This window comes from Leuconostoc gelidum subsp. gelidum KCTC 3527, from assembly GCF_000166715.1.
Taxonomy (GTDB): Bacteria; Bacillota; Bacilli; order Lactobacillales; family Lactobacillaceae; genus Leuconostoc; species Leuconostoc gelidum.
This window is the reverse complement of record NZ_AEMI01000019.1, coordinates 57,672-115,342: the sequence shown is the minus strand read 5'-3', so window position 1 is coordinate 115,342 and position 57,671 is coordinate 57,672. Positions and strand designations below refer to the sequence as shown.

The 57,671-nt window shown below is 35.6% G+C and carries 57 protein-coding genes (1 of these 57 only partly in view); 12 read left to right on the top strand and 45 right to left on the bottom strand.

The window, feature by feature from the left end; all coding sequences use genetic code 11:
* Positions 1-258: 258 nt before the first annotated feature.
* Both EUI_RS0105665 and EUI_RS0105655 read right to left on the bottom strand, forming a co-directional pair.
* Complete coding sequence (locus EUI_RS0105665; protein ID WP_010016704.1) at positions 259-1,056, bottom strand: LssY C-terminal domain-containing protein; 798 nt, start codon at positions 1,054-1,056, stop codon at positions 259-261.
* 528 nt (positions 1,057-1,584) lie between these two features.
* Positions 1,585-2,208: a Type 1 glutamine amidotransferase-like domain-containing protein gene (locus EUI_RS0105655; RefSeq protein ID WP_010016702.1), complete on the bottom strand. Its 624-nt coding sequence runs from the start codon at positions 2,206-2,208 to the stop codon at positions 1,585-1,587.
* A 366-nt stretch (positions 2,209-2,574) separates the two neighbouring features.
* Between EUI_RS0105655 and EUI_RS10800 the strand changes: the two genes are divergently transcribed.
* The 3 genes from EUI_RS10800 (at position 2,575) to EUI_RS10790 (ending at position 3,954) form a co-directional block, all read left to right on the top strand.
* Entirely contained in the window at positions 2,575-2,850 is a 276-nt protein-coding gene (locus EUI_RS10800; protein WP_331773680.1) for an MFS transporter, read from the top strand.
* Between the two features lie 14 nt (positions 2,851-2,864).
* Complete coding sequence (locus EUI_RS10795; RefSeq protein WP_010016700.1) at positions 2,865-3,062, top strand: MFS transporter; 198 nt, start codon at positions 2,865-2,867, stop codon at positions 3,060-3,062.
* A gap of 220 nt (positions 3,063-3,282) precedes the next feature.
* On the top strand, positions 3,283-3,954 hold the full coding sequence (locus tag EUI_RS10790) for an MFS transporter (RefSeq protein ID WP_224144516.1): 672 nt from the start codon (positions 3,283-3,285) through the stop codon (positions 3,952-3,954).
* A gap of 211 nt (positions 3,955-4,165) precedes the next feature.
* On the opposite strand, the gene EUI_RS0105645 is transcribed toward EUI_RS10790, so the two are convergent.
* The 4 genes from EUI_RS0105645 to EUI_RS0105630 form a co-directional block, all read right to left on the bottom strand.
* Positions 4,166-4,987: a helix-turn-helix domain-containing protein gene (locus EUI_RS0105645; RefSeq protein WP_010016697.1), complete on the bottom strand. Its 822-nt coding sequence runs from the start codon at positions 4,985-4,987 to the stop codon at positions 4,166-4,168.
* 23 nt (positions 4,988-5,010) lie between these two features.
* Positions 5,011-7,149 (bottom strand): alpha-xylosidase, encoded by a 2,139-nt coding sequence (gene yicI, locus EUI_RS0105640; RefSeq protein WP_010016696.1) that lies wholly within the window; start codon positions 7,147-7,149, stop codon positions 5,011-5,013.
* Between the two features lie 18 nt (positions 7,150-7,167).
* Positions 7,168-8,571: a glycoside-pentoside-hexuronide (GPH):cation symporter gene (locus tag EUI_RS0105635; RefSeq protein WP_010016695.1), complete on the bottom strand. Its 1,404-nt coding sequence runs from the start codon at positions 8,569-8,571 to the stop codon at positions 7,168-7,170.
* 833 nt (positions 8,572-9,404) lie between these two features.
* Positions 9,405-10,613 carry an MFS transporter gene (locus EUI_RS0105630; protein WP_010016694.1) on the bottom strand — a complete coding sequence of 403 codons (1,209 nt, stop codon included), beginning with the start codon at positions 10,611-10,613 and terminating at the stop codon, positions 9,405-9,407.
* A 111-nt stretch (positions 10,614-10,724) separates the two neighbouring features.
* On the opposite strand from EUI_RS0105630, the gene EUI_RS0105625 reads away from it, so the two are divergent.
* Positions 10,725-11,621: a helix-turn-helix domain-containing protein gene (locus tag EUI_RS0105625; RefSeq protein WP_010016693.1), complete on the top strand. Its 897-nt coding sequence runs from the start codon at positions 10,725-10,727 to the stop codon at positions 11,619-11,621.
* Between the two features lie 149 nt (positions 11,622-11,770).
* Here the strand turns inward: EUI_RS0105625 and EUI_RS0105620 are convergent, their stop codons facing one another.
* The 9 genes from EUI_RS0105620 to EUI_RS0105580 all read right to left on the bottom strand — a co-directional run bounded on the left by EUI_RS0105620 (position 11,771) and on the right by EUI_RS0105580 (position 17,556).
* Positions 11,771-12,292, bottom strand: coding sequence for an Asp23/Gls24 family envelope stress response protein (locus EUI_RS0105620; protein WP_010016692.1), 522 nt, complete (start codon positions 12,290-12,292; stop codon positions 11,771-11,773).
* 21 nt (positions 12,293-12,313) lie between these two features.
* On the bottom strand, positions 12,314-12,523 hold the full coding sequence (locus EUI_RS0105615; RefSeq protein ID WP_010016691.1) for a DUF2273 domain-containing protein: 210 nt from the start codon (positions 12,521-12,523) through the stop codon (positions 12,314-12,316).
* A 17-nt stretch (positions 12,524-12,540) separates the two neighbouring features.
* Complete coding sequence (gene amaP, locus EUI_RS0105610; protein ID WP_010016690.1) at positions 12,541-13,095, bottom strand: alkaline shock response membrane anchor protein AmaP; 555 nt, start codon at positions 13,093-13,095, stop codon at positions 12,541-12,543.
* A gap of 24 nt (positions 13,096-13,119) precedes the next feature.
* Positions 13,120-13,365: a GlsB/YeaQ/YmgE family stress response membrane protein gene (locus EUI_RS0105605; RefSeq protein ID WP_029508527.1), complete on the bottom strand. Its 246-nt coding sequence runs from the start codon at positions 13,363-13,365 to the stop codon at positions 13,120-13,122.
* Positions 13,366-13,731: 366 nt separating this feature from the next.
* A complete protein-coding gene (locus EUI_RS0105600) occupies positions 13,732-14,403 on the bottom strand; it encodes an ABC transporter ATP-binding protein (protein WP_010016688.1) in 672 nt (223 codons plus the stop codon).
* Positions 14,404-14,408: 5 nt separating this feature from the next.
* On the bottom strand, positions 14,409-15,464 hold the full coding sequence (locus tag EUI_RS0105595) for an FtsX-like permease family protein (protein ID WP_010016687.1): 1,056 nt from the start codon (positions 15,462-15,464) through the stop codon (positions 14,409-14,411).
* A gap of 3 nt (positions 15,465-15,467) precedes the next feature.
* Positions 15,468-15,995, bottom strand: coding sequence for a TetR/AcrR family transcriptional regulator (locus tag EUI_RS0105590; RefSeq protein ID WP_010016686.1), 528 nt, complete (start codon positions 15,993-15,995; stop codon positions 15,468-15,470).
* A gap of 237 nt (positions 15,996-16,232) precedes the next feature.
* Positions 16,233-16,697 carry a GNAT family N-acetyltransferase gene (locus EUI_RS0105585; protein ID WP_010016685.1) on the bottom strand — a complete coding sequence of 155 codons (465 nt, stop codon included), beginning with the start codon at positions 16,695-16,697 and terminating at the stop codon, positions 16,233-16,235.
* 4 nt (positions 16,698-16,701) lie between these two features.
* Positions 16,702-17,556: a metallophosphoesterase family protein gene (locus EUI_RS0105580; RefSeq protein WP_010016684.1), complete on the bottom strand. Its 855-nt coding sequence runs from the start codon at positions 17,554-17,556 to the stop codon at positions 16,702-16,704.
* A 231-nt stretch (positions 17,557-17,787) separates the two neighbouring features.
* Between EUI_RS0105580 and EUI_RS0105575 the strand changes: the two genes are divergently transcribed.
* Both EUI_RS0105575 and EUI_RS0105570 read left to right on the top strand, forming a co-directional pair.
* Positions 17,788-18,309, top strand: a complete 522-nt coding sequence (locus EUI_RS0105575) for a PadR family transcriptional regulator (protein WP_010016683.1) — start codon at positions 17,788-17,790, stop codon at positions 18,307-18,309.
* Positions 18,309-19,880: an MFS transporter gene (locus EUI_RS0105570; protein ID WP_010016682.1), complete on the top strand. Its 1,572-nt coding sequence runs from the start codon at positions 18,309-18,311 to the stop codon at positions 19,878-19,880. Before EUI_RS0105575 ends, EUI_RS0105570 begins: the two co-directional genes overlap by 1 nt.
* A 222-nt stretch (positions 19,881-20,102) precedes the next feature.
* Here EUI_RS0105570 and EUI_RS0105565 read toward each other — a convergent pair whose 3' ends face one another.
* Together EUI_RS0105565 and EUI_RS0105560 are read right to left on the bottom strand one after the other, a co-directional pair.
* Positions 20,103-21,374 (bottom strand): 2-hydroxycarboxylate transporter family protein, encoded by a 1,272-nt coding sequence (locus EUI_RS0105565; protein ID WP_010016680.1) that lies wholly within the window; start codon positions 21,372-21,374, stop codon positions 20,103-20,105.
* A 17-nt stretch (positions 21,375-21,391) separates the two neighbouring features.
* The gene (locus EUI_RS0105560) at positions 21,392-23,026 is read right to left on the bottom strand and encodes a malolactic enzyme (RefSeq protein ID WP_259655593.1); all 1,635 of its coding nucleotides are present in this window, start codon (positions 23,024-23,026) and stop codon (positions 21,392-21,394) included.
* A 136-nt stretch (positions 23,027-23,162) separates the two neighbouring features.
* Between EUI_RS0105560 and EUI_RS0105555 the strand changes: the two genes are divergently transcribed.
* On the top strand, positions 23,163-24,044 hold the full coding sequence (locus EUI_RS0105555) for a LysR family transcriptional regulator (RefSeq protein WP_010016678.1): 882 nt from the start codon (positions 23,163-23,165) through the stop codon (positions 24,042-24,044).
* A gap of 111 nt (positions 24,045-24,155) precedes the next feature.
* On the opposite strand, the gene EUI_RS0105550 is transcribed toward EUI_RS0105555, so the two are convergent.
* Positions 24,156-24,554, bottom strand: coding sequence for a pyridoxamine 5'-phosphate oxidase family protein (locus EUI_RS0105550; RefSeq protein WP_010016676.1), 399 nt, complete (start codon positions 24,552-24,554; stop codon positions 24,156-24,158).
* A 462-nt stretch (positions 24,555-25,016) separates the two neighbouring features.
* On the opposite strand from EUI_RS0105550, the gene kdsA reads away from it, so the two are divergent.
* Complete coding sequence (gene kdsA / locus EUI_RS0105545) at positions 25,017-25,868, top strand: 3-deoxy-8-phosphooctulonate synthase (protein WP_010016675.1); 852 nt, start codon at positions 25,017-25,019, stop codon at positions 25,866-25,868.
* Positions 25,852-26,808 carry a KpsF/GutQ family sugar-phosphate isomerase gene (locus EUI_RS0105540; RefSeq protein WP_014947585.1) on the top strand — a complete coding sequence of 319 codons (957 nt, stop codon included), beginning with the start codon at positions 25,852-25,854 and terminating at the stop codon, positions 26,806-26,808. Before kdsA ends, EUI_RS0105540 begins: the two co-directional genes overlap by 17 nt.
* A gap of 157 nt (positions 26,809-26,965) precedes the next feature.
* Here the strand turns inward: EUI_RS0105540 and EUI_RS0105535 are convergent, their stop codons facing one another.
* The 8 genes from EUI_RS0105535 to EUI_RS0105495 all read right to left on the bottom strand — a co-directional run bounded on the left by EUI_RS0105535 (position 26,966) and on the right by EUI_RS0105495 (position 36,967).
* Entirely contained in the window at positions 26,966-27,814 is an 849-nt protein-coding gene (locus EUI_RS0105535; protein ID WP_010016673.1) for an aldo/keto reductase, read from the bottom strand.
* Between the two features lie 194 nt (positions 27,815-28,008).
* Positions 28,009-28,254, bottom strand: a complete 246-nt coding sequence (locus EUI_RS0105530) for a GlsB/YeaQ/YmgE family stress response membrane protein (protein WP_014947584.1) — start codon at positions 28,252-28,254, stop codon at positions 28,009-28,011.
* 173 nt (positions 28,255-28,427) lie between these two features.
* Positions 28,428-28,562, bottom strand: a complete 135-nt coding sequence (locus EUI_RS10900) for a hypothetical protein (protein WP_010016671.1) — start codon at positions 28,560-28,562, stop codon at positions 28,428-28,430.
* A gap of 304 nt (positions 28,563-28,866) precedes the next feature.
* Positions 28,867-31,557 carry an HAD-IC family P-type ATPase gene (locus tag EUI_RS0105515; protein ID WP_010016668.1) on the bottom strand — a complete coding sequence of 897 codons (2,691 nt, stop codon included), beginning with the start codon at positions 31,555-31,557 and terminating at the stop codon, positions 28,867-28,869.
* Positions 31,558-31,842: 285 nt separating this feature from the next.
* Positions 31,843-33,270 carry an NADP-dependent phosphogluconate dehydrogenase gene (gene gndA / locus EUI_RS0105510; RefSeq protein WP_010016667.1) on the bottom strand — a complete coding sequence of 476 codons (1,428 nt, stop codon included), beginning with the start codon at positions 33,268-33,270 and terminating at the stop codon, positions 31,843-31,845.
* A gap of 222 nt (positions 33,271-33,492) precedes the next feature.
* Positions 33,493-34,689 carry an SAM-dependent methyltransferase gene (locus tag EUI_RS0105505; protein WP_010016666.1) on the bottom strand — a complete coding sequence of 399 codons (1,197 nt, stop codon included), beginning with the start codon at positions 34,687-34,689 and terminating at the stop codon, positions 33,493-33,495.
* Positions 34,690-34,961: 272 nt separating this feature from the next.
* On the bottom strand, positions 34,962-35,975 hold the full coding sequence (locus EUI_RS0105500) for an alpha/beta hydrolase (RefSeq protein ID WP_010016665.1): 1,014 nt from the start codon (positions 35,973-35,975) through the stop codon (positions 34,962-34,964).
* A 47-nt stretch (positions 35,976-36,022) separates the two neighbouring features.
* A complete protein-coding gene (locus EUI_RS0105495; RefSeq protein ID WP_010016664.1) occupies positions 36,023-36,967 on the bottom strand; it encodes a DMT family transporter in 945 nt (314 codons plus the stop codon).
* 334 nt (positions 36,968-37,301) lie between these two features.
* On the opposite strand from EUI_RS0105495, the gene EUI_RS0105490 reads away from it, so the two are divergent.
* Complete coding sequence (locus EUI_RS0105490) at positions 37,302-37,610, top strand: thiamine-binding protein (protein WP_010016662.1); 309 nt, start codon at positions 37,302-37,304, stop codon at positions 37,608-37,610.
* 375 nt (positions 37,611-37,985) lie between these two features.
* Here EUI_RS0105490 and EUI_RS0105485 read toward each other — a convergent pair whose 3' ends face one another.
* Positions 37,986-39,332, bottom strand: coding sequence for an FAD-dependent oxidoreductase (locus EUI_RS0105485; RefSeq protein WP_010016661.1), 1,347 nt, complete (start codon positions 39,330-39,332; stop codon positions 37,986-37,988).
* A 96-nt stretch (positions 39,333-39,428) separates the two neighbouring features.
* Between EUI_RS0105485 and EUI_RS0105480 the strand changes: the two genes are divergently transcribed.
* Positions 39,429-40,073, top strand: a complete 645-nt coding sequence (locus EUI_RS0105480) for a Crp/Fnr family transcriptional regulator (RefSeq protein WP_010016660.1) — start codon at positions 39,429-39,431, stop codon at positions 40,071-40,073.
* Positions 40,074-40,186: 113 nt separating this feature from the next.
* Here the strand turns inward: EUI_RS0105480 and EUI_RS0105475 are convergent, their stop codons facing one another.
* The 16 genes from EUI_RS0105475 to EUI_RS0105400 form a co-directional block, all read right to left on the bottom strand.
* Entirely contained in the window at positions 40,187-40,951 is a 765-nt protein-coding gene (locus tag EUI_RS0105475) for a ribonuclease HII (protein WP_010016659.1), read from the bottom strand.
* Positions 40,944-41,798, bottom strand: coding sequence for a ribosome biogenesis GTPase YlqF (gene ylqF, locus EUI_RS0105470; protein ID WP_010016658.1), 855 nt, complete (start codon positions 41,796-41,798; stop codon positions 40,944-40,946). Before ylqF ends, EUI_RS0105475 begins: the two co-directional genes overlap by 8 nt.
* Before the next feature lie 53 nt (positions 41,799-41,851).
* Positions 41,852-42,082, bottom strand: coding sequence for a YozE family protein (locus EUI_RS0105465; RefSeq protein ID WP_010016657.1), 231 nt, complete (start codon positions 42,080-42,082; stop codon positions 41,852-41,854).
* The gene (locus EUI_RS0105460; protein ID WP_010016656.1) at positions 42,069-42,680 is read right to left on the bottom strand and encodes a YpmS family protein; all 612 of its coding nucleotides are present in this window, start codon (positions 42,678-42,680) and stop codon (positions 42,069-42,071) included. Before EUI_RS0105460 ends, EUI_RS0105465 begins: the two co-directional genes overlap by 14 nt.
* Entirely contained in the window at positions 42,662-43,588 is a 927-nt protein-coding gene (locus tag EUI_RS0105455; RefSeq protein ID WP_010016655.1) for a GDSL-type esterase/lipase family protein, read from the bottom strand. Before EUI_RS0105455 ends, EUI_RS0105460 begins: the two co-directional genes overlap by 19 nt.
* Positions 43,589-43,720: 132 nt before the next feature.
* Positions 43,721-44,956 carry a peptidase T gene (gene pepT, locus EUI_RS0105450; protein ID WP_010016654.1) on the bottom strand — a complete coding sequence of 412 codons (1,236 nt, stop codon included), beginning with the start codon at positions 44,954-44,956 and terminating at the stop codon, positions 43,721-43,723.
* Between the two features lie 104 nt (positions 44,957-45,060).
* On the bottom strand, positions 45,061-45,855 hold the full coding sequence (locus EUI_RS0105445) for a Nif3-like dinuclear metal center hexameric protein (protein WP_010016653.1): 795 nt from the start codon (positions 45,853-45,855) through the stop codon (positions 45,061-45,063).
* On the bottom strand, positions 45,852-46,541 hold the full coding sequence (locus EUI_RS0105440) for a tRNA (adenine(22)-N(1))-methyltransferase (protein ID WP_010016651.1): 690 nt from the start codon (positions 46,539-46,541) through the stop codon (positions 45,852-45,854). The genes EUI_RS0105445 and EUI_RS0105440 overlap by 4 nt, the downstream gene beginning before the upstream one ends.
* Positions 46,542-46,649: 108 nt before the next feature.
* Entirely contained in the window at positions 46,650-47,834 is a 1,185-nt protein-coding gene (locus EUI_RS0105435) for an iron-containing alcohol dehydrogenase (RefSeq protein ID WP_029508525.1), read from the bottom strand.
* Positions 47,835-47,871: 37 nt separating this feature from the next.
* Entirely contained in the window at positions 47,872-48,960 is a 1,089-nt protein-coding gene (menC, locus tag EUI_RS0105430) for an o-succinylbenzoate synthase (RefSeq protein ID WP_010016649.1), read from the bottom strand.
* The gene (gene menH / locus EUI_RS0105425; protein WP_010016648.1) at positions 48,947-49,762 is read right to left on the bottom strand and encodes a 2-succinyl-6-hydroxy-2,4-cyclohexadiene-1-carboxylate synthase; all 816 of its coding nucleotides are present in this window, start codon (positions 49,760-49,762) and stop codon (positions 48,947-48,949) included. Before menH ends, menC begins: the two co-directional genes overlap by 14 nt.
* Positions 49,755-51,383 (bottom strand): 2-succinyl-5-enolpyruvyl-6-hydroxy-3-cyclohexene-1-carboxylic-acid synthase, encoded by a 1,629-nt coding sequence (gene menD, locus EUI_RS0105420; protein WP_010016647.1) that lies wholly within the window; start codon positions 51,381-51,383, stop codon positions 49,755-49,757. The genes menH and menD overlap by 8 nt, the downstream gene beginning before the upstream one ends.
* Positions 51,373-52,566, bottom strand: a complete 1,194-nt coding sequence (locus tag EUI_RS0105415; RefSeq protein ID WP_010016646.1) for an isochorismate synthase — start codon at positions 52,564-52,566, stop codon at positions 51,373-51,375. The genes menD and EUI_RS0105415 overlap by 11 nt, the downstream gene beginning before the upstream one ends.
* A 55-nt stretch (positions 52,567-52,621) precedes the next feature.
* On the bottom strand, positions 52,622-53,125 hold the full coding sequence (locus EUI_RS0105410; RefSeq protein WP_010016645.1) for an ECF transporter S component: 504 nt from the start codon (positions 53,123-53,125) through the stop codon (positions 52,622-52,624).
* Entirely contained in the window at positions 53,109-53,924 is an 816-nt protein-coding gene (locus EUI_RS0105405; RefSeq protein ID WP_010016643.1) for a bifunctional hydroxymethylpyrimidine kinase/phosphomethylpyrimidine kinase, read from the bottom strand. Before EUI_RS0105405 ends, EUI_RS0105410 begins: the two co-directional genes overlap by 17 nt.
* 19 nt (positions 53,925-53,943) lie before the next feature.
* Complete coding sequence (locus EUI_RS0105400) at positions 53,944-54,402, bottom strand: hypothetical protein (protein ID WP_010016642.1); 459 nt, start codon at positions 54,400-54,402, stop codon at positions 53,944-53,946.
* A 102-nt stretch (positions 54,403-54,504) separates the two neighbouring features.
* Between EUI_RS0105400 and EUI_RS0105395 the strand changes: the two genes are divergently transcribed.
* The gene (locus EUI_RS0105395) at positions 54,505-55,389 is read left to right on the top strand and encodes a YitT family protein (RefSeq protein WP_010016640.1); all 885 of its coding nucleotides are present in this window, start codon (positions 54,505-54,507) and stop codon (positions 55,387-55,389) included.
* A gap of 38 nt (positions 55,390-55,427) precedes the next feature.
* Here EUI_RS0105395 and EUI_RS0105390 read toward each other — a convergent pair whose 3' ends face one another.
* Both EUI_RS0105390 and EUI_RS0105385 read right to left on the bottom strand, forming a co-directional pair.
* On the bottom strand, positions 55,428-55,997 hold the full coding sequence (locus EUI_RS0105390) for a GNAT family N-acetyltransferase (protein WP_010016639.1): 570 nt from the start codon (positions 55,995-55,997) through the stop codon (positions 55,428-55,430).
* Positions 55,997-57,671, bottom strand: partial view of a Tex family protein gene (locus EUI_RS0105385; protein ID WP_010016638.1) — the 3' portion only. 518 nt of this gene lie beyond the right edge of the window; the window shows 1,675 of its 2,193 coding nt (coding positions 519-2,193); the start codon falls outside the window, past its right edge; the stop codon is at positions 55,997-55,999. Before EUI_RS0105385 ends, EUI_RS0105390 begins: the two co-directional genes overlap by 1 nt.

Sequence of the window (57,671 nt, the reverse complement as noted above, 5' to 3'; positions counted from 1 at the left end):
CAAGAACTCAGATAACCCACAACTTACCTGGCTTATACAACTTGAACGCTTTTTAATTTTCCATAATCTAAAATTAAAAAGGCTACTTATTAAGTAGCCTTTGAAGTAAGCTCGATAACTTGAACAAAATAAAAATCTGTTCAGAAAGTTAGCGGGCTTTATGATGTCAAAATATTTAAATGAAATGATTGTAACTGTCTCTTTTTAAGAATGTGTATCAGGGGGATATGGACATCTATGTTTATTTTACTATAAACTTTAAATGTCTTTACTCAGATCAACAAAAGGTAAAGCACCATCCGTGTATATTCTATCTCCGCCACCATTTTTACTATGATAACCAGTAGTAAAATTTTTAACAACATTTATCTGATATGAAATATTTGAATTTTTGAATGTATCTAACACAAAATCACGTTCTTGGTCTACATTACCTATAATTTTATGAGTGATTTGACCATTGTACAAAGATAAACCAACCTTTTGATCAAATGTTGCGGCACATAACCAATCAGTTTTGTAACCCCCAGGTAAGTACCAATTACCGGGGGTTTTCCAGACTCTAATGTGGTGACGTCTTCTCGGGTTATTATTTATTTCTTTTTCAAAAGCAAAACTTTGTTTGTCATTGAAAAGGTACAAAGTGCTGACAGGTGCTGTTGGATAAGAATTTTTTAATAACGAGGCTATTACAATTTTAACAGAAGATTTAAAAGTTAGATTATCTGCGATATGCCATCCTGATTCTAAAAATAATTTCTTCATATTTTCTTCTGAGCCGTTAATCGCTATGTTTACGGGATCACCTAACAACCCATCACTGGTAACAGACCTACCAATGAAGTAATTTGGTAAGTAATGATTAGATATAAATCTGTTGACTTTTGGTGCAATCACGTATGATGACAATAACCAGATGGTTAGATATGCTATTATATGATATCCCTTTGTCAGTATGTCAGATAAAAGAGAGATATAGACCAAATAACAAATAGTCATAATAAATACAAATTTTAGCGCTCTAAATAACAAATGAGCAACTTTTATTAAAATCATCAATCACACACCTTTCGAAATAAAAGAATTATCTTGACGTCTATTTTTTAACATCTCTACAGTTCGTTTCTAGTATATCACACGCAAAAATAACAATTGATCTAAAACATAATCGCTTGACTGCCATTTTGGCAGTACCTTGTCCTCAAAATTATTGTCGAATGCCTCAAATTTCTTCAATCTCATCATATTTGGCAAACTCTCTGCTATAATACACTGCAATTGTTTTTGCATTTTCAATGCCTTGAATAATGTTACAATCATTGATGTTACTGCCTGACCACTAAAGTGTCTCACAGCATGCCGTCGGTAGCCACATTGGCAATGAGACAGCTGATATTTGTTGTCAACGAGAAAGTCAATACTCTCATAAAAACTTGTCCTGTGCATTTGACTTTCTCGTTGTTATATTATCAACACACGTACAGCATAACGAGGGGGTAAAGATCGTTCATTGCTTCATTTACGCGAAAAAAGCCCATCCATTTGGGTGAACTTAGAGTGAAATATAAAACAAATCTACATGAATTAACCTAAAAATGTTAAAGTATCGTTATCAATTTTCACGGCTTGATTGTTATTTAGTCTTGTTATATGCACTCCAGTTTTATTTTCGTATTCAGAAATTTTTTCTTTGATCGTTGCATCACGTGTTAGCATTTCTTTAAAATGTGGATAGATTTGTAAATGAGTTAAATTAAGACCTGTCAAATCCACATCATTGAACCGATTGTCTTCCGGGTAAAGATATTGCATTAAGTTTATAGATCGACCCATTACAATTGAGCCAGCACTTAGACCAACTATTAAGCTCCCACTACGGAACTTTTCTTTCAAAATACGATCTGCCCCGCTCTTTTTTAGAAAATGCAATAGGTAAAATGGGTATCCACCATTCAAAAAAATAAGATCGTAGTCATATAACTTATTTGCATCTTCAAATTCAACATCTAAGAAATCTACTTTCGTCACATTCATGTCGATCAGATCATTTTTTATTTGATTCATTTGAGGATGTTTTTCTTTTTCTTTTGGCCAAGATGTTGAAATAATGCAGGCTTTAGTTACTTTATTTTTATGAATCATTTTCAGAGCAACGGCCCCAATTGTAGGTGTTGAAAACCCATAAGCAGTGAGTAGTAATTTTTTCATTGATAATACAAGCTTTCTTACCTTTAACTGACATGATCATGCCAAGGATATTAAAAAGCAATTATAACACTTTAAAATATATGTGTACCCCTATAATATATGAATAGCCATAGTATTTTTTAAATATTTTGAATCTAACTTTGAATTGTTCAAAAAATCCCTGATATTGTTACTCGTGTTCTTCCTATAAGACAAATACACTACTACCACTTTGTAATTGATTTGTGAATAGTGTGGCAAAATTAATTTTGGTATTGTACGTAACATTATAAACAAACGATAGGTGGACCAATTTTTTGAGCTAAGGATAGGATAAACAACCTTTGTGATGCCATTTAACCAGAAACTAACGTCTTTATTTTTTGCTTGCTAGCCAAGCGAGTAAGAAACATATCATTAGTTTTAGCATTTAGTCTACTAGCGCCAATGTTAGATACTACAATGACTAATATTACTATTAACAATATTAGTCATGATCTACACACGACGCTTAACAGTGTTCAATGGATTATAGCTGCCTATGTATTATCAACTAGCAGTGCTATACCATTTTCTGGTTGGCTAACACAACATTTTAATGGTAAGTATGTGTTTTTTGTTGCACAGATGATGTTTGGTTTATCATTCATAGGGGCGTCCTGAGCACAACGGTAAATGTGCTTATATTTTATCGGATTTTTCAAGGATTTTCTGCTGGTTTAATTATGCCACTTGTTAGCAACTTGCTTGTCAATATTGCACCACGTGACTATTTTCAAAAACTTATGATGATTGTGATGTTACCAATAATGATTGGCCCAGTTTTCGATCCGATTTTAGGTACGATTATTGTGGAATATGGTAATTGGCAATAGATTTTTTGGATAAACGTGCCAATTATGCTTATAGCTGCAGCATTAAATTTTTGGATAGTCCCCAGTATTCCTGCGACTGATAAAACTACAAAAATAGATTGGCTTGGCATTACTTTGTTAGGATTCGGTTCTGCATCATTAATTTACGATTTGTCGCGAGCTGGGAAACTAGCAATTTTTAACAATTCTGATACATGGTTATTTGCAAGCATCGGACTATTTGCGCTATTTATTTATGTTATTTGGGGTATTTATAAGAAAAAAAACAGCAGTGCTACCGTTAGTTCTTTTCAAGGCACCTGTTTATGCTGCGTCTACCGTTAATTTATTTCTGGCTGGAATTATAACAACTGGTCCCATGCTTATTCTGCCATTGTATTTTCAACAAGGCCGTGGTTTAAGCATTTTACAAACAGGATTTTGGTTGCTCCCTCAAGGTATTGGGATGCTTTTAATTAGACCACTACTGTTAAAATTACTGGATCGCATTGGTGCTCGCTATGTTGTCTGGCTAAGTCTATCATTATCTATCTTGGGGACAATGCCATTTGGGTGGATTGATAGCAAGACAAATATTCTGGTTATCAGCGTTGTATTGTTTATTCGTGGATTGGGTATTGGTGGTATTATTATGCCATTAATGACAACCATATTAATGGGAATGGATAAAAAGTTGATGCCACAAGCTAATATTGGTGCAAGAATATTTCAAAATTTGGGTGGTGCTTTCGGTTCTGCCTTAGTAGCAACTATCATATCTTCATATCTCTCAACACATCATACATCATTAGCAAATATAATTGCTTATCAACACGTCTTCTGGTGGTCAGTTTTGTTAACTGGACTAATGATTATACCATCAATATTTTTACCAAAATACGTTGAAAAATAGACGAAAACTAATTATTTAAATATGATAGAATCAAGTTTAATTGGATTGTTTTAAGTTTCTTTTTCCATATGCCTAAGGGATTCTTGTAACGTTCTATATTCTTTAACAACCATTATTTTAAATTTATTTGAATATTTAGACATGATAAAACCTGATAATTTTCTGGACATTTTATTTTTGTCCAAGTTATCAGGTTCACATTACAAATACATCACTGACGTCGCCTTCTAATTTCACTAGGCAGTGATCCATAATACTGTTCAAATATTTTAGTAGCTAGTCTAATGTTATTAATCCCACTATCTATGAAAATTTTACGAATGCCTTTACTGCTATTCACAATCTCAAAATAAACGTGAGAAAGTCTTACGACATAAATATATCGGCTTAAAGATATTCCCGCCTTTTTCTTGAAGAGTCTACTCAAATAATCGGAGTTATAGTGGAATTTTTGAGCTAAATTACTAACGGTTAATAGCTGAAAATAATTTTTGTTTACATAACTTATAACTTCTCCAAGCCGCTTATCATGAATAGAATTGATTAATAATCCTGTTTGTCTGTATTTGGTGAAAAGATCGAATAGTGTTCGTAACAAAAATTCATTAAATTTGAATCGATATCCTGGTAATTTTGATTCATATACTTCAAACATTTGCTTAATAAGGGTCACTACTTCATTATATTCGTTATCTTCATGACTATTATGAATTGTAAAAAGAACATTTTCTGGATTATCCCAATAGCGGGCAATGTATGCCACCGGCACTTGCAATACAATAGAAGAATTTTTTAAATGAGAAGAAGAATGAAGAATTCCAGATCCGATAGCAATAAAATCACCCGGTATCAAAACTGTTGTCTGTGATTCATATTGAAAAGTAACGGATCCTGTTAAGACTAATACTATCTCGATATGACGATGCCAATGAAGTGTTCTTATACCTGCTTCTTCAGTGGATTTAAAAATTTTGACGTCCAAATCACTGTTATTTAATACTAGTTCATATTCACTTTCCAAGACATCTGTCATCTTCCACCATCCTTAATTAAAATTTATTGAATTTTTTCCCAAACAGGTAAACTCAAAAAGTCATAGGTTTCTGCCATCCATTGTCCATGATTCCCAACTGTCATTTCGCGCTTGTCAATAATATGCCGCCACTTACCTTCAGGCAGATAGTAATCGACTTCCCCTTCCTCTGTCATGACTGGGGCAACTAAAATTTTTGATCCAAACATATACTGTCGATCTAAACCAGAACAATTAGCGTCATCAGAAAATTCCAAATACATTGGCCTCATTAAAGGAATGCCTTCTTTGACGGATTCTTTTGCCTCACTGTATATATATGGCATTAATTCCTGTTTTAATTTAGAAAATTTACGAGTTACTTCAACTGCTTCTTCATCAAATAGCCACGGGACCCGATACTGTATATTGCCATGATAGCGTGAATGACTGGAAAGTAAACCGAATTGTGTCCAGCGCTTGTAAATTGCAGCGCTAGCATTTTCTTCAAATCCACCAATATCATGACTCCAAAATGTAAATCCTGATGACATTAAACTCAACCCTCCTCTTAGGGTGTCAGCCATTGAATGGAACTGGCTTAGATTATCACCACCCCAGTGAACTGGGTACTGTTGGCCCCCAACTGTAGCAGACCTTGCAAAAACAACTGCCTCTCCATTATCTTTTTCCTGTTTTAGTAAATCAAAAACAGCTTTATTATATCTATGTGCATAGAAATTATGCTCTCCCTCAGGATTACCACCATTACTATAAATAGCATCGTGTAGTGGAATTCGCTCACCAAAGTCAGTCTTGAAACAATCAACTCCCATGTCAAGCAAATGTTTTAACAAACCTTGATACCATGATACAGCTTCAAGATTTGTAAAATCAATGACAGCATTGCCAGGCTGCCATAAATCCCATTGCCAAACATTCCCATCTGATTTTTTAATGAAATAGCCGTTTTCTTTTCCAATTTTAAATAATCTTGACTTTTGGGATACATATGGATTAATCCACACACATACCTTCAGACCTTTGTCATGAATTCTTTTAATCATCCCAGATGGATCAGGGAATTGTGCTTTATCCCATTCGAAGTTACTCCATTCGAAACCTTTCATCCAAAAACAATCAAAGTGAAATACTGACAATGGAATATCTCTTTCAGCCATACCATCAATAAATTTCATGACTGTCTTCTCAGAATAATCAGTTGTAAATGAAGTTGATAACCATAACCCAAATGTCCATTCAGGTGGTAAAGTAGAACCTCCCGTTAACTTATTGTACTTTCCAATAACATCCTTTGGAGAATCTCCAGCTATGATATAATACTCTAAACTTTCTCCTCTTGTTGAAAAGCTCACTCTATCAACTACTTCTGTAGCCACTTCAAAACTTGTTGGTTGGCTTTCATTTACGAAAACACCATAACATTTATTCTTTTTTTGACCCTTTACTCCCGGCTGGACAGCCAGGTAAAATGGAATAGATTTGTAACTTTGATTTGAACCTGTTCCTCCGTCACGATTAATAATATCAATACTTTGACCATTTTTTTCAAAAGGCCCAAAGGTTTCACCAAATCCGTACACTTTTGTCCCAGGTAATAAACTTAACTGTTCCCGCATGAAATGATCGGCCCATCTAACGCTACCATCTCTTAACAGTGCTTGAGCACCGACCACCGTATTGGGATGCATGACCTGTCCTAACTCTTGACCAGATAAATCATCTATAGAAGCTTGTGCCTTTAGTTCCGACCCAGTAATTCGATTTCCTTTGTACTTAAAGTCCATACGGAATTTATCATGTAGTGGAATATTAACTTCTAAATCGCCACTTTTATAATTGGCAAATTGATCTGAGGTATTGATTTCTGCATTTACGGTTGATTGCACTAAATCATATAAAGGATTCCTATCGTCCTGATCGAAGTGCTTAAGCTCTACTCCAATAATATCTGGGGCTGGGCTAAATAATGAAATCGTAGAATTTCCCACATCTAGCATGTCGCTACGAGTTTTGAGTTGCTGATAACTAGAATTTACTACTAAAGTTTTACTTTTTTGACCTGATTCTTCAACAGTGCGCACAGAAGTATCATAAGCCTCGATCGGTGAATTGATTATGTAATTGTCTTTTCCTAACCAATATCCATCTGAAAATTTCATGTTTCTCTCCTTATTAAATTATTCGCTTTGTTCTAACCGATGTTTTACGCTTAAATCATTAGTCATTTTAGTTTCAATCTTATCTACATTATTGAATAACAAAACTATCCCAGATGCAATGTATCCAAACATTGGAATCCAAATAAATCCCATTCTAATAGCATTTAAGGCAGACAGATTTTGCGACGCTGTAGAAACATTCGAAATAGCGATGTAACCTCCTGCAGTTAACACTGTTGAGAGGAGCATACTTCCTAGCCCCATTCCTAGTTTTGCGCTAAATGAACTAAATGAAGTAACAAGGCCTTCAGCACGAACACCATTTTTCCACTCACCAAAATCGACAGCATCAGACAACATTACTGCAATCAATGCGCCTACAAGACCATAACTGATGTAATAAACCAACATGCCAAACAAAATCATTGGTACGTTACCATTCATCTTATCAGCAAAATGCAAAATTAATTGTGATATTGCCGTACCTATCATACCGAGAAGCATAGTATTACGTTTCCCAATCATTTTTGAAAAGTAGGGCACTAATGCTGTAGATATAAGAGTGATAATTGTGCCAGCAAGCACTGCACTTCCTAACTCTTCATTGTGTAGTACATATTTAAAATAGTAAGGAAGTGAGCTTTGCCTAATAGCAAAACTACCCCAATATACGAAATTGATAAAGATTATAATTGCCCAAGGATAATTTCCTTTCAGAGCTTTTACTGATTCTCGAATTGGAATTGATCTATTGGAATCTTTGGTAACAACACGCTCTCGTGTGCCTTTAAAAGCAGTCATTAAACAAATAACAGTAACAATCCCCAAAATTAATGCCCATAGGAACCATCCAATTGCAGATGTAGAAGGATTATTATTTTTCTTGTCAAACACACCTGCAAATAAAGCAACTACTGGTAAAGTAAGAGGCAAAAATATAGCGGCGCCCAAATTTCCAAAAAACTGACGAATCGTTGATAATGTGATGCGTTCAGTTGGACTACTAGTCATTGCTGGCAAAATTGAAGTTACCGGAATATTGATTCCCGAATACAATATTTTAGATCCCAGGTAAGCAATATAAATCCACACTATTTTCCATGCCATAGGAATGTTTGGCGCTGTAAATGACATCACACAGAACACAGCAAATGGTACCGAAAACCATAACCAATATGGTCTTGATTTCCCCCATTTTGTGTGTGTTCTATCAATGAATTGCCCCCAAATCACTCCATCAATCGAGTCTATAATTGCTGATACAGCAAACAAGCCTCCAACAACTGATGCTTTTATTCCCATTGTGTCAGTACTAAAAACCATAAAATATGTTCCAACAATTTGGAATATGGTGTTGCAGCCAAAATCTGACAATGCGTACGATAATCGTTCGGGCCAACTAACCTGGTTGCTATTATCCATGTTTATTCTCCTTCACTCTATTTTAATATAACAGTATAGTATAAAACTGTAAGCGCTTACTTAGTTAATGATATGCTATTTTTTTGTTTTTTCAACGCCAAAATTCAAACAAAACAGATAAAGGGTTAAAATATGTCAGAAAAGTACACGGCAATTGTAAAATAAAAACAATCACCGTACACAAAGAGCTGAGGAGCCTTTATGTACAATGATTGTCTAAATCAAAAAAGCTCAGAGGCCTCTCTGAGCAAACGTAGTATATCATAGTTAAACTATTGATTTCCGAACACATAAAAATTCATAATGCCAAATGAAGCTTAACTATCAGTATTAAAGTATAAAATATTTCTTGAATTGTATTTTTCTTATAAACATGGCATGAGAGTCACAAACTAACCATGAACTATTTTTTTATTTCATTCTATCAACATCAATTCACAACTATTTAATTATTTTGGCTTTGTTGATTTATTAAATTCACATAAATAATCGATGGTTTTTGCTCACTGATTCTTGGCAAAAAGCAGCTTGTTTTTTGATGTTAATACATTTACATCAAAATGTCTGAACCATATTGAATTAAGTTCTGTTGAAGCTAATATAGTTTCTTTATATTTCACTTCAAAATTATTTGGCCTTTGATCAGATATATCAATCTTGATTTCAAATTCATCATAAAGTCTTCTGAATCAACTCTTAACTAATCAATACTATTTGCTAATAGGAGTGGACCAATTAATGTTGTTTCTATATCACCATTTTCTAGTAACTATTTAAAATCAATATCTTTCTTTTGAATAATAGATTTATATCCTGTCAATTAGTCATCATAATTATATCCTTTTAATAATTCTTTTTTTCGTCAGTAGTAATAAGCCAATGATGATAACAAAGGCTACAAGTCCAGATGAAATAAATACTTGGTAGCTTTCAAAGCGATCAAACAATAGGCCGTAACATAATCCCCCCAGGGGAATAAACAGTTGAGAAATGGCATTGATGATGGAATATACCCCACCTTGTTTATTTTCTGGCACTTCAATTTGTAAATACGTTGTCATTGCCGTATTAGCCACTACCACTATTAATCCGAAAACAACTACTAATATTCCTAGAAAGCCAATAATTATTAAATAGTTACGCGTTATTAACTCCGGAAACCCGAATAACACAATGATTATAGTAAAGCATAGCATTGATTGATACATCATTTTTAAGTTATCCTTAATAGTATGCACAGTCAATAGGATGCCACCTCCTACCATTGCAACACTAGTTAAACTTTCCAAAAAACTGTAAACTAATTTAGACAGAGACAGTTGCTTAATAACAAGTATGGGTAAACCAATAGTTATGGATGAGGCGAATAAGTTTATAAACATCGCAATAATCACAAGAGATAAAATCTCTGGCCGGTCTTTGATAAATTTTATAACCATCAAAAAAGAATTTTTGTCAGTAACTGATAGCCTATGTAAAGGAGCTAGTTTTAGCGTCCTTGTGAATAAGATTGACATTCCGACTAGAAAAATTATGAGTGAAATAAAGAATGGCAGTGTGAGGAGACTAAATGCTAATCCGCCTACAATAGGCCCAAGAATATTTGCAACCGAAGTAGCTGATTGAACTGATGCATTCAGTCTTTGATAGTCATATTTTTCAACTAGTTGTGTCGTAGACGCTTTTAATGTAACGATAAATAGTTCTTCACTAACACGGATAATAATCATCAAAATATAGACATATGATAGTGTACCGACATCTAAATGATCACGAACCACGACCCAATAAACCACAAGAAATACAAATGAAATTATTTGAGCGATTAATAATATCTTCTTGTGTGAACCTGTGTCTACAATTCTGGTCATAATCGGTGTGAGCATGAGGCTGACCAATGGCCCAATAATTGTTAGTGTCCCAAAAATGAAAGCTGACCCAGTGATTTGCAGAAAGTATAATCCGAAAAAAAAATTTAAAGAGGTTATCGCTAAATTAAAAACTAAACTAATTAATGATGTTTTTATAATTGTATTGAACATTACCGTCCGCCCTTTCCTTATTTCTAATTTACCATCAACTATATCTAGACATTATATTAATATGTGTAGTATAGTTTACGTTATTAGATACAGGCGGAGGAAATACGAATTATGACAACAATTGGCGAAACGATTAAAGCAATTCGAAAACAAAAAAGGCTAACTCAAAAGGAAGTTTATATGGGAATTGTGTCTAGAAATTTCGCATCTCGATTAGAAAATGGACATAACAGTATTGAATCCGAAAAATTGTTTGCCATTCTCAAACGATTAGAAGTCTCTCCAAATGAGTTTCAATTTATTCACTATAATAACTCAGAATATTGGTTTAATAACATTTTAAATCAAATTGACAATGATGCTAGTATGAAAAAAACAGCCACGTTAATGAAGAAACATGTTGATTTTAAAAAAAATTTATCTCTAGATAGTCAAATCCTTGCTGCTATTGCTTATATCAAAATATATATTATTGGCAATAATCCTTTAAGAATGTCTATTGATCCTGCGTATCCACTAAAAAAGCACTTAAATCAGACTAAAGATTGGTCTGTTTTTGAATTAAGAGCATTTGTTGATGGCATTTTTATATTTAGAAAAGATCCCTCAGAATTACTTGAATGTATGGCTAAGGTTCATGAAGTATACAAAAAGTATAAAGGATTTACAGAATATTCATATATAATCGAACAAAGTGTTGCGAGTATTGTTCTTAATTATGTTCAGATTGAACTCACAAATTTTAACTATAATTCAAGTAATTTGCAGAAAATCACTGATAATTCTTGCTACAGTACATTAAAGGATTTTACAGCTAAATTGACTATGAATTTTGCTAGATTGATCATTTTTCTCTATTTGGGATCAGATCAAAAAAGTGATGAAGCTAATTGTTATGAATTTATAAGAATGCTACAAAAACTGCAACATGATGATTATACCGTGTTTAAAGAAATCTACAATTACCATTTACCTCTAAGTCAAAGATATCGCAAGGCACAACTATAATATTATTGGTTATAATGCAAAGTTACACGTCAGCAGACATGGGACAACATATTTTATAATATGACCAAGATCAAAATAAAATTGGTCGGCATGAGCCCAGTTCAATACCGGATTCATGTCGACCAATTTGTTATTTAATATTTTTTTATTTATACAACGCGTACATCTTCATCATTTTTAGCTTTTGATGCTGTTTCTTTGACAGTATTAACACCGTCTGTTGTTTTTTCCTTAATTGTGTTACCAGCATCCGTCACACGATCTTGCAACGACACTTGATCGGCATCAAATTCTGATTTTGTTTGAATATCAATCACTTCAACATTAAGTTCAACCAATTCTAAACTCGTTATTTCTGTAAGTTGCTTGGTAATCACTTCAGTTAATGTTTTATAAATGTCGTGTGCGTTGTTCCCATAAGCCATGATAACGTTTAGGTCAACAGCAACCTGTTCTTTACCAACTTCAACTGAAATGCCATCAACAGGATTGTCGCTGTTTACAATTTTATTTTTAATGTTAGCCATAAAACCACCATCAACACCTAGTAAACCGGGAACATTTTCAATCGCATAACCAATAACTTTTTGAATCACTTTGTCATTAAATGTTAATTCACCCTTAGGTGTCGTCACGTCTGAACGCTGTGCATTTTTGTTTTCTGTAACCATTATCATTTCCTCCAAGTTTGTTTAGCGTTGATTTTTTCGCCGCCAATTTTCAACTATACGCGATAAATCAATATTATTTTTTTCTAGTAAATAGCCACCAAAAGCAGCTATCAGCGTTACAATGATGATAAAAATCGTGCTGAGAAAACCAACAGTCATTAACAAGGTTGCTAGAACAAAACCAATGCCACCAGTAATCCAAATCATTGAGATATTGTTTTTATTAATCATTTTTACACTCCAAACTACTAGATAACCCGTGTCACTTTACGCTTACCACTGGTTGCCTGATTGACCTTTATATCGACTTTAATAGGGACGGTGTTAACGCCTGCCAATAAATCTGCTATTTTATCTGTTAAAGTGTTTGTCAATCTAGGTAATTCTGTTATCGCATATTGTTGATAGATTGAGTCTGCTACAATATGAAATCGTCTTTGATGACGTGTGTTTTTAATTTTTACTTTGATGTTCGATAATCCTCCACCTGATAATTGCGTTTGGATAAAGTGACTGATACCATCATTGCTTAATGCTAGTCGGCCGCGTTTAGTTTGACTCAATTGTATATCTGGCTTCTGTGAAGGTATCAATAATATCACTAAAAGAATAATTATAGTTATCGCAATGAGCGTCATACCATAATAATCAACAATCGTTTGACTGCTAATTGTGATATTAAGGTTTATACGTTCTAATAAAGCCATTATTGTCAAAATAACACGTGGCCAAAGCATGATTGCTAATCCGATCAAATAACCTATGCTAAGCAAACTCAGCAGGGCTTTTTGCCATTTTTTCATATCACACCCCTTTATATAGTTGTGTTAACGCTTTGCTCGAATACCAAAAATAGCTGACACGATTAAGACAAGGATAACCGCACCGATGATTGATGGGATAATTGCCATGCCAGCAAGACTAGGACCCCAATGACCAAGAATGCCTTGCCCGATTGCTGATCCAACAAGACCAGCAATAATATTGCTAATCCAACCCATAGATTCACCACGATTCGTAATGGCACCTGCAACTGCACCAATAATTGCACCAACGATTAAAGACCAAATCATAATATAATCCTCCATTCTTTTCTTGCTTAATCTAAGTAGCGCTACTTATTACTTTCAGTATATCATTATTTTTAAAATTTTACAAACTTTAAACGGATAAAATAGCCTGTTCTATTATGTTGGCAACGCTTACACAAAAACATATTTCACAATGAAAATAAAAAAATAACAATTTTGGTTTTTTAAAATAACATTTAATCTCGCTGATAATTTCATATCATAGATTTAATGATTGTTATCAATTTCATGACCATTTTGAAGTACTTACTATTAAGTAAAACACGCGGCGATGTATGCAACTAATAATTCGGTATTACTACCCTGTGAGCAATCATTTTTAGTAAAATTATTGCGTCTTCTATGCCACTATTCAATCACTACTTTACCATCAATTATTTCATAAACTTTATCTGCATACGCCCGCATTCTTAAATCATGTGTCACAATAACAACAGCTTTATTTTCATTTTTAGCAATGCCTTTAAATAGTTTAGCCACTTCGTCTACACGTTGACTGTCTAAAGCTGACGTTGGCTCATCTGCTAATATATAATCAGGATTAGTATATAACGCTCTTGCAATAGCCACTCTTTGTGTTTGTCCACCTGAGAGTTGGTCTGGAAATTTTGATAGTAAGTTAGTTATACCAAGACGTTCTAAATATTGTGTGAATAAGGCTGCTGACAAGTTATTGTCAGGTTTAATTCGCTTAACTAACTCAAATTGTTTTTGCACAGTTAAATATGGCACTAAACTATAAGATTGTAAAACAAAGCCGATATGTGATAGCCTAAAGTTATCTGCTTGCTTTTTTGACAAAGTATTCAAATCACGTCCATTTAAAAGTATTTGGCCACTAGTAGCAGCCTGTAAACCGCCGAGAATTGTGAGAAGTGTGCTTTTACCTGACCCAGAAGGACCAACAATTAAGGTTAATTCCTTAGAATTTGCAGTGAAATTAACATGATCTAAAGCCGTCACTTGACTATCCCCTGTGCCAAACAATTTTGTAACATCAATTAGTTTAAGATTACCCATTATGTTTATCCTCCTATAACTGACATTGGATCAATTTTTGTAATTAATCTCACTGGCACAATTGCGCCAAGAATACCTGTCAATACCAACCCCAAGGATGACAATACTAATAGTTTAATATCAAAGAACATGGGGACTGATTCGGGTATAAACCACGCCGTAACACCACACAATATGCTGCTGATGAGCACCGAAAGGATCATAATAATCAATGTTTCACTGATCGTATTTAACACAAGATAATTTCCAGGAACACCTTGAGCTCTTAAAACAGCAAAATTAGGTATTTTTTGAATAGTTAGAATATACAAAAAGATGGCAACAATAACAGCTGAAATCACTAACAAAAATCCAATCATAAATATAAAGGTACTATTTTGAGCGGTATACCCCGGCATCTTATTAAACAATTGTGCTTTAGTGTAATTCTTTAGATTTTTTGTATTCGCTTTTTTGGCACCATTAGACACGATGCCACTGGCGTAAAATGTGTTATTGACACCTTTTACATCCCCCCAATTAGCTAAATTACCATATATAATTGGCGCCATATTATACGTTGCATTTTTCACGTACCCGACGACCTTAACGTCATGTGCAAGCATGCCAAGTTTAATATGATCTCCAATTTTTAAGTCCTTTTGAGTAAGTGCCGACGAAATCAACACGTCATAACGATTTTTAGGTAACTGACCTTTGGTTAATTGCATCTGTTTATAAATTAAATCATTTTTTTGAATACCAATAAACATTGCTGAGACACGTGCTTCATGCGATTTAACAATAATGGGTGCAACACCAATTGCTGCTTGATTAGCAGATAGGTTAGTTTTATCAATATCGTCGTTTGTTAACAGGGATTGACTTAAGTTACCATTAGCATCATTACTCATGGCAACATGGTTAATGTCCCAGTTATTGACAGCAGACGTATTTTCATTAGCAAGTCCCATAGCTAAAGCGCTTAAAATAAAAATTAAATAGCTAATCAATGTCATAACAACTATGATTAAGCCATATCTCAACTTTTCTTTGTGCATCTCATTCAATGTTAAATACATAATTTAGCCTACCGTTCTCCAGTTTTTCAACATATGAAGTGTTGTTATGATATGTGCTTGCTTATCAGGATTTAAAAAAAACGCTCTAATTAATTGATGGACAGATTGAATTACCAACCATTGTGATATATCGTCAGCAGTTGAATTAGTGTCAAGTAATCTAAAATCATGCTGCGCAGCCTTAACATTTTTTTGTTGCAAAAAAGCTTCATTCACAATATAGTAATGACTCAAAAAATCAAAATGTGGACTTGTTTTAGCTTTTAAAATAAAGGCTTCTGTTGATGATATAATATCTTTCTTATCGATGGTTTGATGTATATCTGCGATAACATCATTCAACACCCATTCATATGCATCATCAATATCATCAAAATAGGTATAAAATGAGCCTCTTGAAATATGTGCAGTTGTAACAATATTTGATATTTTAGCCTCCGCTAAAGTATATGTTGAAAATTCAGCATACATGGCAGCATACATCGTATGTTGTTTTTCTGCGCTCAGGTTTAAAAATGTTTTGGTCGGCATAAATGGTTAATCTCCTATATATGACATTGTGTCACTTTTATGACATCATGTCAACTTTAATGTATATTAATTTATAAGTGTTCAGTTATTCGTAGGTCAAATAGTTGATCGACCATTTAAATGAACTAATCAATCTACTAGTTCAGATAAAAAGCCACTAACATTTAGTGGCTTTTTATGACTAAAATTTTCGTTAAAAATGATAGACAAATATTATTTAATACTTTGATTTGAAAGTTATACTTGCTTGCATTCAATCACGCGTTGCATATCATAGTTTGTAACACCCAAATGCTTATTTTTAAATGGTCCGGAAATATCTTGAAACCCATTTTTAAGATAAAATCCGTGAGCTGAGGCTCTGGCTGTCAAATTGAACGCACCATATCCTCTATGTTGATAATCATCAGTGACCTGTTTGAGCAGTAAAGAACCTATGCCTTGCTTTTGAAAATTTGTGTCAACAGCGAAAGAAACGAGTCTAATGACTGAATTATCTGTTTCATAACTTGAAAGTGTCGCAATCAATTTTTGGTTTGATAAAATACCATAAAATTGATTGTTTTTTTCAATGAGTAAATCATCTGCTGATAATGATTTTCCTAATGGTTCACGTAATATTTTATTTCTTAAATTTATATTTTGACTATATAAATTACGATTTGACGCTTTAAATTTTTTAAACAAAAATTGATTTTCCATAGTATTATTCTTCCGAGAATGAATCAAGAAACGAGTGCAATGTATTTAAATAATTGTTTTTCTGATTGACTTTTTTTAATATTTCTTGATTATGAGTATAGGCACGACCATCATAAATCATTTCTGAATACAATTCAGTATAAGGTAATCTAATATTTCTTGCTAGAGACACCTCTTGATCAAGATTGTAAGCCACCTTTCTGAAATCAACGTCTGCTAAGCCAGTTTCATCTATTTCTAAAATTGCATATTGCGCACGTCGATCATTATTCAGTTTTGCATGCGCAAAAAATGGTTCACCAATGGTTCCCGGATTAACCACTAATTGTCCTTGACTACTATATCTTAACAATTGGTGGTGTACATGACCATAGACAGCAATATCAAAACTAGAGTTGATAAATAGCTCATTAAAGTTGCTTGTTTCAGCAACCGGAATCAATGCTGACCCATAATTTTTATCAGGTAAGTTGTGCGAAATACTAATCTTTAGATTATTTATTACACGAGTTGCACAAGTCTCAAATTTTTTAATTTTATCTCTGTTGTTCATCGATAAATTCTCATAAACATATTGACCTAAAATACCAATATAAATATCGGACTCATCATTAAGATCAATAGTAGAATTGCTTTTGATAACCTCGAGAAAACAATCATCCCAATTGCCTTTGATATATATTGCTGTATTAATATCACCAAGCAAATCAAACAACTCGTTAGTGCCTGGTCCAGGCATGACTAAATCACCTAGAAACCAACATTCATCAACATCCTTTTTTTTGAGATCATCTACAACAGCTGATAAGGCTGTGCTATTCCCATGAACATCTGACAGCAAAGCAATTCTTTGTTTCATTTCTCTTCCCTTTTTCATTAAATTATAATTTTTTTATAATAATTATAGCATATTTTATTACTAGCCGTTAGTCAAGCGAGACAGATTATAGTTACAATGCCAATTCGATTGATTGTATTGATTACGGCAAAAAGGATGGCTATATTTTTAGTCTCTTGACAAAGATAACTAAAAAAAGTAAACTTAATCAAGCATTACTACATATCTAAAAGATATATTAAGGAGAATAATATGTACGAACTATATGTATTAGGACAATTGCTGTTTACTGATCGATCCGCATATAAATTACGTTTTGTCCTTGAGAACGTGTTAGGAATAAATCGAAAAGTCAGCTTTGGTGTGCTGTATCCATTACTAGAAAAGATGGAAAATTCTGGCACCATCGTGATGACAAATGATTTAGATTGGCGTGGTAAAAAAAAGTTACATGTTACCGCAGTTGGTCGATCCCGGTTTGATACATTAATGCGGGAACCAATCTCAAAAAATGCTCATATGGATGATGTTTATTTATTTAAATTATCAAGCCTATCATTAGTAGATCGTACGTTATCCCAGCAAATTATTGCTAATTTTCGTGCCGAAAAGCAATCACAGTGTGCACAATATGTAGAACGTAGTAACCAATTACAGCTTCACCATTCAGAAGCAAGTTTTTTTAAATCAGCTATGCAAATAAATAAATTACAACATGCCTTAGCTAATACCTATCTAGAACATTTAGATATAATTGAAAGTGAGTTAGAATAATGGCAACTGTATTACAAGAAAAATTAGATCCAAAACGCTGGTTATCTTTAATAGCCGTTTCCTTGGGTGTCTTTATGGCGTTGATTGACACAACAGTTGTCAATGTAGCCTTGCCTAGCATTCAAACGAGCTTGAATGCATCATACTCAGATTTACAATGGGTTATTTCTGCGTACACTATTGTTTTTTCGGTTTTATTACTGATTTGGGCAAAATTAGGAGATTTATATGGTCGAAAATTAATGTTCATCGTTGGTTTGGTCATATTTACAATTGGATCAGGGCTCGACGCTGTGTCAACATCAATTAGTATGTTACATATTTTTCGAGCAGTTCAAGCTATTGGCGGTTCAGCTTTAATGTCCCTATCCTTCGCTCTTATTGGTACAACATTTAATGGTAAAGAGCGTGGTATGGCGTTAGGTATTTTGAGTTCCATTATCGGCCTCTCCACTGCTTCAGGACCATTAGTTGGTGGCTGGTTAGTTGACACTTTTTCATGGCAATCAATTTTTACCATTAATTTACCAATTGGTATTATAACAATCATCATGGCATCATTATTTATTTCAAACCATCAAGCCCATCACGCAACAGGTAGTGTTGATTATCTTGGCATGCTATTGTCAACTGGTACGATTTTTTCTTTGGTTTTTGGCTTAGTGCAAAAAGAGATGAATGCTAGCTGGGGATGGGATAAGTTGCAAGTGGCTGGTTATCTAATCATGGCCGTTATCTTATTTATTTTGTTTATTTGGCGACAACGTACAGCTAAAAACCCAATGATGGATTTAGGCATGTTCAAGTCATCAAGCTTTACTGGCGCCGTTTTGGTTGCATTTTTCTTAGGTGCTGGTTTATATGGCTTTTTTGCATATTTATCAACTTTCATGCAAAATTATGTTGGCTATTCAGCTTGGGACACAGGTTTACGGCAAGCCACAATTTCAGGATTTTCATTACTATTAGGGCCAATTGCCGGCATACTCACTAATAGATTACGCCATGGCTATATGTTAGCAACATCAGCGTTATTTATTGGTGTTGGCTTATTTACCTTAAGTGCGTTGACAACTACAACGGCAACATTTGCTGATTTTTGGCCAGCATTTATCATTATTGGTATTGGTAATGGCTCAATCAATCCACCAATGACAACGGCAGCCATGTCATCAGTTGCACCACGACAAATGGGGATGGCTTCCGGCATGATTTCTACCTTTATGCAAGTTGGTGTCAGTTTTGGTGTTGTTTTTCAAGGATTACATTTGGCCGATGGTTATCAGGCAGGACTAGCTAAACACCTACCTGAGGTTACGGGTGCATCTGCAACGACTATAGCCACTTTGCATAAAGTACTTGTCGATGCGGGCCCTTTTTCCGGTCATATGATTGTTATGAGTAAACAATTAATAAAGGCACCTTTTGCTCACGAATTACAAATAGCCGTCCGTAAAGCCTTTGACCAAGGTTTTATCAGTATTATACGTTTGGATGCTATGCTCTTGATTATTGGTGGTATTGTTGCGGCTATTTTAATTAAAACGGGTGGCCAAGGTGATTCAAATTAAAACAATGATCAGTATGACAAAATAAATTTAAACGCAAAAGCTCATGAACATTATTTTATTAATGTTCATGAGCTTTTAAAATTCAAAACAGCAAGTACGTTTATGACATCGGTATTCTAATATTTAGAACAAGTTCAACAAAAGTACTGGGTAATGGATACTATGATTGTTGTCTCGATAAAATATATAGCATATTATCATTTGCAATTTAAATCAAAACTATCAATGAAAGTAATGAATTAAAATGCCGCCGAGAACAAGTACAATTGCGCCGCCCATACGATTGCCCATTTGTGCGAATGCAATCATTCCCATGCGATTTGAAGCAGATAATACGGCAACATTTCCAGTACCACCCATACTATTATCACTCATGCCAGCAGCAATAGCTGATTCAACAGGATATAAACCAAATAACTTGCCGATCAATGCACTAGCGAGTCCCATAACAACGACACTTGTTAAAGTCAAAATAACAAACTTCCAAGTCAGTGATTGTGCTAAGACATGTAAATCAATCAACGCCAACCCGATGCCTGCTAACACGGCGTGGGTTAAATTACCCATGATGACAGTATTAAACATCACAACGGATTTTTCTAATTCTTGAGGCACCCAATTGCATGCTTTAAATAAAATGACTAAAATAATGATGAAAGCATACGTGTGCACTTTAGGCACAAAATTGTTCAGAATAGTGCCAACTAAGAAAAATGAAAATGATACCATCATACCCACACCAATTTTATTAGCATCTAGTGCTACTAGTGGCTTGGTTTTTTCATCGTCACTTATTGGTAGTAATACACCATGTCCATCATACTTTGTATCAGCGCCAAGTTTTGCTATCAAAGCAGCACCTATAACAGCCATGACATTACCTAACGTTACTGCTGGAATTAACTGTGAAAACATTATACCTGAACTTGTTTGTAGTCCCTGCGCATATATATGTGACAATGGGACAGCACCGGCACCAATGCCACCTGCCATCAATGGCATTGAGACAAACATAACTGAATGTCCAAATCCTACTCCTAGTAACATGCCCATCAAACCGACTGCGAAAAACCCAATGACCATGGCTGCAAAAGAAACCGGAATAAACCGGACTGCTGCTTTTAAAAGCAGATTACGATTCATACCTAAAATTGCCCCAACGATTAAAGCGGCAATATAAAAATCTAGCAACCCAGTGTCGTTCAGAAATATTTTTGTCGCAGAAACAACATTTGCAGGGATGACACCTGACGTGGCTAAAGCCGCCGCCGCAAAAATGGTAAATACCGAACCACCACCTAGATAGGATTTGAAGATTGGTAATTTGTTGCCAATATAGTAAAACAAATGTCCCAATAACACAAGCATTAAAGTCAAGCCCAACATATTAAGTGGTAATTTATGGCGTGCTATGGTCACCATTAAAATAATTATCATGATGATATAAAGCGGTAAACTTACACCACTAATTTTTATTTCCCCAAATCTTCTCATCTTCATTTTCATCCCTATCAATAATTAGCAGACCATTTAGCATCTCGCACAGCTTGTTTAGCATCACTGATTTTTTCACGATTTAAACCTTGATTTACGACACTCTGTGCAGTTACTTCCGCAATTTTTTGCGAAAACTCAGTCAAATTTGAAACAGGTGGCAATACTGCTGCACCTTCTTGATCGGAATCGACTAAACCGCCTAATGCATGAATAGCTGCTGAAATTGTTTTTTGCGTTAACAATTTTGCAGTTGAGGCTACCAAACCAAAACCTAGTCCAGGATAAATCAATGCGTTGTTACCTTGACCAATTTTATAAGTGACACCTTTGTATTCAACATTTTCTGCAGGAATGCCCGTTGCCACTAATGCTTTGCCATCAGTCCATTTAATTAAATTTTCTGCCGTTGCTTCAGCAAGTTTCGTAGGATTTGACAGAGGAAAGATAATTGGACGTGCTGTATGTGTTGCCATTTCTTTTACAATTTCTTCTGTGAATGTACCAGGTTGTGTGGATGTACCAATTAAAACTGTTGGCTTTATTTCTTTAACCACTGCAGATAATGTTGTTAGTTCTTCTGCATGACTAAATTCGTCTCGCGTTCGTGTAAATGGTTTTTGTGCCACTGTCAAATCTGACATATCGTCAAATAACAAACCTTGTTTGTCAACAAGATAAAAATGTTTTTTAGCTTCTTTAGCAGATAACCCTGCTTCTTGTAGCTCAGTAAAAATTTGATTAACAATGCCCATACCAGCTGTTCCAGCTCCAAATGTTACAAATGTTTGATCAATGAGTCGTTCTTTTGAAATATTTAATGCGCCAAAGACACCTGCCAAAACGATCATGCCTGTCCCTTGAATATCATCATTAAAGGTTGCAATTTTATTTTTATACTTGTCTAAGATAACCTGTGCATTTGCACGACCAAAGTCTTCCCAATGCAGTAATGACTCTGGAAATAGTTCTTGTTCTGCAGTCACAAACTGATCAATAAATTCAAGATAGGCATCACCTGCAATTCGTGCATGCTTATTTCCGAGATAACGTTCATTTTCTAGTAGTGCTTGGTTGTTTGTACCAGCATCGATGCTAATTGGTAAAACACTGGCTGGATCGATGCCTGCTGCCGCAGTATACACCATTAATTTACCAACAGCAATATCAACACCATTGACACCCCAGTCACCCATACCTAAAATACCTTCAGCATCTGTTACCACAATTAACTTAATATCGCGACCGTCTGCTGCATTAATAAGTGACTGCTTGATATCTTCAGGCTTATCCACTGATAAAAATGTGGCATTTTGTGGATTTGTATAGATGTCATTGTACTGCTCAATTGAATCCGCAACAACAGGATCATAAACAATTGGCATGAATTCGGACACATGTTGATCCATTAAATGATAGAACAAAGTAATATTTTCATTAAAGAGGGTCATCAAGAAAATACGCTTTTCAAGTGGTGCTGTCTTTGATTGGAATTGTTGGTATGCTTGCTCAGCCTGTTCGTCAATGGTTTGCACCTGACTGGGTAATGTGCCAGTTAAACCCAATGCCTTTCGTTCTATTAACGTAAATCCAGTCCCTTTGTTCAAAAAGGGATTCCGTAATACCTCATATCCTTTTGCATCCATCATTATTTCCGCCTTATATTTATAATTTATTTAACAACATGCTTGACTATACTCGTATCAATAGTTTATAGTCAAATTGTAATGATGTTATAAATATAAACTATAGGCCTCTTGAAAATGATTGATATTAAAGGAAATGTTCATGCAAATAAATGATTTCAAATACTATAATGAGTTATATAATAAAAAAAATTTTACTAAAGTAGCAAAACATTTTAATATTAGCCAACCATCTATTAGTAGTGCTATTAAACGTTTGGAAAATTTTTTTCAAGTGAAATTAGTTATTAGAGGCAACACACAATCTGAATTAGTATTTACACCATCAGGTGAACAGTTACACCAACATACAGTGTCAATTTTAAATGAATTAGATAGCGCAAAACATGAGTTAGATCATTTAAAATCACGAACAACAACGATTGGCCTGCCACCTATTCTCAAAAACGCTTATTTCACTAAAATTGCTATAGCTGCTAGAGAATTCGACCGCCAATTTAATATTAATAATATGGCTATCTATGAAGCTGGTTCTAACTATTTAAAGCAAGCCTTGATGGCTGGCGAGATAGATATCGCTTTATTGGGTGCTTTAAATGTTCCGCAAGATGATGAATTACTTATTATTCCTTTTGTCCGCGCAAATTTTTGTGTGTATATTTCAAAAAATAATCCGTTGTCAGAAAAACCACACCTTTATTTTTCGGACTTGCAGAAACAAGCATTTGTAGCACTTGACTCCAGTTTTGTTCACAACCAAGCCATTAAAAAAATGAGTCAACAGGCTGGTTTTCGACCAAAATATTTTATGAAAACAAACGATATTCATTTTTTAATGAATATGATTTCAGAAAACTTAGGCGTTGCAATTTTAACGGACATTGTCAAAACCACATCTTCAGACATAGTTGTATTACCTTTATTAGATGATCCCCAACCTTTTTTCACTGGCAGTATCGCATTTAGAAAAAACCATTTATTAACCAATGAAGAAAAAATGTTAGTAGATACTTTGTCAAAATAAAAATCATTTGTATATTAAATTAATAGGGCACCAACTTCTTTAGGAAGTTGGTGCCCTATTATTGCATTTTATTTGTTCAATAACACGCGTTGTCAATACCGCCGCTTAATTTTAAGCCAATCGCATACCTGCATCCAGCGTATTATCTAACTTATAAATTCGTTCTACGTCTATAATCACCACAGCCGCGCGTGGAAATCTGTCATAGATTTTTGTTTTTGCTAAAATTTCTGAGGCATAATCATCATTCTCGTGAATATGCGCTTTGCCCTCAAATCTAAACCCTTTTTCTGCCGCTCGATCGACTACTGCAACAGCGACTAAACCATTTGTTAGTAAATTTTCATAGGCATGTCTAAACGTATGTTCATAATAAATGAGATGTGAATCATCTAAAACATGTAATGAACCCTTCGGCCCAACTTGTGGTGAACCATCTGGGCTTGTTGTCGCCAAAAAAGGAAATTGGTCATTAATCATGTCTTGCATATTTTGAGATAAAACTACCATTTTTTGATCTCCTTTCTAAACATTTAATCAAAGTAATTATGACAAGCCACCAGCACAACTTTAATCGACTCCCATGTCATATAACTTGATCCATCTGAGGCAAAAAAACATATGCACCTGCTAGTTTAATTGGTTATCCGGCTCTACCAATTGGTTTTGGTTGATTTTTTTGGAAAATGTGTTATCTTATATTTCTCACTTTTATTTACCATCCATATCCCGTCTTGTTATGTACTAATGAATTAAGATGTTAATTCTATTAAAACTTGTTTTTAATAAAAACAGGTAATTTTCTAAAGAATATCAAAATTAATGTTTATTTGCAAACATTTTGATTGTTTTTTATTTGTAATGATTATTAAATCATATTATATATAAAAAGATGATATAATGGCCATAATGTTAAAATAATACTTTTTAAATTTAATGTTAATTTTATTAAAGTGAAGGAGAAAGAACATTATGTCTCAAATAACTGATGTATTTCAAGGATATGGTTTTAGCAACGATCGGCTGACGCTGTTAGCTGGGCCCTGTGCAATTGAATCATATGATACATGTGCTGAGGTAGTTGAAACACTGAAAAAATTGACAGACGAGCTCGGCATTAATTACGTTTTTAAGGCCTCGTTTGATAAAGCTAATCGTAGCTCAATTGAATCCGAACGTGGCGCTGGTATGACGACTGGTTTGGAAGTCTTGCAAAAAATTAAAGACAATTATCAAGTGCCCATAGTAACGGACGTACATGAATCCTACCAGTGTGAACCTGTGGCCAAGGTAGCTGATGTTCTTCAAATTCCCGCTTATTTGAGTAGACAAACTGATTTATTAGTAGCAGCAGCTAAGACTGGCCGCGTGGTTAATATAAAAAAAGCACAATTTATGGCACCGGAAGATATTCAAAGTGCAGTTAACAAAGTCGCTCAGACAAATGAACATATTCTAGTTACCGAACGTGGCACAATGTTTGGTTATCACCAATTAGTTGTTGATATGACAAGCTTAATTCAAATGCGTGATACAGGTTATCCTATTATTTTTGATGCAACACACGCTGTCCAAATCCCAAGTGGCTATGGTAATCATTCTGGCGGTAATCGTGATTACGCTTTTCCTCTGATGCGTGCCGCCTTGGCAATAGGTATTGATGGTATTTTTGCTGAGGTACACCCTAACCCACCTGAAGCAATTTCTGATCAAGATAGTCAACTTTATTTATCAAAGATTCAACCTATTCTAGAAAATGCCAACAAACTCTTTCACGAGCATCTCGAAATGAAGGCGGTGTATGACAATGACGACCTACTTTGATGACGCTAAAATAACTTTTGACACAGAGATTGGGGCTTTACAAACAGTCCGTGAGACATTAGATGAACATTTTGACGAGGTGGTTGAGGCAGTTTTAAATACAAAAGGCCGCTCAATATTTATCGCCATTGGTAAGTCAGGTATTATTGCTGAGAAAATAGCTGCCTCGTTGTCATCCGTTGGTGTCCCAAGTTTTTTCATTGATGCTGGTACCGCATACCACGGAGACTTGGGTCGTGTCTCAGCAGATGATTTAGTTATTTTCATTTCAAATAGTGGTGAAACACAAGAAGTTGTACAAACACTTTTTGCACTGAAAAACATTCATCAAGACGAGTTAAAAACGATTGCTGTCACAGGTTCTGAAGATGCAACGCTAGCTAAAAATACTGATATTTTTTTGAAAGTAGATGTTGCAGAAGAAGCTGATCCAACTAAACTAGCACCTACAAGTTCGACCACTGCTACACTTGTTATGGGTGATGCGCTACTAATTGCCATCGAAAAAGCAAAAGCATTCAAACGTGAGGATTTTGCACTATACCATCCTGGTGGTTCAATTGGTAAAATGTTACTGCGTGATGTTGCGCATTCTATGCACACTAAAATTCCTTATGTTCAAACAACAACACCAATTAATGATGTTATTTACCGTATTAGTGACTTTGGCGTTGGCATGACTTTGGTCAAAACACCTGAAGAAAAAGTTATTGGTATTATAACGGATGGTGATATTCGTAAAAAGTTTTTATACATTAATCAAGTGAAAAATTCAGCTGCTGCTGATTACATGACTGAAGGATTCATTAGTATTAATCAAAACGCACGTAATAGTGCAGCTTGGAAAAAGATGGCATCGAATAATATATCCAATTTAGTGGTCAAAGATGACGATGATACTGTCGTTGGCATTATTACTATTCACGATGTACTGGAATAGTTACATTTACCTCATATAATCAATAAAAACCCCACTAACATCAAGAGTTAGTGGGGTTTTTAAGCGTCTATTTATTAAGTAGAACTTACTGAATCATCCGAAAATTTAAGTCAATCATGTTACAAACAGGATAAATTAATCTATCGCGTTTCGTGATCTAATTAAATTCTTCATAAGTATTTGGATCCTGATTGTCCACACGTCCATCTACTCTGGTCAATGAGTTAATAGCGGTTACTTCATCTGCTGTTAACTCAAAATTCCAGAGTTCAAGATTATCGCGTTGGTGTTTGAGGTTACCAGCTTTAGGAACAGGCAGTACCCCACGTTGAAGATGCCAGCGCAGAATAATCTGTCCTGCATTTTTGTGATATTTTTTTGCTAATTCTAAAATAATTGGTTCTTTTAATTCCCCACTTCCACGACCTAACGGGCTCCAAGCTTCAGTAACTATTCCACGATCTTTGTTAGCTTGCAACAAACTATTCTGTATCCAATAAGGGTGAATTTCGTTTTGATTAACCGCTGGTGTAACGCCTGTTGCTTCAATTATACGATCCAAGTGTGCCACTTCAAAATTCGAGACCCCAATAGATCGTATCAACCCACGTTTTTGAGCTTCAATAAGAGCAGTCCACGCTTCAACATAATTATCACGCTTAGGCAATGGCCAATGGATTAAATACAAGTCCAAATAATCTAAGCGTAAACGCAAAAGCGTTTCCTCAATCATTTTTAGAGCATCATCTCTATGATGATATTGACCTGGAAGCTTTGACGTCACATAAAATGATGATCTCGGAATGCCTGATCGCCTGATTGCTTCACCAACAGCCCCTTCACTATCATAATTGGTAGACGTATCTATCAAACGGTAACCAATTTGAATAGCTGCTAAAATTTGATCAACACCTTGCATACCACGTATTTGATATGTTCCCAAAGCTATCTGAGGTAATATGTGTCCATCGTTTAAATTGTAAAATGGTAAAGTATTATTGTCCACTGAGTTTTCTCCTAACTGTTAATTATTCGTCATACAAATGAGTCAACAATTTTCAATTTTAAGTTTATACTGACAAATCAATTAATTTTTTTGATTTTGATTTTGATTTTGATTTTAAATGATAATAACGATTAGTCATAAATAACTTGCATATCGTTAATAAATTCTAAAACAACTGTTATTAAAAATCATTTTTAACGTTTAACTTGAGAACCAAATATCATTGAGACAACAAGCACAAGAATCACTGCCCCAATAATAGATGGAATAATGGCCATTCCAGCTAGACTAGGTCCCCAATGGCCGAGTAGTCCTTGACCAATAGCAGAACCGACTAGTCCTGCTATAATATTACTAATCCATCCCATTGACTCACCCTTATTTGTAATGGCACCTGCAATAGCACCAATGATCGCACCAACTATTAATGACCAAATCATCATTCAACCTCCATTTTTTCTTTTATCTACTATCATGCTATGACACAATACTCTAACAATTTCAGTTTATCATTAACTAATAGTGCTTACAATTAAATTGCTTGCAAAATCACTAATAAAAAAGGAAGACACAAACGCATTTATGTCTTCCTTCAAGCTATACTATTCATAAATTAATTGTGTATCGTATCTTCTAACTTATCCCCGAGTCTATCAATACCTTTAGCCGTAAAAATAGTTGTTCCAATAACTAACCCACTGACAATTAGCGTTGAAGCTAGTGCAAATTTAATAATATTTTTTAGCATAATACACTCCTTTAAAGTGACAAGATGAAATCACTGGTTATCTAGTTCATATAAGTATAGTGATTTATTTTTTGCGTGATCGAGAACTTTGAATTTCATGATAAAGACTAAACAACAACTGACCAACTGCTAGTAATAGTGATAGTTTACCCCAAAACCCAGTACCGTGTTTTTCTTTTGCCATGTTTATATCCTCCTTTATAATATTCCTATTCTCATCGAAATCTGACTTGATTGTAACTTTTAATATACTACATTGCAAGTAATATGCTGTTCGTTGCGATAAACAAGTGAAATAATATCATTAGTTCACTTGTTTACGTAGACGAAAATATTTATGAATTTCTGTGATAACTAATACAATAGTACCTGTCAGGATAACAATTAGCCAATCAAACCACGATAAAGCGGCAGTTGAAAAAACATTTTGCATGAAAGGCACGTAAGTAAAGAATATTTGTAAGACAATCATTAACCCAACGGCAACAAAAGCCATGGGATTAGACCACAAAGAACGACTTAGTACAGGTGCTTCTGTTCGAATGTTGAATAAGTAAAATATTTTTCCGAAAATAATAATATTAACAACCATTGTACTAGCAACAGTGAAACTCACATTAGATCCAAGTGATTCAAATACAGCTAGTCCAGTAGCAGCAATTAATACACTGACATAAGTCATTTGAAAGATATCATGCCGATTCATCAATTTAGCACTTGTTTTACGTGGTGGTCGGTTCATTAACCCCGGTTCAGCCGGCTCAAAAATAAATGCTAATTGAATCGTAATTGCTGAAACCATATTAATCCATAATAATTGTGTTGGTGTCAATGGCATAGGTTGCTGTAAAAAAATACTCATAACGACAATCAAACCTTCGGCAAAACTTGTTGGCAGTAAGAACAATATTGTTTTTCGAATATTGTCATATAACCTTCTGCCCTGTTCAATTGCAATTTTGATCGTTGAAAAATTATCATTTGCCAAAACCATATCAGCAGAGTCTTTGGCGACGTCAGTTCCTTTGATACCCATTGCCACACCAATATCAGCTTTTTTAAGTGCCGGTGCATCGTTGACACCATCCCCTGTCATTGCAGTTATCAGACCATTTGCTTGAAATGCTTGTACGATTCGTAACTTATTTTGCGGTGTCGTGCGGGCAAACACATCATATTTGGTTACACTTGCTGCAAGATCTTGATCGTTTAATGCATCAACATCAACACCTGTCATTGCCTTAATATCATGAGCTAATCCTAATTGTCGTCCAATTGCCATAGCTGTATCTGAACTATCTCCAGTAATCATTTTGACACGAATACCAGCATGACGCATGTCTTTAATCGCTTCAACAACTTCTGGTCTTGGTGGATCAATGATGGCCGCCAATCCGAGAAAAGTGATACCGGTTGTTGACAATAGTTCATGTGTCACTTTGTCTTCATCACTTGCGACATTATGATAACCAACCGCAATAACACGTTTGCCAGTTTTGGCAAATTGTTGCGATAACTGCAACCAATAATCACGATCAAAATTTTTTGAATGACTCGCCAGTTCAAATAGTTTATCTGGTGCGCCCTTAATAGCAATAAAACGGTGCCCACTTTGATTTTCTACTAAACGTGCCATATAACGATAGTCTGAATCAAAAGGAATGCGATCAATTTCTTTTAGTTTGGGTGTCTTTTGACCAAAGGCCTTATAATAAGCAGACAAAAATGCCGCATCAGTGGGTTCACCATTGATTTGCCATTGATCATTTTCTGGTACAAGAAATGTATCATTGGCTTGCTGGCCCATTGTTAAAAACATTTCTAATTCTTTGTTTTGAGAAGCATCAATGACAAGATTATTTTTAAAAATTTGACCATTAGGTGCATAACCTGTCCCAGTAACACGATAATGTGTTTGGCCAATCACAATATCTTGCAATGTCATTTCATTTTTAGTTAATGTACCAGTTTTATCAGAAGCAATAATATCAACAGCACCTAGGGTTTCTGCCGCAGGCAAAGTTTTAACAATGGCACTCTTTTTAGTTAATGCTTGCACACCCGTGGCCAAAATAACGGATGTTGCGGCTGGCAATCCTTCCGGCATTGATCCAACAATCATTGTAATAATAGCCATTGCCAGCACAGGCAATGTATAAACATTCATGACCCAACCTAATACAAAAGTGATGACTGCAACCCCAATAATAAACCATGAAATGCCTCGGCCCAATGTATCTAATTCTTTTGTCAAAGGTGATTTATTGTCTTTGACATCTGAAACACTTTGTGAAATTAAACCAATTTCTGTTTTAAGACCTGTCGCAGTAACAATACCAGTAGCGCTACCATTAGTAACTGCCGTTGTTGCATATGCCATATTAACACGCTCAGCTAAGGGTGTTTCAATTGCAACACTTGCATTAGATTTCAACACTGAATCAGATTCACCAGTTAAAGATGATTCTTGGATTCGCAAATTATCAGCATCCATAATTCTCAAATCAGCAGGAACATTGTCTCCTGCCTCTAAGTAGACAAGGTCTCCAGGTACTAAATTTCTAGATGGTATGTCAAATCTGTTGCCATTACGAATGACTGTTGCTTCAACCGACAACATATTTTTAATTTTTTCTAAGGCATTGCTGGCGTTAATTTCTTGAAAATAGCCAATTAGTGCATTAATAATAACAACTAATCCAATAACTGTAGCATCAGAATAGTGACGCATCAGCAATGTTAATAATGCTGCCATAATTAAAATATAAATAATAACATTATTAAATTGTTTTAAAAAAATCAGCCATTTTGGTGTCGATTTTAACAACATTTCATTAAATCCATAGCTCACTCGCTTAGCACTGACTTCGTTATCTTTTAAACCTGATGGATAGTGTCCATCAAAATCTTTGATAACTTTCTGCCAGCTATCAGCGTGATAATTATGCGCTAATGGATCAGGTATCGGGACGTTGTCTTCCTTCTTTGCTTTCATGTTCTTGTAACACTCCTTTTAAGAAAAGTTTTTTTGCGTCTCGCTGATTAAGGTTGGCCGTCATACCTATGATAAAGTATGATTATAGTCGGTTTCCCACGATGGTTCGTCGCTACTCCCGCAAGAGGTACAAGATTATAAAAAAGTGATTTATTATAGTTAATTTTACCAGATAAATACATTAAAATCAAATTGCATTATCCTTAGAAAGTGGCTACACAATTGAAAATGTTGACTGCAAACAAAAAAGCGCTTCACGTTTTAAAAGCGCCGTCACATTTTTTATTAAGCTTCATCATACCATGAAAAATGATACATCTCACCTGATGGTTTGTCAGTTCTCTCATAAGTATGTGCGCCAAAGTAATCACGTTGTGCTTGTACCAAGTTTGCTGGCAAAACTTCTGATCGATAGGAATCATAGTAAGCAATAGCAGCTGAGAGTGCTGGCGTAGGTACACCCGCACTAACCGCCATTGCCACGACACGACGTGTGGCAGCTTGATATGACTCGGCAATATTTTTGAAATAAGTATCCAAAAGTAAATTGTGCAAATTATGATTCGTACTGTACGCATCGGTAATTCGTTGTAAGAATTGTGCTCTAATAATCGCCCCTGCACGCCATAATTGTGCTAGTTCACCAAAAGGTAAATTCCAATTATAGTGATTAGAAGCCATGCGTAATTGATCAAATCCTTGTGCATAAGACATAATTTTACCAAAGTATAGTGCCTGGCGAATATCTTCCTTTGCGGCATCAACATCTCCTGTAAATGTGAATTCTGGACCTGACAACACCTTAGAGGCCGCAACACGATCAGATTTCATAGCAGAAATATAACGAGCATAAACAGATTCTGTAATTAATGACTGTGGCGCACCAACAGCCAACGCAGATTGTGAAGACCACTTACCAGTACCTTTATTTCCTGCTCTGTCTAAAATCATATCGACAATTGGTTTATCAGAACCTAAATCATCTTTTCTTGTCAAAATATCAGCTGTAATTTCGATTAGATACGAGTTCAATTCGCCATCATTCCAATGAGCAAAAGTTGATGATAAATTGTTAGAATCCAATTTTAACAGGCGTTTTAAAATATCATATGATTCTGAAATGAGTTGCATGTCGCCATACTCGATACCGTTATGTACCATTTTAACATAGTGACCTGCACCATTAGGGCCAATATAAGTAACTGTCGGTTGATCGTCTTCAGGTGCTCTAGCAGCAATTTTACGTAAAACAGGTGCAACTAGGTCATATGCCTCTCGTTGGCCACCAGGCATCAATGAGGGGCCTTGCAACGCACCAAGTTCTCCTCCTGAAACACCCATTCCAATAAAATTAATACCAGACTGCGCTAATTTTTCAGAACGACGTATTGTATCTTCGAAAAAAGTATTACCGCCATCAATTAACATATCTCCTTTTGTTAGTTGTGGCAATAATTCATCAATCACAGCATCTGTTCCTTTGCCAGCTTTAACCATTAATAAAATACGTCTTGGGGTTTTAATCGCTTGCACAAATGACGCAATTGAATAACTAGGCACAAATTTTTTATCTGCGTGCTTTGTGATCAAATCGTCAGTACGTTCACGTGAGCGATTATATACTGCAACGTTGTAACCACGTGATTCTATATTAAGCGCTAAATTACGCCCCATGACTGCCAAACCAACAACACCAAAATCAGCTTCTAACATTTTTTACCTGCTTTCTGTTTGCAAAAACTGTTCTACCTTATTGTTTATAAAAATGTTTCGACTAAAACAAATAAGACTATAATGTAATCGCTTACAATATAGTCTTATTTAACGTCTATGTCAACCATTAGTTATTATAATCACAATTATGGTACTTTATACAGCACTATAATTCAAGAAAAAATGCTAATAATCACAAGATCATTAGCATTTTTTATTAAATTATTTCACACTGTGTGCAATATCGGCGTTGTAAATGTAAGAACGCGTCATTGGTAATTTTGTCCCCGAAGGGCCTTTTGTAAGCAAATATTGAACAACGTCAATGTTGCCCGATTCAAACGAGGCAGCACATGCTTGTAAATAAAGATCCCACATGCGGTAGAAACGTTCTCCGTACTTTGAAATAACTTCTTCACTCACATGATGAAAGTTTTCAGTCCAAATCTCTAACGTTTTTTGATAGTGACGACGTAATGGTTCCACATCATCTATTTGCATTGATGAATTCATAATGTGACCGATATTTTCAGCAATATTAGGAATGTAACCACCTGGGAAAATATACTTATTAATCCAAGCATCCACACCAGCGCCATCATGTTGTCCAGTAATACCATGAATTAAAGCAGTACCGTTATCAACCAATCGGTTTTTAACTTGCATAAAATATTCTGCCAAGTTTTCTTTACCAACATGTTCAAACATACCAACAGAAGTGACATGATCATAAGTTTGTTCAAGTTCACGATAATCTTTTAGATAAACATGAACGCGATCTTGTAGACCTTCTGCTTCAATTTTGTTGGACACAAAGTCATACTGTTCTTGGCTTAAGGTAACACCTGTGGCCTCTAAATTATATTCTTTGGCTGCAATAAACATTAATGTCCCCCAACCACAACCAATGTCTAACACCGTTTCGCCAGGTTTAGTATGTAATTTATTTAAGATATGACGGACTTTATTCCATTGTGCATCTTCTAATGAATCATCCTCACTAGCAAAATAGGCACAAGAATAAGTCATTGTTGGATCAAGCCACATCTCGTAAAAGTCATTGCCGATATCATAATGACTTTGAACGTCTGCCTTACTAATTTTTTCTGTGTGTGCGTGTTTTGGAATCAATTTAGAAAATTTAGAATTGTTCAAAAAACTTTCCTTTGAACTATATACTGTATTAACTAATTTTTGTAAATCACCTTGAATCTCAATTTTACCATCCATATAGGCTTCACCAAAAGTCAATGAGGCATGTGACATGATATCTTTAATTGGTATAACTTCATGTAAGATGATTTTAGCGATAGGTTCTCCCACACCATAGCTCACCTGTTCACCATCCCAGAATTCAACGTCGATTGGGGCGTTAAAACTAGCTTTAAAAATCTGCTTGTAAATTGTTTTGTCTAACATCTGTTTTTCCCCTTTATACTATATAATGCATTGTAGAAAAACAAATATAAAAAGTCAAATAAAATTCTTGTTTTTAACAATATTTGTTACAAATAAAATGAATATTTAAATAGGACACTGAACATAACAGTCGTTTACCATGTTAAATTAAAATAAAATGACTATCCTAAAAATTTAAAAATAAATCAATAACAGATCACTTAAGGGATCATAAAAATTTAAAACATCGGTTTACTGTTTGTTCGTCGTAAATTATGAATTGTCTAACACACTTATTGATAATGCATCACAAAATGACGTGTCTCATCGTAACATTTTTGAGCCAATGACGTTTGGTAGTTAAACTGATATTCATGTGTCACCTCTTTTTCATCGTGATTGAAAAATAAACTCGTGACAGGTACGTGCAATTGTTGTAACCGCTTTTCAAATGCTAATCCTTGTTCTTGAAAAGAATAAGCATTGCCATCCGTTATGTAGGTTGGCGGAAATTGACTCGTAATTTGTTTAACAAGTGATGCTTGTTGCAGCGTATACGATTTTCGCCAATTTCTGTCCCCCAACTCACTCCATGCAACGGTATTGATAAACCATCTCATGAACAATGATTTTGGTTGTTGCTTAGCTACCTGTTGTAAATCAAGTGGCCCACAATAAGAGATTGTTCCTTTAATTTGACCACTTTCTAATTCAGCAGGCATTGCCATCTCTTTGGCATAACTTGCGTTTGTTTGAATAGTTGCGTATTGCAATGCAATCTGCGCACCCGCTGAATCACCGCCAAACATAATACGTGACAAATTCAATTTTTGTTGGTACATGGGAGTCATTTTCAAAAACTTTATAACATCATTGACTTGCCGCACTTGACTCGGATATACAGCTGATGGTGCAGTTTGGTAATTGATACTAACAACAGCAACATGTGTATCGTTGACTAATTTTGTGGCAAACTCCCGCAGACCTGACTTATCGCCACCAACGTACCCACCACCATGTACCCATATCAAAGTCGTTACTGGTTTTGTCTCCTTTTTGGGTGTGTATATATCTAACGTATTATTTTTGGTTGTTGACTCATAGCGCACATCACTTTTAACCGTCACATTTTTCTTTGCTTGTCCGAACACTTCTTTATCAGTAATTTTTACAGGACCATTAAACATACGTCCGATGACATAGGCGCTGGGCCATGGAGACACAGTAAAAGCTATTGTCACAATGATGATCATGGTGGTTAATAATATGCCAAGCCACTTTAAACACTTTTTTATTTTTTGAAACATACACTTTCCTTCTTTAATAAAATAATTCTTACTGCAAGCATTACGCTTTACCCAAACTTAATCAACACGACACCCATAATCATGAATAAAATACCACCGACTTGCATACGCGTTACTTGCTGTTTTGGTGATTGCCATAAGCCAAACTGTGAGACAACCATTGATCCTAATATAGACCCCGTCAAGCCTAATGTAACAGTCATACCAGCACCAACTTTGGGAACTAAAAATGTTGTTGAAAAGACAAACAAACTGCCCAAAATACCACCAGTGAGCAACCATAATGGTTTATTTTTAAGTGGCATGGCCATGGCCTTGGCTAATAAATGCGGCTCTCTTACCAAAATAAATATTAAAATAATCACAGTGCCAATTATAAATGAAATAACCGCACTAGCTACTGCTGAATCAAGTAAATACCCTAAATGACCGTTGATAGCTTGTTGAATTGCTGATAATGAACCAACAAACACGCCCCAAATACGCCACATATTTAATATTGCTGTTGTTTGCTCTGCACCCGTTGTCGAGACTTTGTTTGCAACTTTTTTATTGGCCAATACAACGGCAATATAAATACCGATAAACAAAATAAATACACCACTTATTTTTATTAAAGATATCGGCACTTGTCTGACACCAAAGAGGCCGAAACTATCAATGATAACACCCATCAAAACTTGTCCCACAATAGGTAAAATGATTGTTTGAATCGCGCCTATTTTTGGAAACATTAGAATATTAGAAGTCAAATAAACGACGCCTATGACGCCGCCAAACCAAATCCACCAAGGATTAGCGGTAGCAGTATAAATCAGGTTTGCAGCGTGTTGCCCACTAACAAAATAAACAACTGCCAAAAATATTGTGCCGATAGTAAAAGAAATAAGGCTCGAAATGAATGGTGATTTTACGGTATCACCCAATCTAGCATTAATCGGACTCTGATTAGCCAAAATAAAGCCAGCAAATAAACCAAGAAAATAAAGCATATTAATAACACTCCAAAATATAGTTAGTTGTCAATGATTGTTCAAACATTAATTACAGTATAAATATTATACTATTTTAGTATAATAAAACAATGGGCTTTTGGCAACTTTTATCATACCGGTCAAAAAAAATTGCAGGAGCATTCACATTGTGATAGAATAACGCGTATAGACGTGTCTAGCTAACATTCAGACTAGATAAGCTAGCTTGTGATGAATACAATAGTTTCTCAAACGTCACAATACCACTATTTGATAGCGTGTTTGGTTACAAAATATATAAGTGCGTTACTCAACTGACTATTTTAAATCAACCGAAAGTAAGGATATTCTAATGTCTCAAATTAATGCAAGTATTGCTGTTCAAGTATTACCTATGACCGCCAACAAATCAGAAATAATTCGTATTGTTGACCATGTAATTGCCTATATCGATCACTCCGGTGTAAATTATCAAGTAGGTGCTTTTGAATCAACTTTGGAAGGTGATTATAACCAACTTATGGACATTTTAAAAGCCCTACCCCTAGTTGCAGCAGAAGTAACAGATATTCCAGTCATGTTATATAGTAAAATCAATATGACGCCGGATGGGGATGTTTTAACGATTGCACAAAAAACAGATAAATATCTTTCAAAATAAAGTCCTGTTTGATCATAGTCCGCCAATTTTGAAACATATCCCAAAAGCAAAAATAAATATTTGTTTGTCTTTTCTAGGTAGCCCGAAGTCGATATTTTATCGGTTTGGTGCTGCCTATTTTCATTTGAATTTATTTGACGCTGTATTGTAATAAATCATCCAATTCAACCTTTAACTTGTTTAAAAAAATTTTCAATATAAGTCTTGGATCGTCTAGGCATGATTGCTGTTATATGTGTTTTATTCATTTTTTAACGCCAAACTCGAAGTTTTGTTTCTTTTGAAATTTTAGTCATAAAAAGTACCCCCAAAGTTAAATTTAATACTTTAACTTTGGGGGTACAGCTCATTTTTGAAAATATTTTTTCCTGTTGCTTAATTTTCTTCTTTATCTAATGCCGCTTGTGCTAGAAGATTTAAATAATTAAATGGTCGATCAAACCAGGGTTGAAATAGCATATCTACAAAAGCTAGCTCAGTTAGGGTCATACGATTTTGAATCGCTACTGACGCCGTATTAGCTGATTGAGAAATATCGTATTTACTTTGCAGTTGAACACCTAAAATTCGTTGGGTCCCCTTCTCCCAAGTAATCGTCATCAATACTGGTTCAGTAGACGACATAAATTCAGGTCGGAAATTATCAGTCATTGTCAAACTATCAGCATCAAGTCCTAATTCTTTTGCGTGAGCCGCAGTCAAACCTGAAGATGCCATATTTAAATCATACAGCTTCAAACCAGAAGTAGATTGCGTGCCCATATATTTAATGGTTGGACTTATCAGATTATAACCAATCAGTGTGCCTTGACGTACCGCATTAGTTGCCAAAGGAATATAGGCATTTTCACCAGTAGGATTATAATGAACAGCGACTGAATCTCCAGCAGCAAAAACATCTGGGTCACTAGTTTGCATATAATCGTTAACAATTAAGGCGCCATTTTGAGTCATTTCAAGTTGATTTTGAAATAGTTGTGTTGTTGGTCGAAACCCAACAGACATGACAACTAAATCAGCTGAAAAATCACCATCATCCGTTTTAATAATAATTGCTTCTTCCGTACTTTCAAATGCTTGTACTGTTTTGCCTGTTTCAACAGCAACTCCGTGACTGGCAAATAATTGCGCTACATTTTTGGTAAATTCGGCATCAAAATAGCGATTCAAAACTGTCGGTTGATTATCAATTAATGTGACTTCGCATCCTTTGACATTAAACGCCTCAACGAGTTCAGTACCAATGTAACCGCCGCCAATAATAACGACGCGTTTGATACTAGCATCATTGGCATAACGTATTAGTTCTTGCGCATGTGTATAGTTTTTCGATAAAACAATCCGTTTATCATCAATTCCTGGAATGGGCGGTACAACTGGCCAGGATCCAGTAGAAGCGACTAATTTATCATAGCTTTCTGTGAACGTTTCATTTGTAACAAGATTTAAAATATCAACTGTTTTATTAGTTGTATCTACGCGTGTTACTTCATGCTTCATGTGAATATTCGCACCCGCTTCTTTTAAAATTGCTGGTGACGAATAGAATAGATCTTCAATATTTTTAACTTCTCCCTGAACTGTTAGTGCAATACCGCAAGAAAGAAAAGAAACATTGTCATTTTTTTCATAAACATCTACTTCAACATCAGAATGGCGTTTTGTTATGGATTTAATTGTGGCCGTGCCAGCATGTGTTGCACCAATAATAATAACTTTCATGTTTTGTCCTCCAAGGGCAGATTACTTTTCTTGATACTTTTATTGTATAATTAATTCACATACAAAAAATTGACTTAGATCAAGAAAGAGTGAAAAATGTCACATTCTGCTTTTGCCTGTATTAAAGCTGCGCCTATCTTTTCCCAACTGCCTGATATGTTGATTGAAGCACTAGTCAAAATATCCATACACCAAAAGCAATATGCTGCTGGCAGTTATATTTATGAACCTGATGACGATTTGTCTGCATTAATTATTGTTGATACTGGAAAAATTGACGTTTTAAATGTTAACGAGAATGGTAAAGAACTGCTTTTATACACGTTACATAGTCATCAAGTTGACGTCGAGTCTTCTTTGTTTACCGATGCACTTCATCATCACTTTGCTCGTGCAAAGACTGATTCAAGTGTTTGCATGATTCGCCGAACAGATTTTCAAAATTTATTACAAGAAAATCCAAAATTATCTTTACATATGTTGAATGTGTATGGTGAACGTTTAACTGAATTAGAACAGCGCCAAATTAGTTTATCATTACAAAGTGCAGATGAACGTTTACTCAAATACCTTCATGAAATTGCTGCAATACAGATGAACAATACATTTGAATTAGCCATAACCAAAAAAGAATTAGCTGTTTCACTACATATTACACCAGAAACATTGAGTCGCTTATTTAAAAAGCTAGTTACAAATGGAACTATTATATTAGATAAACGAAAAATTATCCTACTTTAATTATGATTTATTTGCAATTTAAAACATTAAAAAAAAACATGACATACTCAAAAATCTCCAAGCAAGCTAGTATTTTTTCTAACTTGCTTGGAGATTTTTTGAGTGTTTCATATTTATAGCTGGTCATGCACTGGTTGAAATGATTGGCGATGAATTGGCGTAATCCCTCTTTTTTTAAGGCCATCTAAGTGTTCTTTGGTCCCATAACCAGCGTTATTAGCAAAGCCATAGCCTGGATACATCACACTATACTCTGTCATTAAGCGATCACGTGTCACTTTAGCTATAATACTTGCAGCACCAATTGAATTACTCAACGTATCACCTTTTATCAGTGATTCTTGTGTGATTGGTATATCTAATGACATCGCATCAATTAATAGTACTTCTGGTTCCGGTGCAAGATCTTTTACTGCTTTTGTCATAGCCAATTTGGCTGCTTGATAGATGTTAATATCGTCTATTGTTGCTGCGTCAACGACCCCAACTCCAATTGAGACAGCTTGTTCAATAATGATATGATACAATTCTTCACGTTTTTTTGCTGACAACTGTTTTGAATCAATCACATCAATATTATGAAAATTGGATGGTAGAATAACTGCCGCTGCGATTACCGGACCTGCTAACGGGCCACGACCAACCTCATCAATCCCCGCAATATATGTTATGCCTTGATGCCAATAATGGCGTTCAAAAGAAAAGCGTTCTTGAAACGCTTCTTCTTGCTGACGAAGTTTTGAATAATGCTTATCCCAAGATTTCAGCGCTGTTTGAACACCTAAACGCGAATCGGTTCGCCATTCTAATAAACGAATATCAGATATGTCATCAATTTGTTTCAGTAAAGATTTAATGCTACTAATTGTTTCAGTCATCTGTCGCCACAATTAAATCTAACGTAAAGGTTCCCAGTTTCCCTTTACGTAGATCATTTAATAACCGTTCACTCGCTTTTTCATAATTATCTTTAAAACCAAGTTTATTTGTAATTTCGAGTAATATCTGTACATTTTCTTTATCAAAAATATCTTCTGTTAAATGATATCTCTCAACAATTGATTCAGGTCGATAATTTCTAAAAAATCCAATCAAAAATAACGCCGCATCATCTTTGGCAAAAATTGTGTCTTTAACTGCACCTGTTAATGCTAATTTCATACCAATAACTTGATCTTCAAACTTAGGCCATAAAACACCTGGTGAATCTAATAAATCTAATTTGGTTGGTGTTTTCAACCAAGCAATTTTTTTAGTCACACCAGGACGATCCGCAGTTGGTGCGACGTTTTTCATGACTAAATGATTAAGTAAAGTTGATTTTCCGACATTTGGAATGCCAGTAATCATTGCACGAATAGGTTGATCCTGAATACCACGCGCGATTTGTGCTGCTTTTTTTGATGCCACTGCACGTCGAGCTGCTTTTGTAACCAATTGTGGTGTGCGCGGATCACGTGTATCGAGTACTAAAACAGTATGGCCTTCTGATTCAAAACGTGCTTTCCAGGCTCGAATTTGTTCAGGATCTGCTAAATCTGCCTTTGTCATAATTAACAGGCGTGGTTTTGAACCAATCAGCTTATCAACTTCTGGATTTCGTGAACTTTCTGGAATTCGCGCATCGACGAGTTCAAAAATTACATCAACTAGTTTTAAATTTTCGCGCATTAAGCGAAAAGCTTTAGCCATATGGCCAGGGAACCATTGTATTATTTGTGCCATGAGTATATATGTATACGCTTTCTATCGCGTGAATACATTTCCTATCTTAATATTTATGTGCTTGCAGTATGGTATAGTTCCCATGCCTGATCAAAAGTCGTCATACTCATCAAGTACGTTGTATTTTCTTCCAAGTATTTTGAAATTTCATCAAAATCAGTGCTTTGTTTTGGAAATGTTGAATCTAGAAAAGCGTTATTCGCAAATTGTTGTATTTCGTTAGCTGAAACTGTGTTTCGGTTCGTCATTAACCAACTATAAAATGAACGATTACTTCCTGCCACCGGCGAGACCTCCTTCAAAAATAAAACTATCTGATTTCATATCAATCACTTTCGCTCGAAAAGACATGCCTTGTGTCACCGGTAATTGCGTCATATCAATAAAAATTTGTTTCTTTTTCGGATTAATTTGCACAAACTTTGGTGCATTATAACTCGTTTTAACGTATTGCAGCACCGCACCTATTGGTAATGGTAAGTTGCCAATGGCTAATTTTTGTGCTGTTAAAATAATATTACCATTTTTTGTGATTTCTGGTCGCAACATCATACCAAATTTAAAATTTTCCCCGAGAAATTTTGCGCTGCCATACATCATAATATTATCCTCAACACGGAAAGTGTAGCCATTAACATTAGAATCACTCAAATAATAAGCAACTAGCGCATTAACCTGTTTTTTATTGAGTGATACATCAAATGTTGCATCCGAAGTGGCAATTTTAGACCTATGATCTGTCATTGATACTGGTTGTGCCGCAATACGAAAGAAAAAAATACCAGTTAATAAGATGATACCTAAAAGTGCCCAAAAGGACCAAAACCAAGGTGACTGTTTCCGTTTCAAAAATTGCGGTCTTTTTAGTGTTTTATCAACCATTTTTCCTGTTCCTTTCTCATGACATGATATAACTGTGTTGTCATATAATTATAACCTATACTATTTGGATGGTAGTTATCTGTCTGACTAATCCATGTATTTTTGACATGTGTTTCACCCATCAAAGTTGCTGTCATGGCTTGATCGCTGTTTTGATTTTCAGTCGTTTTTTTAGCAGCTTGTTGGCCCAATGATTGCCGCATTTTTTTTGATCGATATTGACCAAAAGTTAAATCAAACGACCCAACGTAGTAACCATTTTTATCTTGCTTAGCAACATGACTATTAATTGTATTAAATAACTGTACATCTTGGTTCAAATCTTTTCTTTGTGGAAAGTGAACGAATAATGGATTATAATTACCAAAAATAAAAATAGGTGCCTGACGATTGTATGTTCTAATTTCATGGAAAAGTCGTGTTAATTTAGTTTGATAGGTAGCCTGGTCACTGACTACAGCAGCCGTTAAGTCCGTGGGCGTTTTTGCAAATACGTTTTTTAACAATGACTGCTGTAGATCATTCCCCCCAGAAGTCAAAACAATGACATTAGCTTGTTTAACGGCATGTTGAAATTTGGGTTGTGCATTTAAACGTTCCTGAATTTGATCTGATCGATCACCTGCTTTGCCAAAATTTGACATAGTGACAGCAACATTATACTGTGTTTCAATTTTTTTTGCAATGCGTCCAGAATAACCTTGCTCTCCTTTATCATCACCAATACCTTCTGTTAAGGAGTCACCCAATGTAACCAAATTAATACGCTTTACTTTAGCTAATTTCGCTGCTTTCTGTGGTAAAGCAGTTTTAACCGATGGTTGCGTTTGTTTGAGCAAAATAAATGCAACCATTCCCAATGCAGCAACAACAATGAATGCGATTAATATTTTTAAATTTTTTCTCATCGGTTTCCCCTAGAAATATGTATACTCCATTGTATCAAAAATACCGTACCCGCGCTGAACCGCCACTCAAGTCATGAAATTTTGTGCATTAGGATTTAAAAAAGCAACCAACCATGATTGCTCTAACAGTTTTTATTTTGCTAATGCAATAATTTTTAAAATCGTATCGGTGGCCTGTGACATCACAGTCGTAGACACATACTCAAAACGACCATGCATATTCTCACCACCAGCAAACAGATTTGGTGTTGGCAAACCAAGAAAAGTGATCTTTGAACCATCCGTACCACCACGAACAGGTTCGATAATAGGATTAATGTTTAGTGCTAGCATCGCTTCTTTGGCTAATGATACTGATCGCATATCATCCTTTAAAATTTCGCCCATATTATAATACTGATCCTTTAGTGTGATAGTTACACGTTCTTGACCAAATTTCGTGTTGAACTGGTTTACAATATCCAATAATTTTTGCTTGCGGTTGTCGAATTTATCACGGTCATGATCACGTATAATGTAACGTAATTGTGCTGATTCTGGATTGCCTTCAATTGCCATTACATGCCAAAAGCCTTCACGGCCTGTCGTATATTCCGGACGATCAGTTTCAGGTAATTGCGCATGAAAATCAAATGCGACTTGAATAGCATTAACCATGGTATCTTTTGCAGTACCAGGATGAACATTACGTCCCTGTATATCAACTATTGCGCTTGCTGCCGAAAATGTTTCCCATTCCAACTCACCAGCAGGTCCACCATCAACTGTGTAAGCAAAATCAGCACCAAAGGCATTCGTATCAAAATTGTCTGCCCCAATACCAATTTCTTCGTCTGGGCCAAAAGCAAAACGTAAATCCCCATGCAAAATATCTGGATGAGACACGAGATATTTTGCAGCGGTTACTATTTCTGCAACTCCAGCCTTGTCATCAGCCCCAAGTAAAGTCATACCGTCTGTTGTGATCAAAGTGTGGCCAACGTATTTTTTCAAACTTGGAAATTCTGTTGGTTTAAGTATATAACCACTATTCCCCAAGTTTATATTGGATTCACCATCATAATTTTCAATTATTTGTGGTTTAACATTGCTACCATTAAAATCTGCCGTATCAACATGCGCAATAAAACCAATGGTTGGTATTTTTTTGTTGTCAGTATTACTTGCTAACTCAGCAAAAACATAGCCATCTGGCATTATGCGAACATTTGTTAATCCAATAACTTGTAGTTCTTCAGCTAAGTTAGACAAAAAATCGACTTCCTTAGGAGATGAAGGGACTGTTTGTGAATTTTCATCAGATTGTGTGTCAACTGCAACATATTTCAAAAAAAGTTGTGTTAGTTCTGGATACTTTTCATTTTTCATGCGTATCATATGATTTTGAGCTATTGCTATTAACAAACATTAGCAAAATTAAAATCATTTTTCCTTTCAAATTTGGAATTATTGACGTCAAAACGCCATTATTTTTAAAGATAAGTATATGGATCAGTGTTAATACTGGTTGGAAAAACGGTGAGCGTCTTGTCATTTTCAAACCATAATTTTATTTTTTCAGACATATGCTTATTGGCTATGGCTTCCATATGATGATCTGGATCAATGACTACAAAGTCAGCGGCCAAAATATCATGTCCAACATGATAGTATATATCAGCCGTCACGTAAGCATCAGCACCTGCATCCTTAGCGATACGCCAGAACTTACCACCATCGCCACCAAGCACCGCTACTTTTTGAATTGATTGGTTTAAATCATTGGCAATAATTCGAACCGTTTTAACGCCAAACACATCGCGTATTTTTTCAGCATATGCCTGCACAGTCATACTTTTAGTCAGATACCCTATGCGGCCTAGTCCTGTTGTACCATCATCATTTGGTTTTAGTGGTGTAACATTTTGAATGCCAATTGCTTCAGCAAGCCAATCGTTCATACCATCAACTGTACTATCAAGATTAGTATGCGTTGCGTAAACAACAATATTATGTTTGATCAAATCAGCGTACATTTTGTTTTGCGGAATACTTAAATCTAAATTTTTCGCTGGCAAAAACATAACTTCATGATGTGCCCAAATAAAATCGACATGTTGTTCAATGGCTTCTTGGACAACTGCGGGCCTGACGTCAAGCGCCGTCATCACACGATGAATTACTTGATGTGGGTCTCCAATTTGTAAACCAACAGGGTCTCCTGACTCAGCCAGATATTTGGGCGCAAACGCTTCAATTTTTTGAATTAAATCCTGTGCAATAATCATGAAATAACCGCCTGAATTTGATTGTAACGTAATTGCCATTGCCTATACGTATCTGTATCTGATTTACCTGCAGCCTGTAACTGTTTGAATATTAGCGCAATACGTTCACTCTCTTTTTGCCATTTAGCAACAAAAGTTGCCGTTTTTTCTACTCTTAGGTAAGGTCCAAATATTAAATCAAGGTCAGATAACTGTTGTTCTCCAACTACTGCAGCAATAATTTCATAAAAATGACTCTCTTCTTGTACAATTGTCTCATCAATAATTTGATAGTGCTGTGTCGTTAACCACCTCCGAACAATTTGCTCATCTGTATTCGGCTGTAGCACAAGCGTCTTAAAAGTTTTTTCTTGCTGTTTACCCGCATTTAAGATGTTACTAATTAAAATGCCTCCCATACCAGCAATAGTGACCGTATCGACATTGTCCGTATCATTGATTGCTGCTAAACCACTAGCTAGCCTTACATCGGCACGCTCTAGGAGATGACGCTTTTTTAATTCATGATGCGCATTATCTAGCGGCCCTTTAGCTACTTCGCCAACAATGGCATGGCTAATTTTATCATTAAGTAGTAAGTTTACTGGCAGGTAAGCATGATCTGAACCAATATCTGCCAATCGCGCATTTAATGGTACAAAATCAGCAACTGCTTTTAAGCGCGGTGAAAGATGTATGCTATCCATAGTTAAAATCCTTTAATATTTAGTATATCACGATTAGATATTTTATGATTATTTACTCATTATGTGCTAACAAAAAAGCTAGCATTGATTTGCTAACCTGAACACTGCTTACTTGCTGAAATCGTGATCTGTCATTGCTTCTTCAAATAAATGAACCACATCTGCAACTTGTAGTGTCACATATGCTGCATGATTCAAATGACCAACCATTACGGCACTTTCAGCCATGTCTTGGAAATATGTGCCATCGATAATACCAACTTCGGGTAATGTAGTTGGGACTTCAAGAGATTTTATCCAATCAAACGTTTTTTGGATAGCGAGATGAGCAACCTCTTTATCAGTACCAGTTAATTCCCAAACATGACGGCCAAACTGAGCAAATCTTGGTAAGGTTTTATCGGACAACACATGTTTCATCCATCGGGGTGTCATAATTCCTAAGCCAACGCCATGTGTAATATCATAATAAGCTGATAACTCGTGTTCAATAGGATGTACAGTCCAGCCATTTTGATTACCAACATTCGTTAGACCATTTAATGACATTGTTGCGGTCCACATTAATGATGCACGTGCATCATAATTATCAGGTTCTGCTAAGGCAATCGGTGCATTTTTAATAACTGCTCGATATAATCCTTCCATAATACCTGATGTCACATCATTGGCGCCATTATCGAAATATTGCTCTGTCAAATGACTAAAAATATCAATTGATCCGGCAGCTGTTTGCCACTTTGAAACCGAGTATGTCAATTGTGGATCCAAAAATGACACTGCCGGTGTTTTAGGACCATATGTTCCTAATTTTTGATGTGTATCTGGGTTAGAAATCACTGATCCAGTATTCATTTCTGTCCCTGTCGCTGATAATGTCAGAATATCAACTAATGGTAATTGTTCAATTGTTTGACGTTTTGCTGCATCTGTTACTAACTCCCATGGATCTGCATCATAAAATTTAGAAGAAGCAATCACTTTAGCAGCATCAATTACTGATCCACCACCAACAGCCAAGATAACATCAATATCATGATTTTTTACCAGCGCTTGGCCCTCACGTACGGAACTGATTTTAGGATTAGGTGAGATGTCTGACAGTTCAACGACGTTCATGCCAGACAATAAGCCAATAACACGATCGTAAAGACCTGATTTTTTAATTGAACCACTGCCAAAGACCAATAAAACATTATTGCCAAATTGTGCGACAGCATCATGCAGTTCAGCTTCTAAGCGATCTTTTCCAAAACGAATAGACGTTTTGTTTTGAAATTTAAAATTATTCATCATGATTATATGCCATTCCTTTCCAATTATAAGTCTATTATAACACGTCAAAAGAGTCATCTAAAGTCACGCCAAGACCATTCTGGGTTGGCACAGTCATTAATCCTTCTGTTATTTCGAATGTTTCAACTGTAATATCATGCTCAAAATAATGACTACTTTCAGAAATATCTCCCGCAAAAGTAATGTTTGGCAGACTAGCCATTGCCAAATCAACAGCTCGGCCTAAATTACTACTCAACATGCCACCTATCCAAGGTTTAATGCCAGCACGACTAGCAAGTTGAATTGCTTTCAATGCTGCAGTAATGCCGCCTATTTTGGCTTGTTTAATGGTGATCGCTTTGGCAGCATGCAACGCAATCATTGTATTGATATCATCTAAGCTATTAATGCTTTCATCTAAACTTAAAAAATGTGGTGTATTTTTTTGAAGAAAAGCATGATTAACAAAATCGTTTTCAGAAAAGGGTTGTTCAATAAAAGCAACATTTTCAGGTAGTTGATTAAAAAATTCTGCTGTCTGTGCACTAAAGCTACTATTAGCATCCAATGAAAATTGTTGATTGGGAAATTGATTTAATCGCGCAATTAATTTCTGTTTATCTAACGATTGTGCGTCAATCTTCATTTTGATACGTTGATACCCCTTATCAATAGCCCGTTTAATATCACTGATATCAGCATTTAAATCGAGTACAGTCCCTACCGGCACACGTTGCCTTGTGCCACCAATCATTTGTGCCAAAGATCGATTTGTTAGTTTACCTACGGCATCCCAAGCCGCCATTTCAACACCAGCCTTTGCAAAAGAACCAAACGGCGTCAAACGTTCCAGCTTTTCAGCAAATTTTTGTGGTGATTCAAACGTTGCGTTTTGGATCACTGGATTAATCATAGTATTCACAATTTCTCGACTAGCCGATTGGTTTTCAAGCGTATAACTAAAGTCAGCAAAAGATTGTATTTCACCTAACCCAATTGTTTTTTTACCGGTAGCACTGTGACTAACTGTCAGTTTAACTAGTGTCAATGGACGGTTTTTAGTGGTACTATGCGCGGTTTTAAAAGTTTGCTTTAATCTTAAAGAAATGGGTATCATTTCCAATGCTTCAATACGATACATTTTTCAATACCTCAATGACTTGATTTGGTTGCTCCACATGCATATTATGGCCAGCATTTTTAATCACATGCTTTTGTCCATTGGGCAAAAGCATCATCATGTCATCTGCGATTTGATTGAATTTTTGATCAAACTCACCAACAAGCAATATGGTTGGTAATTTTAATTGTGCTAGCTTGGGCCAAAAATTGACCTGTACCCCTGTTCCCATATAGTTTAAAGAATTAGCAACATTTTGCGGTTGCTGTGCTAAACGTTGTGCCCTAATGACCTGACGTTGTGTTGCTGTCAATTTTTTTTGTGTTGCAAACAATGGTAATTTTTCCCAGTTTAAAACAAATTCATGAAAATCTGTCAGTATTTGTTTTGCTTTTTCAGTATCTGCTGCACGACGTTTTTTACGATTTAAGGCTGAATTAAGACCAGCTGATGCACTTTCAAGAAATAACTGATCAACCAATTCATTGTGAGAAAATGCGAATCCAAGTGCCAATCTACCACCCATTGAGTAACCTAACAAATTAATATTGGACCAATGATAGGTTTGTAAAATCATTTGAATATCAGCAATTTGTGCTGCCATTTCAAAACGTGTTGGATCATCGACTATATTTGCGCTTTCACCAAATCCTAGCAAATCAAAAGTCATTACCTCACCTGGTAACTCATCAATCAACGCATCAAAATCATGATGTGTTCCCATAAACCCATGAAGTAACACCCACTTTGTTGCCGTCTCATCATTTATTTGATGGAAAACATGATATGAATAACCTGCTACAGTAACAATTTTTCTATTCATGCTGTACACCACCCATTAACTGCTGATGTGCTTTAACATTATTCGAGCGATTACTTTCAAATTCAATCAATCTTGTTCCAGTAACAGGGATTTTAATCACCCGTTCTAATTCATCAGCCATTTTTATTTTCACATACGCTAATTCATATAAGTCGGCAATTTTTGATACATTTAAATTAAGTGGTGTCCCAAATAACATATCAAAATAGGGCTCTGCCGTTGCCTGTGGTAAAAAAGAAAAGATAGCACCACCGTTATTATTGATCACAATGATATCAATTGGTAGATGATATTGCCGCGCCATCATGAGACCATTCATATCATGAAATAACGTTAAATCACCAGTTAACAATACACTACGTTTTTGTGAAGTGCTGCTCATTCCTAAGGCAGTCGAGATAATACCATCAATACCATTTGCACCACGATTGGCATAAATATTTTGTGTTGTTTGTCCAGTAAAGACATCATCCATATCACGAATGGCCATACTATTAGCAACAAAAACAGCTGTTTGATCTGGTAACACACGATCTAAGACATTTGCAATACTTGCCTCCCCAGTAATGTATCGCTTTTTTTGATTCAAATCTTGCCATCGCTGATAAAATTCAGCATTATTATCGACAGATATTTGTGATAAAAATGAAGTTGGTGTTAGTTGCAAGACACGTGATACATGTCTTGAGTGATCAGCTAACGTATTTTCACCAACAAACCAAACTGGTATATTTTCTGATTTTAACCATTCCAATATACGAGCCGAAACCGGTGTTGCACCAAATCGAATCACAAGATCCGGTTGATAAGCTGACGTCAAAATATTGGCCTTAATCAGCGCATCAATACCATAAATGGTTGTTTTTTGTCGCGTACGGCTTAACACATCAGCAATAACTGGTACATGATATTTTTTTGAAAAATTTAGCAGTTCAGACTGATAGTCAGCGCCTTCATTTGGACCTGCAATAATAACTACTCGTGATTCAGAAAGCTTCATTGGAGACATACTATCATCTATCGCATCAAATTTTAGGAGTGGCACAATAATTGCGGTTGGTTCATTTAATTGTGGCATTAATGGTTTACGTAGTGGTAAATTGATCTGCAGTGGCCCCCTAGGTGACATCACTATCTCATGAACTAACTTTTGTGTCATGAAATCAATATATGATGTCACATCTGGTTGTTCATCCTGCAAAGTAAATACTACAAATTTTTTTGTTAATGCACCAAATATTTGATGTTGTGGTATTGTTTGCGGTGCACCATTATCTTGCAATTCTACCGGTCTATCTGTCGATAAAACAATAAGTGGAATATGTGAAATATGAGCTTCAGCAACGGCCGAGGTATACTCAGTAATTGCTGTGCCAGAGGTTCCTAAAAGTGCCACTGGTTCAAGCAATTTTTTAGCAATACCTAACGCAAAGAAGCCAGCCGAACGTTCATCTACATCAATATATAGTTTAATGTTTTTATTTTGCCGTGCATATTCTGCTAATAATAATGCCACTGGTGTTGTGCGGGATCCTGGTGACACAACAAAATGCCGAACACCACTTTGATAAAGTGCGTGCAATAGATGCTTCGTATTTTTAGTAAGCGAATTAATTGTCATTGACATCACCTTTCAGTAATTGTCGCATTGGTTCTAATTTTAAATTAGTTTCTTGGTATTCTTGTGTCGCATTAGAATCAGAAACAATACCTGCACCAGCAAATAAAGTTGCCGTATGCGCTACTTGATTGATATACATTGATCTAATACCTACAACAAACTCACCACTATTATTTGACGTATAATAGCCAATAGGTGCTGCAAATAAGCCACGTGGCAATCTTTCATGCACTTTAATGTAGTGCAGCGCCTCTTCTTGTGGTACACCACCAAGTGCTGGCGTCGGATGTAAGGCATTAACAACATCAAGTACTGTGTACTCTTTAATTAAATTGGCACTAATTGGTGTATACAGATGCTGTAATTGCCTGTTTTGTAATAAAATTGGTTGAGATGGTAAATATAAGTTTGTTGTCATATTTTGTAGTTTTTGATAAATGTTATTGACAACATATCGGTGCTCTTGTTGATTTTTATGACTATTTAGTAATGCATCACCAAGCAATTTATCTTCAGTTTGTGTATTTCCTCTACGGATTGTGCCAGCAACTGCTGCTGTTTTAACCTGCCCATCAGTCACCTTAACTAAACGTTCTGGTGTTGCCGAAACAAACATTTCCTGCTGATATTTTAAAATAACGTGATACGTATTTTTTTGTGTGATTAACGCATGAACAAGCGCTGAGGCCAATAATGTATCTGAAAGTGCATACTGATGTTGTCGTCCCAAAACGACTTTCTTGAGCTTGTCATTACTAATTATCGTATTAATTAACTTTTGTGTCCGTAATGTCCAATCTAATTCACTCGTGATAACATGGCTAGCAACTTTTGATATAGGTATGACCTTGAATTTTGTTAACCATTCGTTAAAATTATCGACAGTATCAGATTCAAAAATAATGATATTTCGAGTAATTTTTACAAAAATTAGTGGTATAAACCAAATGCCATTCATCAATTTAGAACTTTGCACGACTTGTTCATCAAAAGGATAACCACCAAATATAATATTACCATTTAATTTATTTGGCACATCAGCCTCTTGCTGTGATCCGAAACCAAATAATTCTTCTTGATCAGCCACGGTTTTAAAATAAGCCGCAATATTAAAAAAGTCTAATGCACGATAGAGTTGCGCTCTATCGCTATCACGTAAATCACGTGAAAAATGATACTTCATGAAATACACCTCATAACATGAAAAAGCAACAGACAAAAACCTGTCGCCTCTACTTTTAGTTTTTAAAATTAATTTGTGGTAACTGTTTAAATACTGGGATTAAAACGAGTGCAATAATCAAACCCATAACTGCCTGTGCAACGTTACCAACAATTGATGCTAAGCCAGCCGTCCAATTATATAAAAATGTGCCAGCTAACAGATAACCAATAATCATAATTAATGAACCAATTACTAAACCAATAATTTGACTAGGTAATTTTTTTTGATAACCAAAATAACCAACAACTAAACCTTCCATACCATGGATAACCAACGAAAAAATCATCCATTGTGGATAGCCAGCCAACAAATCCAATAGCAAACCACTGAGTCCACCAACAATTAAGCCATTACGTGAACCACCAAGTATTGCAGTCAGAAATATGCCAGCTTCAACTAAATTGACGAAACCATTTGTTGCTGGTACTGGAATTCTAACAATATATGACAGTGAAACATTCAGTGCAATCATCACTGCTAACATAGTCATTTGCTTTGTATTAAATTTTTGTTTCATGATTCTTTCTCCGTGCACCCTGCCATACGTTACCATCACTGAATTTTGAATTTAATGTCACCCCATTTTGAATGCCCTGCCAAACAAAATCTTTCGCATCCTTAAGCGCATGAACCACATTAAATGAATGCCCTAAATTAGCAGCAAGACTTGCAGATAAAGTACAGCCTGCACCGTTGTGATACAATTCAGATGTGTGTATCTTATCTTGCTGATATATGTAAAATTCTTTACGATCAAATAATATATCAATTGCTTGGTTACCAGGAATTTTAGAACCACCCTTAACAACAATGTTTTTGCAACCATAATGAGCAATAGCAGCTGCCACATGTTTCATATCATTAACACTTTCAATTCGCTGGTTCGCTAAAATTTGTGCCTCATTTAGATTTGGCGTGACAATAGTAGCTAGCGGTAATAGCTGCGTTTTTAACGTGTCTGCAATATTTTTAACGTTAACCTGATCTGTTTCTTTAAACACCATCACTGGGTCAACCACAATTGGTACATTAATTTGTGATAAATAGCTGGTTACAAGGGTTATAATCTCGGGTGTAGGAAGTAGACCGACCTTGACTGCTACAATATCATCCAATGCTAATGCCGATTTCAATTGTGCTTCAATAATTTTAAGGTCAACTGGATATATTTTAAAATCCGTTGGTGTGATCGTGACAATTGCCGTGATCACACTCAATCCAAAATACTCATAGTTGGCAAAAGTTGCTAAATCAGCCTGAATACCCCCACCAGCAAGAGAATCAGAACCGGCGATCGTTAAAATTTTATGTGGCATATGATACTCTCTTACTATTTTATTTTTCAGATGCAACAAAACTAATATTGTGTCCATCATCTGTCACTGAAGTAACAACAGCATCGTCACCACCAGATGTAATGGACCATGAATAATAGCGGCCATGGGATTTGGCCCAATTTATTGCTTCTGTGATGCTTTTTCCTTTCAAATGAGCTGAATCTTTATCAGAGCTACTAGAAGAAGACGAGCTAGATGACCGTGAGGCATCAGTAGCGTGACTAGTGCTGTTCTCACCACTAGATTCTTTCACATTTGAATCAATTGTTTCGTTAATTGTACTACTATTCGCGGTACTTTGTGTTATTGGTTCTGACGTTTTTGGTGACGACGAGTAACCAATATAGATAAACACACCTAATCCAATAATAACTATCCCTGCCATTAAAATAAAAAAATTACGTATGTTATGCGTTGATTTCTGAAATTTAGGACGTTTATAATCATTATTTGCCATATGCACCTCTCAATTTAACCTATTATACCAAATTTACAGACGTCCCTGCCAATAGATTTTATGATAAAATGAAATCAATGTATGTGAGGAGAAAAATTGTCTATGGACAATACAAATTTAGCACGTATTTCAATAAAAGATATCATCATGATTACGATTGGCACAGGTTTTTATGGTTGGAGTTTAATTAATATTAATATCACCAATCAATTAGCTGAAGGTGGATTATCGGGTATTACGCTGATCTTGCTTGCATTATTTAACTGGAATCCTGCGTATACCAACTTGATTCTAAACATTCCTTTACTGATTATTGGTTACCGTGTTCTTGGCCGACGGTCTTTAATCTATACAATTTGGGGAATTATTTCATTATCATTTTGGCTCTATGTCTGGCAAAAATTTCCAATGCCTCCAGCACTTCACCACGACATGCTAATTGCCGGTCTCTTGGCTGGCATTATGTCAGGCATTGGTCTTGGTGTTGTGTTTAGATTTGGTGGCACCTCTGGTGGTACGGATGTGATTGCACGCATTATGGAACAAAAATTAGGTATCCAAATTGGCCGTACTATGTTTGCCTTAGATGTTGTTGTACTATTGATGTCTTTAATTTATATTGACGTGATCCACATGATGTACACTTTAATTGCCTCCTTTGTATTTGCACAAGTCGTTGGTTTAACGCAACAAGGCGCCTATACTGCCAGATCATTTATGATTTTTACGGATTATCCTGAAGAAATATCACATGCAATTATGCATGAGTTGGAACGCGGTACAAGTTTCTTAAAATCTGAAGGTGGCTACTCACATCGCGATCAGCGAGTTGTTTATGCTGTGGTTGATCCATCCGAGGTCAGCACGGTACAACATATTATTCAAGAAATCGACCCTAAAGCGTTTGTCTCTATATTTACCGCACAAGAACAATTAGGTGAAGGGTTTTCTTATCTGCGCCCCAAGAAAAAATTTATTTTCTTCTAAAAAAGTCTTCACTAGCAGTGGCTAGTGAAGACTTTTTTTCACACCTTTTTTTGCATATGTGTATATGCATGTTTGCCAATCATTATTTTACCTACCGACTCAAAACCTAACGCGGCATATAATTTTTGGGCCCTTGGATTACCATCATCAACATTTAGCCCAATCGTCTCGCGCGCTTCTTGTTTGGCACGAATTTCAGCAGATTTGATCAATTGCTTGCCAATTCCTTGTCCACGCACCGCGTCTGTCACAACAATTGAATCGAGATACCATTCATTATCAAAAACTTCTGAGTCACTAAACAACCAGCGATGATAGCTATATTTATCAGCTAATATTGTCTGTAGCGTGTTATCAAGTATCTTTTCTTCTGTGTCTGGATAACCAAAAAGCACCCCCACCACTTCATTGTCATCATTTTTGGCAACTATTGCGCGGCTGTAATGATAACGACTTTTTTCTGAAGTCGCGACCGCAAGCGCCCATGCCGCCTGGACGTCAGCTACACTCAATTCTTCATATATTTCTAATGACATATCATCAAATATTGTTTGTTCAAGTTTTAAAATCGCTGCCTGATCGATTTGTTTGGCAGGTTGTATGATCATTAATTATTCTCCTCTGGATTAACCATTGTTAGTCCAATTCGTTGGCGCTTCTCATCAACGTCAACCACCCAAACATCAACAATATCGCCAACAGCAACAACTTCAGATGGTACTTTCACACGGCGCTTTGCCAAACGAGAAATATGGACCAACCCGTCATGTTTAACACCAAGATCAACAAACGCACCAAAATCAACGACATTACGCACAGTGCCTTGCATTTTCATACCAGCTTTTAAGTCTTCAATATGCAAAATATCTGATTTTAATAGCGCCCCCACCATCTCTGAACGGCCATCACGACCTGGCTTTTGTAAACTACTAATCACATCATGTAATGTTTGTATACCAATTGCCAGTTTATTAGCTATGTCTGCCTTATCTAACATCCTTAACGCGTCATTGGCTGATTGCGTTGCTAATGTTTGCGGTGTTACATGAGCCAATTCTAGAAGCTGTTTGGCAGCCGGATAGCTTTCTGGATGGATATCTGTATTATCCAAGACATTTTTACCTGATAAAATACGTAAAAATCCTGCCGATTGTTCAAAAGCTTTGGGTCCTAAGCGTGTCACTTTTTTAAGTTGTGTTCGGGAAGTAAATTCACCAATTGAATGACGATATGTCACAATATTTTGAGCTAGAATTTTGTTCAAACCTGCAATATGCGTGAGTAATGCCGCACTTGCTGTGTTCAAATTAACACCGACCTGATTAACTGCTGTCTCTACAACATGATCAACTTGTTCATCAAGTGATTTAGCATTGAGATCATGCTGATACTGACCGACACCAACTGATTTTGGATCGATTTTAATTAATTCTGCTAAAGGATCTTGGATGCGACGACCAATAGAAATAGCCGAACGCTCTTCAACATGTAAATCAGGAAATTCTTCTCGCGCTGCATCAGATGCAGAATAAACTGAAGCCCCCGCCTCATTAACGATTGCATACTGAACACCACTTGGTAAGTGATCAGCAGCAAACTCCTCTGATTCACGTGAAGCCGTACCATTCCCAATTGCGACCAATTGGACATCAAATTCATGTATTAAGGATTCAAATATTTCACCTGCCTCATGTCGTTGCTGGGCATTGGCTGGTTTATGTGGATAGATAACTTGTTTTTTTAAGAACTTGCCATTGCCATCAACAATCGCCAACTTAGAACCTGTCCTAAATCCTGGATCAAATCCCATAACAACTTTGTCTTTAAGTGGTGCCTGCATTAATAAATGATACAAGTTATCCCCAAAAACTTTAATAGCTTGTTCTTGTGCTTGTGTCGTTAATTCTTGTCGAATTTCACGTGCTACAGCGGGTTGGATAAAACGTTTATAAGCATCCTCAATCGCTACACGTAGTACTTGGTATCCTAATCCAGATGCAGGCTGTCCATTTAATTCTTTTGTTTGAATAAAATGAATCATACGAGCTTCGGTAAAATCAATTTTAACTGTTAAAATCCCCTCTTTTTCGCCACGATTAACAGCTAAAATACGAAATTTGTTATCACGTAATGTTTTAATTGACTCATTGTAATCATAATATTGCCCATAAACTTCTTGCTCATCTTTTTCTTTACCAGAACGCTTGATGTTTGATACTAACACACCATCCGCACCCATTCGCGTACGTAACCATTGTCGATAAATGGCGTTTTCACCAATT

Coding starts and splice junctions, on each gene's coding strand:
- EUI_RS0105665 (WP_010016704.1), bottom strand. CDS start 1,056: ATGATTTTAATAAAAGTTGCTCATTTGTTATTTAGAGCGCTAAAATTT.
- EUI_RS0105655 (WP_010016702.1), bottom strand. CDS start 2,208: ATGAAAAAATTACTACTCACTGCTTATGGGTTTTCAACACCTACAATT.
- EUI_RS0105645 (WP_010016697.1), bottom strand. CDS start 4,987: ATGACAGATGTCTTGGAAAGTGAATATGAACTAGTATTAAATAACAGT.
- yicI (WP_010016696.1), bottom strand. CDS start 7,149: ATGAAATTTTCAGATGGATATTGGTTAGGAAAAGACAATTACATAATC.
- EUI_RS0105635 (WP_010016695.1), bottom strand. CDS start 8,571: ATGGATAATAGCAACCAGGTTAGTTGGCCCGAACGATTATCGTACGCA.
- EUI_RS0105630 (WP_010016694.1), bottom strand. CDS start 10,613: ATGTTCAATACAATTATAAAAACATCATTAATTAGTTTAGTTTTTAAT.
- EUI_RS0105625 (WP_010016693.1), top strand. CDS start 10,725: ATGACAACAATTGGCGAAACGATTAAAGCAATTCGAAAACAAAAAAGG.
- EUI_RS0105620 (WP_010016692.1), bottom strand. CDS start 12,292: ATGGTTACAGAAAACAAAAATGCACAGCGTTCAGACGTGACGACACCT.
- EUI_RS0105615 (WP_010016691.1), bottom strand. CDS start 12,523: ATGATTAATAAAAACAATATCTCAATGATTTGGATTACTGGTGGCATT.
- amaP (WP_010016690.1), bottom strand. CDS start 13,095: ATGAAAAAATGGCAAAAAGCCCTGCTGAGTTTGCTTAGCATAGGTTAT.
- EUI_RS0105605 (WP_029508527.1), bottom strand. CDS start 13,365: ATGATTTGGTCTTTAATCGTTGGTGCAATTATTGGTGCAGTTGCAGGT.
- EUI_RS0105600 (WP_010016688.1), bottom strand. CDS start 14,403: ATGGGTAATCTTAAACTAATTGATGTTACAAAATTGTTTGGCACAGGG.
- EUI_RS0105595 (WP_010016687.1), bottom strand. CDS start 15,464: ATGTATTTAACATTGAATGAGATGCACAAAGAAAAGTTGAGATATGGC.
- EUI_RS0105590 (WP_010016686.1), bottom strand. CDS start 15,995: ATGCCGACCAAAACATTTTTAAACCTGAGCGCAGAAAAACAACATACG.
- EUI_RS0105585 (WP_010016685.1), bottom strand. CDS start 16,697: ATGGAAAATCAATTTTTGTTTAAAAAATTTAAAGCGTCAAATCGTAAT.
- EUI_RS0105580 (WP_010016684.1), bottom strand. CDS start 17,556: ATGAAACAAAGAATTGCTTTGCTGTCAGATGTTCATGGGAATAGCACA.
- EUI_RS0105575 (WP_010016683.1), top strand. CDS start 17,788: ATGTACGAACTATATGTATTAGGACAATTGCTGTTTACTGATCGATCC.
- EUI_RS0105570 (WP_010016682.1), top strand. CDS start 18,309: ATGGCAACTGTATTACAAGAAAAATTAGATCCAAAACGCTGGTTATCT.
- EUI_RS0105565 (WP_010016680.1), bottom strand. CDS start 21,374: ATGAGAAGATTTGGGGAAATAAAAATTAGTGGTGTAAGTTTACCGCTT.
- EUI_RS0105555 (WP_010016678.1), top strand. CDS start 23,163: ATGCAAATAAATGATTTCAAATACTATAATGAGTTATATAATAAAAAA.
- EUI_RS0105550 (WP_010016676.1), bottom strand. CDS start 24,554: ATGGTAGTTTTATCTCAAAATATGCAAGACATGATTAATGACCAATTT.
- kdsA (WP_010016675.1), top strand. CDS start 25,017: ATGTCTCAAATAACTGATGTATTTCAAGGATATGGTTTTAGCAACGAT.
- EUI_RS0105540 (WP_014947585.1), top strand. CDS start 25,852: ATGACGACCTACTTTGATGACGCTAAAATAACTTTTGACACAGAGATT.
- EUI_RS0105530 (WP_014947584.1), bottom strand. CDS start 28,254: ATGATTTGGTCATTAATAGTTGGTGCGATCATTGGTGCTATTGCAGGT.
- EUI_RS10900 (WP_010016671.1), bottom strand. CDS start 28,562: ATGCTAAAAAATATTATTAAATTTGCACTAGCTTCAACGCTAATTGTC.
- EUI_RS0105515 (WP_010016668.1), bottom strand. CDS start 31,557: ATGAAAGCAAAGAAGGAAGACAACGTCCCGATACCTGATCCATTAGCG.
- gndA (WP_010016667.1), bottom strand. CDS start 33,270: ATGTTAGAAGCTGATTTTGGTGTTGTTGGTTTGGCAGTCATGGGGCGT.
- EUI_RS0105505 (WP_010016666.1), bottom strand. CDS start 34,689: ATGTTAGACAAAACAATTTACAAGCAGATTTTTAAAGCTAGTTTTAAC.
- EUI_RS0105500 (WP_010016665.1), bottom strand. CDS start 35,975: ATGTTTCAAAAAATAAAAAAGTGTTTAAAGTGGCTTGGCATATTATTA.
- EUI_RS0105495 (WP_010016664.1), bottom strand. CDS start 36,967: ATGCTTTATTTTCTTGGTTTATTTGCTGGCTTTATTTTGGCTAATCAG.
- EUI_RS0105490 (WP_010016662.1), top strand. CDS start 37,302: ATGTCTCAAATTAATGCAAGTATTGCTGTTCAAGTATTACCTATGACC.
- EUI_RS0105485 (WP_010016661.1), bottom strand. CDS start 39,332: ATGAAAGTTATTATTATTGGTGCAACACATGCTGGCACGGCCACAATT.
- EUI_RS0105480 (WP_010016660.1), top strand. CDS start 39,429: ATGTCACATTCTGCTTTTGCCTGTATTAAAGCTGCGCCTATCTTTTCC.
- EUI_RS0105475 (WP_010016659.1), bottom strand. CDS start 40,951: ATGACTGAAACAATTAGTAGCATTAAATCTTTACTGAAACAAATTGAT.
- ylqF (WP_010016658.1), bottom strand. CDS start 41,798: ATGGCACAAATAATACAATGGTTCCCTGGCCATATGGCTAAAGCTTTT.
- EUI_RS0105460 (WP_010016656.1), bottom strand. CDS start 42,680: ATGGTTGATAAAACACTAAAAAGACCGCAATTTTTGAAACGGAAACAG.
- EUI_RS0105455 (WP_010016655.1), bottom strand. CDS start 43,588: ATGAGAAAAAATTTAAAAATATTAATCGCATTCATTGTTGTTGCTGCA.
- pepT (WP_010016654.1), bottom strand. CDS start 44,956: ATGAAAAATGAAAAGTATCCAGAACTAACACAACTTTTTTTGAAATAT.
- EUI_RS0105445 (WP_010016653.1), bottom strand. CDS start 45,855: ATGATTATTGCACAGGATTTAATTCAAAAAATTGAAGCGTTTGCGCCC.
- EUI_RS0105440 (WP_010016651.1), bottom strand. CDS start 46,541: ATGGATAGCATACATCTTTCACCGCGCTTAAAAGCAGTTGCTGATTTT.
- EUI_RS0105435 (WP_029508525.1), bottom strand. CDS start 47,834: ATGAATAATTTTAAATTTCAAAACAAAACGTCTATTCGTTTTGGAAAA.
- menC (WP_010016649.1), bottom strand. CDS start 48,960: ATGTATCGTATTGAAGCATTGGAAATGATACCCATTTCTTTAAGATTA.
- menH (WP_010016648.1), bottom strand. CDS start 49,762: ATGAATAGAAAAATTGTTACTGTAGCAGGTTATTCATATCATGTTTTC.
- menD (WP_010016647.1), bottom strand. CDS start 51,383: ATGACAATTAATTCGCTTACTAAAAATACGAAGCATCTATTGCACGCA.
- EUI_RS0105415 (WP_010016646.1), bottom strand. CDS start 52,566: ATGAAGTATCATTTTTCACGTGATTTACGTGATAGCGATAGAGCGCAA.
- EUI_RS0105410 (WP_010016645.1), bottom strand. CDS start 53,125: ATGAAACAAAAATTTAATACAAAGCAAATGACTATGTTAGCAGTGATG.
- EUI_RS0105405 (WP_010016643.1), bottom strand. CDS start 53,924: ATGCCACATAAAATTTTAACGATCGCCGGTTCTGATTCTCTTGCTGGT.
- EUI_RS0105400 (WP_010016642.1), bottom strand. CDS start 54,402: ATGGCAAATAATGATTATAAACGTCCTAAATTTCAGAAATCAACGCAT.
- EUI_RS0105395 (WP_010016640.1), top strand. CDS start 54,505: ATGGACAATACAAATTTAGCACGTATTTCAATAAAAGATATCATCATG.
- EUI_RS0105390 (WP_010016639.1), bottom strand. CDS start 55,997: ATGATCATACAACCTGCCAAACAAATCGATCAGGCAGCGATTTTAAAA.